General features: G+C 64.8%; 66 protein-coding genes and 1 pseudogene (2 of these 67 only partly in view). 23 read left to right on the forward strand and 44 right to left on the reverse strand.

What is annotated here, in order from left to right:
• Window positions 1-141 carry the 3' portion of a CcdB family protein gene (locus ABIE58_RS10830; RefSeq protein WP_354544736.1) on the forward strand. It extends 156 nt beyond the left edge of the window, so 141 of the gene's 297 nt are visible here — the last part of the coding sequence; its start codon lies beyond the left edge, outside the window; the stop codon is at window positions 139-141.
• Here ABIE58_RS10830 and ABIE58_RS10835 read toward each other — a convergent pair whose 3' ends face one another.
• Both ABIE58_RS10835 and ABIE58_RS10840 read right to left on the reverse strand, forming a co-directional pair.
• A complete protein-coding gene (locus ABIE58_RS10835; RefSeq protein ID WP_354544737.1) occupies window positions 142-2,181 on the reverse strand; it encodes a phage terminase large subunit family protein in 2,040 nt (679 codons plus the stop codon).
• Window positions 2,129-2,665 carry a hypothetical protein gene (locus ABIE58_RS10840; RefSeq protein ID WP_354544738.1) on the reverse strand — a complete coding sequence of 179 codons (537 nt, stop codon included), beginning with the start codon at window positions 2,663-2,665 and terminating at the stop codon, window positions 2,129-2,131. The genes ABIE58_RS10835 and ABIE58_RS10840 overlap by 53 nt, the downstream gene beginning before the upstream one ends.
• 139 nt (window positions 2,666-2,804) lie before the next feature.
• On the opposite strand from ABIE58_RS10840, the gene ABIE58_RS10845 reads away from it, so the two are divergent.
• The 6 genes from ABIE58_RS10845 (at window position 2,805) to ABIE58_RS10870 (ending at window position 4,974) form a co-directional block, all read left to right on the forward strand.
• Window positions 2,805-2,999: a DUF6900 domain-containing protein gene (locus tag ABIE58_RS10845; RefSeq protein WP_354544739.1), complete on the forward strand. Its 195-nt coding sequence runs from the start codon at window positions 2,805-2,807 to the stop codon at window positions 2,997-2,999.
• A 12-nt stretch (window positions 3,000-3,011) separates the two neighbouring features.
• Window positions 3,012-3,230: a hypothetical protein gene (locus ABIE58_RS10850; protein WP_354544740.1), complete on the forward strand. Its 219-nt coding sequence runs from the start codon at window positions 3,012-3,014 to the stop codon at window positions 3,228-3,230.
• 11 nt (window positions 3,231-3,241) lie between these two features.
• The gene (locus ABIE58_RS10855; protein ID WP_354544741.1) at window positions 3,242-3,526 is read left to right on the forward strand and encodes a hypothetical protein; all 285 of its coding nucleotides are present in this window, start codon (window positions 3,242-3,244) and stop codon (window positions 3,524-3,526) included.
• A gap of 26 nt (window positions 3,527-3,552) precedes the next feature.
• On the forward strand, window positions 3,553-3,918 hold the full coding sequence (locus ABIE58_RS10860; RefSeq protein ID WP_354544742.1) for a hypothetical protein: 366 nt from the start codon (window positions 3,553-3,555) through the stop codon (window positions 3,916-3,918).
• A gap of 117 nt (window positions 3,919-4,035) precedes the next feature.
• Window positions 4,036-4,305 (forward strand): hypothetical protein, encoded by a 270-nt coding sequence (locus tag ABIE58_RS10865; protein WP_354544743.1) that lies wholly within the window; start codon window positions 4,036-4,038, stop codon window positions 4,303-4,305.
• Window positions 4,306-4,404: 99 nt separating this feature from the next.
• Window positions 4,405-4,974: a DUF3489 domain-containing protein gene (locus ABIE58_RS10870; protein ID WP_354544744.1), complete on the forward strand. Its 570-nt coding sequence runs from the start codon at window positions 4,405-4,407 to the stop codon at window positions 4,972-4,974.
• Between the two features lie 9 nt (window positions 4,975-4,983).
• Here ABIE58_RS10870 and ABIE58_RS10875 read toward each other — a convergent pair whose 3' ends face one another.
• The 12 genes and pseudogenes from ABIE58_RS10875 to ABIE58_RS10930 form a co-directional block, all read right to left on the reverse strand.
• Entirely contained in the window at window positions 4,984-5,193 is a 210-nt protein-coding gene (locus ABIE58_RS10875; protein WP_354544745.1) for a DUF7220 family protein, read from the reverse strand.
• Entirely contained in the window at window positions 5,190-6,569 is a 1,380-nt protein-coding gene (locus ABIE58_RS10880; protein WP_354544746.1) for a site-specific DNA-methyltransferase, read from the reverse strand. Before ABIE58_RS10880 ends, ABIE58_RS10875 begins: the two co-directional genes overlap by 4 nt.
• A complete protein-coding gene (locus ABIE58_RS10885) occupies window positions 6,566-7,828 on the reverse strand; it encodes a site-specific DNA-methyltransferase (protein ID WP_354544747.1) in 1,263 nt (420 codons plus the stop codon). Before ABIE58_RS10885 ends, ABIE58_RS10880 begins: the two co-directional genes overlap by 4 nt.
• 477 nt (window positions 7,829-8,305) lie before the next feature.
• Window positions 8,306-8,695 (reverse strand): helix-turn-helix domain-containing protein, encoded by a 390-nt coding sequence (locus tag ABIE58_RS10890; protein WP_354544748.1) that lies wholly within the window; start codon window positions 8,693-8,695, stop codon window positions 8,306-8,308.
• Window positions 8,695-9,024, reverse strand: coding sequence for a type II toxin-antitoxin system HigB family toxin (locus tag ABIE58_RS10895; protein WP_354544749.1), 330 nt, complete (start codon window positions 9,022-9,024; stop codon window positions 8,695-8,697). The genes ABIE58_RS10890 and ABIE58_RS10895 overlap by 1 nt, the downstream gene beginning before the upstream one ends.
• A gap of 34 nt (window positions 9,025-9,058) precedes the next feature.
• Window positions 9,059-9,733, reverse strand: a complete 675-nt coding sequence (locus ABIE58_RS10900; protein ID WP_354544750.1) for a hypothetical protein — start codon at window positions 9,731-9,733, stop codon at window positions 9,059-9,061.
• Window positions 9,730-10,476: a DNA methyltransferase gene (locus ABIE58_RS10905; RefSeq protein WP_354544751.1), complete on the reverse strand. Its 747-nt coding sequence runs from the start codon at window positions 10,474-10,476 to the stop codon at window positions 9,730-9,732. The genes ABIE58_RS10900 and ABIE58_RS10905 overlap by 4 nt, the downstream gene beginning before the upstream one ends.
• Window positions 10,477-10,528: 52 nt before the next feature.
• A pseudogene (locus ABIE58_RS10910) lies at window positions 10,529-10,987 on the reverse strand (DNA cytosine methyltransferase); the annotation flags it as partial.
• Window positions 10,988-10,992: 5 nt separating this feature from the next.
• Entirely contained in the window at window positions 10,993-12,030 is a 1,038-nt protein-coding gene (locus tag ABIE58_RS10915; protein ID WP_354544752.1) for a helix-turn-helix domain-containing protein, read from the reverse strand.
• Window positions 12,027-12,422, reverse strand: coding sequence for a VRR-NUC domain-containing protein (locus tag ABIE58_RS10920; protein ID WP_354544753.1), 396 nt, complete (start codon window positions 12,420-12,422; stop codon window positions 12,027-12,029). The genes ABIE58_RS10915 and ABIE58_RS10920 overlap by 4 nt, the downstream gene beginning before the upstream one ends.
• Window positions 12,419-12,697 carry a hypothetical protein gene (locus ABIE58_RS10925; RefSeq protein ID WP_354544754.1) on the reverse strand — a complete coding sequence of 93 codons (279 nt, stop codon included), beginning with the start codon at window positions 12,695-12,697 and terminating at the stop codon, window positions 12,419-12,421. Before ABIE58_RS10925 ends, ABIE58_RS10920 begins: the two co-directional genes overlap by 4 nt.
• A complete protein-coding gene (locus ABIE58_RS10930; RefSeq protein ID WP_354544755.1) occupies window positions 12,694-12,957 on the reverse strand; it encodes a helix-turn-helix domain-containing protein in 264 nt (87 codons plus the stop codon). Before ABIE58_RS10930 ends, ABIE58_RS10925 begins: the two co-directional genes overlap by 4 nt.
• A 606-nt stretch (window positions 12,958-13,563) precedes the next feature.
• Here ABIE58_RS10930 and ABIE58_RS10935 point away from each other — a divergent pair.
• Complete coding sequence (locus ABIE58_RS10935; RefSeq protein ID WP_354544810.1) at window positions 13,564-14,823, forward strand: tyrosine-type recombinase/integrase; 1,260 nt, start codon at window positions 13,564-13,566, stop codon at window positions 14,821-14,823.
• Between the two features lie 13 nt (window positions 14,824-14,836).
• Here ABIE58_RS10935 and ABIE58_RS10940 read toward each other — a convergent pair whose 3' ends face one another.
• The gene (locus ABIE58_RS10940; protein ID WP_354544756.1) at window positions 14,837-15,442 is read right to left on the reverse strand and encodes a hypothetical protein; all 606 of its coding nucleotides are present in this window, start codon (window positions 15,440-15,442) and stop codon (window positions 14,837-14,839) included.
• 180 nt (window positions 15,443-15,622) lie between these two features.
• On the opposite strand from ABIE58_RS10940, the gene ABIE58_RS10945 reads away from it, so the two are divergent.
• The 3 genes from ABIE58_RS10945 to ABIE58_RS10955 all read left to right on the forward strand — a co-directional run bounded on the left by ABIE58_RS10945 (window position 15,623) and on the right by ABIE58_RS10955 (window position 18,719).
• Complete coding sequence (locus ABIE58_RS10945) at window positions 15,623-16,006, forward strand: hypothetical protein (protein WP_354544757.1); 384 nt, start codon at window positions 15,623-15,625, stop codon at window positions 16,004-16,006.
• Between the two features lie 365 nt (window positions 16,007-16,371).
• Window positions 16,372-17,094: a hypothetical protein gene (locus ABIE58_RS10950; RefSeq protein WP_354544758.1), complete on the forward strand. Its 723-nt coding sequence runs from the start codon at window positions 16,372-16,374 to the stop codon at window positions 17,092-17,094.
• Between the two features lie 464 nt (window positions 17,095-17,558).
• Complete coding sequence (locus ABIE58_RS10955) at window positions 17,559-18,719, forward strand: COG3904 family protein (RefSeq protein ID WP_354544759.1); 1,161 nt, start codon at window positions 17,559-17,561, stop codon at window positions 18,717-18,719.
• A gap of 490 nt (window positions 18,720-19,209) precedes the next feature.
• Here the strand turns inward: ABIE58_RS10955 and ABIE58_RS10960 are convergent, their stop codons facing one another.
• The 8 genes from ABIE58_RS10960 to ABIE58_RS10995 form a co-directional block, all read right to left on the reverse strand.
• Window positions 19,210-19,338, reverse strand: coding sequence for a hypothetical protein (locus ABIE58_RS10960; protein ID WP_354544760.1), 129 nt, complete (start codon window positions 19,336-19,338; stop codon window positions 19,210-19,212).
• A gap of 28 nt (window positions 19,339-19,366) precedes the next feature.
• Window positions 19,367-19,618, reverse strand: coding sequence for a hypothetical protein (locus tag ABIE58_RS10965; RefSeq protein WP_354544761.1), 252 nt, complete (start codon window positions 19,616-19,618; stop codon window positions 19,367-19,369).
• Window positions 19,615-20,289, reverse strand: a complete 675-nt coding sequence (locus ABIE58_RS10970) for a YcbK family protein (RefSeq protein WP_354544762.1) — start codon at window positions 20,287-20,289, stop codon at window positions 19,615-19,617. Before ABIE58_RS10970 ends, ABIE58_RS10965 begins: the two co-directional genes overlap by 4 nt.
• Window positions 20,290-20,365: 76 nt before the next feature.
• Window positions 20,366-20,671, reverse strand: coding sequence for a hypothetical protein (locus ABIE58_RS10975; RefSeq protein ID WP_354544763.1), 306 nt, complete (start codon window positions 20,669-20,671; stop codon window positions 20,366-20,368).
• Between the two features lie 60 nt (window positions 20,672-20,731).
• Window positions 20,732-21,850: a DUF2793 domain-containing protein gene (locus tag ABIE58_RS10980; RefSeq protein WP_354544764.1), complete on the reverse strand. Its 1,119-nt coding sequence runs from the start codon at window positions 21,848-21,850 to the stop codon at window positions 20,732-20,734.
• 11 nt (window positions 21,851-21,861) lie between these two features.
• Window positions 21,862-25,833 (reverse strand): baseplate multidomain protein megatron, encoded by a 3,972-nt coding sequence (locus tag ABIE58_RS10985; RefSeq protein WP_354544765.1) that lies wholly within the window; start codon window positions 25,831-25,833, stop codon window positions 21,862-21,864.
• A 3-nt stretch (window positions 25,834-25,836) separates the two neighbouring features.
• The gene (locus ABIE58_RS10990) at window positions 25,837-26,271 is read right to left on the reverse strand and encodes an NlpC/P60 family protein (protein ID WP_354544766.1); all 435 of its coding nucleotides are present in this window, start codon (window positions 26,269-26,271) and stop codon (window positions 25,837-25,839) included.
• A complete protein-coding gene (locus ABIE58_RS10995) occupies window positions 26,271-27,155 on the reverse strand; it encodes a phage/gene transfer agent baseplate hub protein (RefSeq protein ID WP_354544767.1) in 885 nt (294 codons plus the stop codon). The genes ABIE58_RS10990 and ABIE58_RS10995 overlap by 1 nt, the downstream gene beginning before the upstream one ends.
• Window positions 27,156-27,228: 73 nt before the next feature.
• Here ABIE58_RS10995 and ABIE58_RS11000 point away from each other — a divergent pair, with 73 nt between their 5' ends.
• Window positions 27,229-27,420: a hypothetical protein gene (locus ABIE58_RS11000; RefSeq protein WP_354544768.1), complete on the forward strand. Its 192-nt coding sequence runs from the start codon at window positions 27,229-27,231 to the stop codon at window positions 27,418-27,420.
• A gap of 57 nt (window positions 27,421-27,477) precedes the next feature.
• Here ABIE58_RS11000 and ABIE58_RS11005 read toward each other — a convergent pair whose 3' ends face one another.
• From ABIE58_RS11005 to ABIE58_RS11030, 6 genes are all read right to left on the reverse strand, one after another.
• On the reverse strand, window positions 27,478-28,104 hold the full coding sequence (locus ABIE58_RS11005) for a phage distal tail protein, Rcc01695 family (protein WP_354544769.1): 627 nt from the start codon (window positions 28,102-28,104) through the stop codon (window positions 27,478-27,480).
• Entirely contained in the window at window positions 28,104-30,551 is a 2,448-nt protein-coding gene (locus ABIE58_RS11010; protein WP_354544770.1) for a phage tail tape measure C-terminal domain-containing protein, read from the reverse strand. Before ABIE58_RS11010 ends, ABIE58_RS11005 begins: the two co-directional genes overlap by 1 nt.
• Window positions 30,544-30,705, reverse strand: a complete 162-nt coding sequence (locus ABIE58_RS11015) for a DUF7697 family protein (RefSeq protein ID WP_454283777.1) — start codon at window positions 30,703-30,705, stop codon at window positions 30,544-30,546. The genes ABIE58_RS11010 and ABIE58_RS11015 overlap by 8 nt, the downstream gene beginning before the upstream one ends.
• Before the next feature lie 68 nt (window positions 30,706-30,773).
• The gene (locus ABIE58_RS11020) at window positions 30,774-31,211 is read right to left on the reverse strand and encodes a phage-derived protein YdaY family protein (protein ID WP_354544771.1); all 438 of its coding nucleotides are present in this window, start codon (window positions 31,209-31,211) and stop codon (window positions 30,774-30,776) included.
• Window positions 31,211-32,149, reverse strand: coding sequence for a phage tail tube protein (locus tag ABIE58_RS11025; protein ID WP_354544772.1), 939 nt, complete (start codon window positions 32,147-32,149; stop codon window positions 31,211-31,213). Before ABIE58_RS11025 ends, ABIE58_RS11020 begins: the two co-directional genes overlap by 1 nt.
• 25 nt (window positions 32,150-32,174) lie before the next feature.
• Entirely contained in the window at window positions 32,175-32,597 is a 423-nt protein-coding gene (locus tag ABIE58_RS11030; RefSeq protein ID WP_354544773.1) for an acyl-CoA transferase, read from the reverse strand.
• 127 nt (window positions 32,598-32,724) lie between these two features.
• Here ABIE58_RS11030 and ABIE58_RS11035 point away from each other — a divergent pair, with 127 nt between their 5' ends.
• Together ABIE58_RS11035 and ABIE58_RS11040 are read left to right on the forward strand one after the other, a co-directional pair.
• Window positions 32,725-33,222, forward strand: a complete 498-nt coding sequence (locus ABIE58_RS11035) for a hypothetical protein (protein WP_354544774.1) — start codon at window positions 32,725-32,727, stop codon at window positions 33,220-33,222.
• A complete protein-coding gene (locus ABIE58_RS11040) occupies window positions 33,219-34,004 on the forward strand; it encodes a DUF1828 domain-containing protein (protein ID WP_354544775.1) in 786 nt (261 codons plus the stop codon). Before ABIE58_RS11035 ends, ABIE58_RS11040 begins: the two co-directional genes overlap by 4 nt.
• 54 nt (window positions 34,005-34,058) lie before the next feature.
• On the opposite strand, the gene ABIE58_RS11045 is transcribed toward ABIE58_RS11040, so the two are convergent.
• From ABIE58_RS11045 to ABIE58_RS11085, 9 genes are read right to left on the reverse strand one after another with little or no spacing between them, the layout of a single operon-like run.
• Window positions 34,059-34,688: a DUF6441 family protein gene (locus ABIE58_RS11045; RefSeq protein ID WP_354544776.1), complete on the reverse strand. Its 630-nt coding sequence runs from the start codon at window positions 34,686-34,688 to the stop codon at window positions 34,059-34,061.
• Window positions 34,685-34,999, reverse strand: a complete 315-nt coding sequence (locus tag ABIE58_RS11050; protein WP_354544777.1) for a head-tail joining protein — start codon at window positions 34,997-34,999, stop codon at window positions 34,685-34,687. Before ABIE58_RS11050 ends, ABIE58_RS11045 begins: the two co-directional genes overlap by 4 nt.
• An 18-nt stretch (window positions 35,000-35,017) precedes the next feature.
• Window positions 35,018-36,040, reverse strand: a complete 1,023-nt coding sequence (locus ABIE58_RS11055; RefSeq protein WP_354544778.1) for a major capsid protein — start codon at window positions 36,038-36,040, stop codon at window positions 35,018-35,020.
• Between the two features lie 57 nt (window positions 36,041-36,097).
• Window positions 36,098-36,478, reverse strand: coding sequence for a head decoration protein (locus tag ABIE58_RS11060; RefSeq protein WP_354544779.1), 381 nt, complete (start codon window positions 36,476-36,478; stop codon window positions 36,098-36,100).
• Window positions 36,479-36,525: 47 nt separating this feature from the next.
• Window positions 36,526-37,851 (reverse strand): S49 family peptidase, encoded by a 1,326-nt coding sequence (locus ABIE58_RS11065; protein WP_354544811.1) that lies wholly within the window; start codon window positions 37,849-37,851, stop codon window positions 36,526-36,528.
• Window positions 37,851-39,359, reverse strand: coding sequence for a phage portal protein (locus ABIE58_RS11070; RefSeq protein WP_354544780.1), 1,509 nt, complete (start codon window positions 39,357-39,359; stop codon window positions 37,851-37,853). The genes ABIE58_RS11065 and ABIE58_RS11070 overlap by 1 nt, the downstream gene beginning before the upstream one ends.
• Window positions 39,359-39,574, reverse strand: coding sequence for a phage head-tail joining protein (locus tag ABIE58_RS11075; protein WP_354544781.1), 216 nt, complete (start codon window positions 39,572-39,574; stop codon window positions 39,359-39,361). The genes ABIE58_RS11070 and ABIE58_RS11075 overlap by 1 nt, the downstream gene beginning before the upstream one ends.
• 1 nt (window position 39,575) lies before the next feature.
• Complete coding sequence (locus ABIE58_RS11080; protein WP_354544782.1) at window positions 39,576-41,627, reverse strand: phage terminase large subunit family protein; 2,052 nt, start codon at window positions 41,625-41,627, stop codon at window positions 39,576-39,578.
• Window positions 41,575-42,111 carry a hypothetical protein gene (locus ABIE58_RS11085; RefSeq protein WP_354544783.1) on the reverse strand — a complete coding sequence of 179 codons (537 nt, stop codon included), beginning with the start codon at window positions 42,109-42,111 and terminating at the stop codon, window positions 41,575-41,577. Before ABIE58_RS11085 ends, ABIE58_RS11080 begins: the two co-directional genes overlap by 53 nt.
• A 129-nt stretch (window positions 42,112-42,240) precedes the next feature.
• Between ABIE58_RS11085 and ABIE58_RS11090 the strand changes: the two genes are divergently transcribed.
• The 5 genes from ABIE58_RS11090 (at window position 42,241) to ABIE58_RS11110 (ending at window position 44,093) form a co-directional block, all read left to right on the forward strand.
• Window positions 42,241-42,459 carry a DUF6900 domain-containing protein gene (locus tag ABIE58_RS11090; RefSeq protein WP_354544784.1) on the forward strand — a complete coding sequence of 73 codons (219 nt, stop codon included), beginning with the start codon at window positions 42,241-42,243 and terminating at the stop codon, window positions 42,457-42,459.
• 12 nt (window positions 42,460-42,471) lie between these two features.
• Window positions 42,472-42,690: a hypothetical protein gene (locus tag ABIE58_RS11095; protein WP_354540021.1), complete on the forward strand. Its 219-nt coding sequence runs from the start codon at window positions 42,472-42,474 to the stop codon at window positions 42,688-42,690.
• Window positions 42,691-42,702: 12 nt separating this feature from the next.
• A complete protein-coding gene (locus ABIE58_RS11100; RefSeq protein WP_354544785.1) occupies window positions 42,703-43,065 on the forward strand; it encodes a hypothetical protein in 363 nt (120 codons plus the stop codon).
• 102 nt (window positions 43,066-43,167) lie between these two features.
• Window positions 43,168-43,437, forward strand: coding sequence for a hypothetical protein (locus ABIE58_RS11105; RefSeq protein ID WP_354544786.1), 270 nt, complete (start codon window positions 43,168-43,170; stop codon window positions 43,435-43,437).
• A gap of 98 nt (window positions 43,438-43,535) precedes the next feature.
• Window positions 43,536-44,093 carry a DUF3489 domain-containing protein gene (locus ABIE58_RS11110; protein ID WP_354544787.1) on the forward strand — a complete coding sequence of 186 codons (558 nt, stop codon included), beginning with the start codon at window positions 43,536-43,538 and terminating at the stop codon, window positions 44,091-44,093.
• A 48-nt stretch (window positions 44,094-44,141) separates the two neighbouring features.
• Here ABIE58_RS11110 and ABIE58_RS11115 read toward each other — a convergent pair whose 3' ends face one another.
• From ABIE58_RS11115 to ABIE58_RS11135, 5 genes are read right to left on the reverse strand one after another with little or no spacing between them, the layout of a single operon-like run.
• Window positions 44,142-44,339, reverse strand: a complete 198-nt coding sequence (locus ABIE58_RS11115) for a hypothetical protein (RefSeq protein WP_354544788.1) — start codon at window positions 44,337-44,339, stop codon at window positions 44,142-44,144.
• 44 nt (window positions 44,340-44,383) lie between these two features.
• Window positions 44,384-44,599 (reverse strand): DUF7220 family protein, encoded by a 216-nt coding sequence (locus ABIE58_RS11120; RefSeq protein ID WP_354544789.1) that lies wholly within the window; start codon window positions 44,597-44,599, stop codon window positions 44,384-44,386.
• The gene (locus tag ABIE58_RS11125; protein ID WP_354544790.1) at window positions 44,596-45,105 is read right to left on the reverse strand and encodes a hypothetical protein; all 510 of its coding nucleotides are present in this window, start codon (window positions 45,103-45,105) and stop codon (window positions 44,596-44,598) included. The genes ABIE58_RS11120 and ABIE58_RS11125 overlap by 4 nt, the downstream gene beginning before the upstream one ends.
• A complete protein-coding gene (locus ABIE58_RS11130) occupies window positions 45,102-46,469 on the reverse strand; it encodes a site-specific DNA-methyltransferase (protein ID WP_354544791.1) in 1,368 nt (455 codons plus the stop codon). Before ABIE58_RS11130 ends, ABIE58_RS11125 begins: the two co-directional genes overlap by 4 nt.
• Entirely contained in the window at window positions 46,466-47,725 is a 1,260-nt protein-coding gene (locus ABIE58_RS11135) for a site-specific DNA-methyltransferase (protein ID WP_354544792.1), read from the reverse strand. Before ABIE58_RS11135 ends, ABIE58_RS11130 begins: the two co-directional genes overlap by 4 nt.
• A gap of 36 nt (window positions 47,726-47,761) precedes the next feature.
• Here ABIE58_RS11135 and ABIE58_RS11140 point away from each other — a divergent pair, with 36 nt between their 5' ends.
• The gene (locus ABIE58_RS11140; protein ID WP_354544793.1) at window positions 47,762-48,040 is read left to right on the forward strand and encodes a hypothetical protein; all 279 of its coding nucleotides are present in this window, start codon (window positions 47,762-47,764) and stop codon (window positions 48,038-48,040) included.
• A gap of 139 nt (window positions 48,041-48,179) precedes the next feature.
• On the opposite strand, the gene ABIE58_RS11145 is transcribed toward ABIE58_RS11140, so the two are convergent.
• On the reverse strand, window positions 48,180-49,190 hold the full coding sequence (locus ABIE58_RS11145) for an exonuclease domain-containing protein (RefSeq protein ID WP_354544794.1): 1,011 nt from the start codon (window positions 49,188-49,190) through the stop codon (window positions 48,180-48,182).
• Between the two features lie 273 nt (window positions 49,191-49,463).
• Here ABIE58_RS11145 and dcm point away from each other — a divergent pair, with 273 nt between their 5' ends.
• The 3 genes in view from dcm to ABIE58_RS11160 are tightly spaced (at most 31 nt apart) and all read left to right on the forward strand, a layout consistent with a single transcriptional unit that may run on beyond the window.
• Window positions 49,464-50,693, forward strand: a complete 1,230-nt coding sequence (gene dcm, locus ABIE58_RS11150; RefSeq protein ID WP_354544795.1) for a DNA (cytosine-5-)-methyltransferase — start codon at window positions 49,464-49,466, stop codon at window positions 50,691-50,693.
• Between the two features lie 31 nt (window positions 50,694-50,724).
• The gene (locus tag ABIE58_RS11155; RefSeq protein ID WP_354544796.1) at window positions 50,725-51,159 is read left to right on the forward strand and encodes a very short patch repair endonuclease; all 435 of its coding nucleotides are present in this window, start codon (window positions 50,725-50,727) and stop codon (window positions 51,157-51,159) included.
• Window positions 51,160-51,174: 15 nt separating this feature from the next.
• Window positions 51,175-51,246, forward strand: the beginning of a protein-coding gene (locus ABIE58_RS11160) for a type II restriction endonuclease (protein WP_354544797.1). It continues 1,167 nt past the right edge of the window; 72 of the gene's 1,239 nt are visible here — the first part of the coding sequence; the start codon lies at window positions 51,175-51,177; the stop codon falls past the right edge of the window.

Consider the following 51,246-nt stretch of genomic DNA (forward strand, 5'->3'; position numbering starts at 1 on the left):
GAGGGTGCCACGCATGTGCTGCACACGGCCGAGATGGCCGCGATCCCCTCGGCCCTGCTCAACGCACTGCCCGTCGCGGACCTCTCGCGGTTCGACTACGAGATACGGGGCGCCCTCGACATGGTCTTCTCGGGGTTCTGATCACTCCATGTATCGGGGCGTGCTGATCTTCCAGCCACGCCGCCGGGGGGCGGTAATGCGCCCGGCTTGAGGCTCGGAGGGTTTGTCGTTTTCAGGCTTTGCAGCTGCTGTGGCGGTTTCTACGCCGGCCTGCTTCTCCAGCTGCCGCCACATGCGTTCATCAAAGCGATCCGCGCCGAGGATCCATGCTGCGGCGCGGGCATAGATGCGGACGTCCAGCGCCTCGTTGCGCTCGCGCAGCTTCTGCCATTCCTGACGGGCATAGCCGCGTTTGTCACGGATCGTGACCAGCTGCTCGGCCACCAGCTGTTTCAGCCATTCGCTGTCCGCCCAGTCGGGCAGGTGGATCGTGCCTGCTGGATTAGATGCGCCCAGCGCGCGATCTTCATCAGAGGGTCGCTCAATGCGCAGGAACCGATAGGTCTCAGCCTTGAATGTGGCCGTGGCCACGGTCCAGAGCCGGGCCCCGCGCTTGAGTTTGCGGCCATTCACCGTCGCATCGACGAAGGTCGGCCCGGACACCGGCGTGGCCCGGTTGAAGCCTTCGAGCCCCTTCACCGGTGCCACCTGTGCAATCCCCTGCTTGCGGGACCAGGCATAGACGGCGGCGGACTCGTAGCCGGTGTCGATGGCCAGCTTCGCCAGCGTCATGACGGCGCCATGCTCGTGGACCCAAGTCTGGCCGAGAAGGGCGGTCAGCCTCTCCCAGCAGGCCGGATCATCCGGCCCGCCCGGAATGACGATGTGATCGACGAGCCAGCTCTCCAGCCCGCGCCCCCAGGCCCAGATATCGACCTCGATCCGGTCCTTCTGCACGTCCGCCCCGGCGGTGAGGAACAGTCCGCCTGCCGGGATCTGCGCGGCGAACACCGCGCGCCGGTCGGCCAGGCGCTGCCATTCCGGGGCCTCGCCCGACTCGATCCAGGTCTCGCCCAGCAGCGTGTTGCGCGCGGCGCGCAGCATCTCGTCGGAGCCTTGGGCCGCCAGCCAGTCCCGCGCGATCTGCTCCCAGCTCTTCCAGCCAATGGGCGAGTAGAGCGCCGAGAGGTGGAACCCGATGGCGGTCGGGTCGGTGGCTGTAGCGGTCGCCCGCCACTCGCCCAGCGCCAGCATCTCCGTCTTGTGGTGCTCGGCGATGGGGCGCTCGCAGCCTTCGCAGTGATACGCCGCTGTTTCCGGCTTCCCCTTTGCCCAGCGCAGCCGCTCGAACTGGAGCCACTGCATATGGCCGCACTGCGGGCAGGGCACGAAATAGCGCCGCTGGTCGCTGGCCTCGAACTCGCGCTCGATCCGGCTGAGCCCCCGGATCGTCGGCGTCGAGACCATGAACACCTTGCGCCGGTGCGCGAAGGTGGTTGTGCGGGCCTCGGCCAGCGTGACCGGATCGCCCTCCTCGTCGGCCGAGGCGGGATAGGCGTCGATCTCGTCGAGGAACACATAGCGCGCGGGCATCGAGCGCAGGCCGGTGGCGCTGTTCGCCCCGGTCAGCACCAGGATGCCGCCCGGAAACTCCTTCGACAGCATCGAATTGCCGGCATCGCGCGAGCGGGCGGGGCTCACCCGCTCCTTCAGCGCCGGGCTGTCCTCGATCAGCGGGTCGATCCGCCCGCGCGAGGTCCGCTTGGCCATCTCGACCGTCGGCAGCACCGCCAGCATCGGGCCCGGCGCATGATGGATCACGAAGCCGATCCAGTTGTTGCCCGCTTCCGTGGCCCCGACCTGCGCCGCCTTCATGAAGCTGATCCGCTGCGCCGGGTGGTTCGGGGACAGCGCATCCATAATGCTGCGCAGATAGGGCGTGCGTGTAGTGCGGTACCGTCCTGGCTCCGCCGAGGCGCGCGAGCTGAGCCAGCGGTGCGCATCGGCCCATTCCGACACGGTCAGGTCGGCGTCCGGTCGCATTCCCCGCCGCCAGGCGCGCAGGACGTCTTCGGCCCCGTCAAAGCCGAGGTCGAGCCCCTCGGTCAGGTCGTGATCGTCTTCTCCTTCATGCAATGCTGACCCGAAGGTCGGCGAGGGCGTCGAGCTGCTCTCGGACATGGGTTTCCAGCACCCTCTGCAGGATCGCAGTCTCGATCGTCACGGGTGTGCCCGAGGCCTTCTCCATCTCTGCGGACAATTGCGCGGCCATCAGCGCGGCCACGCGGGTGGGCCAGGTCACCCATGTATCGCGTTCCTGGCGCGCGAGGCGAAACACCAGCGTTTCGGCGCGCGCGCGGTCGACCAGCACGCCCTTCTTCTTCTGGACCGCGATCTGCTTGTCCTGAGCGGCATAGACTGTCAGCAGCGTGCGCGCCTTGACGTAGGACGCGGTCTCGCCCGGCCCGCTGATCATCCCGTCGCCACCCCGCGATCGCATCTGCTGATCCGGGTCGGTCATCGCGCTGCGGCGCGCATCGGACGCCACCGCGTTGATCGAACCGTCCGGGTAGAGCACCAGCCGACCGTTCTTGCGCGCCTTTTGCACCGCCCCGCGCGAGAGGTTGGCGTGCTCGGCATAGGCGCGCTCGGACATGCCTTCCATGGCGCTGTGGTGACCTTCAAGATATTGGAATTAAACGTAAAGATGGCATTTATTCAGTTGATTACACTTCCCGACAGAGCGAATCTCGGATCATGAAGCGGGTGCATCGCGCACCGCCAGAGACAGCACGGAGACAGCCATGCGCAAAAACCCTGATCCAACCGATGCTCGAGATGCCCTGCTGCGCGACATCGCCGAGCGCCATCTCTTTCTTGAGACCCTCGAGACCCGGAACGCCGACGGTCTCGATTTCCACGACCACGCCGTCTGGGCGATCCGCTCCGCGCTGGAGGCGGCCTTTGAAGCCGGGCGCTGCGCCGCCACCAATTCCTGAAAGGACACCCACATGACCGCCATCACCACCATTCGCATCGACCATGCCGCAGTGCCCGATCCCCTGAACAGCAAGAATCCGGACGCGGTCGCCGGCATGATCGAGGCTGCGCTGCGCGACGAAGGCATCACCGCCGAGGCTTCCGACGTGATCTCGCATATCAAGATCGAGCTGCCGACCACCCAGCTTGCCGCTGCCAGCGCGTTTCTGGTCAGCTTGCACCTGCTCTGACGGAGGTGGTCATGAGCACCCGCGCGCAGATCGCCATCCAGACCGGGCCAGATGAGTGGACCCACATTTACTGCCATTATGACGGATATCCGTCGCATATGCTGCTCGCGCTTGCACCGTGGACGCCCCAAGACATCCTTGCCGCCAAGGAAATCCGGCAGGTCCGGGCAGACGTGCTCGACTGTTTCGATCCGCCCCGCGAGCCACCCATCCTGCAACAGCCAACCCGCGAGTTCTGCCACCTCTACGTCTGGCAGGACGGGGCATGGGTCGAGGTCAATCCCGATACCGACTGATGACCTCCTGCTGAAAGGGTCCCTCCATGACCGATCTGTCCCCCAATTGTCTGCCCGAGGGCGAGACCCTCGACGACATCGTGCGGCGCAACTGCGCGATCGGTTTCGACCTGCGGTTCTGCCGCAGCGTGGCCGTGTCCGAGCACGACCGCGATACCATCACCTGTGACCCACCCGAGGCGGAGTTCGCCACGCTCTTTGCCCTCACCGATCTGGGCGAGGCCATCGCCATTCACGATGTGCAGCTCACCAGCGCCGGGGCCGGCGAGGTGGCGGCCGTCAGCCGCGCGCTGTTCATGGCCATGGTCAACGCGCATCGCGATCCGCCCGACGCGGCCCAGCGACACGAGGCCGAACAGGCCGCGCTCACCGATCATGATCGGATCGGATGATGCTCGACGGCTCGATTATAAAGACCTGATATTGCTCAGAATTGCCTACGATAATCGGCCCGGCAGAGCGATTGTGATGACACGGAAACGATGCAACTCACCTCAAGGAGCCACGTCATGATCAGCCCGAACCAGATCACAACACCCCGCCATCAGCTGCGTGCCGAGAAGGCCCGCAGGAATAAAGAAGCAGCGCTCGCCGCCTTCATCGCGAAGAAAGCCGAGATCGACGAGAGGCTCACCCGCTTGGCACAGCTCAGCGACGATCATTTCAACTGCGCCCCCGACGAGGTCGGCTGGGCGATGGTCGGCACGCTCGACCACTACGCCGGGCTCCTCAAGCGCATCACCGACAGCGCCTTCGGCGAGGGCGAACACGCTGAGTGACCCTTCCGGCCCGGCTTTGGGGCAGCCCGTCATCATGGCGGGCTTCACCCGGTAGAAGGCGGCGCATTGCGCGCTGTCCGAGCCGACCCGGAGGTTCCCATGCCAAAACTCACCGATACCCAGACCATCATCCTCAGCCGCGCGGCCACCCGCCCCGGCAATCTGGCCATGCCGCTGCCCGACGGGCTGCACGGGGCCGCCGCCAGGAAGGCCGTGGCCGCGATGATCTCACGCGGCTGGCTCGAGGAGGTCGACGCCGACCTGCGCAAGGGCGAGCCGCTCTGGCGTGAGACCGGCGATGGCCATGGGACAACGCTGATTGCAACCGAGGTCGGGTTGGATGCCATCGGGATCGAGCCGGTCGCGGTCAGTGCCGTCGCCAGCGCGCGAAAGGCAAAGCCGCAACCGGACGCGGAACCCGCCGTGACAAAGGGGACTGAAGTCTCGAAGCGCATCACCATCCGCGCCGGCACGAAGCAGGCGCAGATCATCGCGCTGCTGCAGCGGCCCGAGGGGGCGTCCATTGCTGAGATCGCCGAGGCGACCGGCTGGTTGGCGCACAGTGTGCGCGGCCTGGTCTCTGGCGGGCTCAAGAAGAAACTGGGCCTGCCCGTAAGTGCGGAGAAGGTCGATCAGCGCGGCACCGTTTACAAGCTTGACGCCGCCTGATCCTCGCAGTTATCGCAAACGCTCAAACAGCCTGCGCAGCGTGTAGCTGCGCAGGAGCGAAACGCCGGTGAAGACCCCGCCCAGCGCCAGGTTGTCGCCAAGGCTCGCCTGCAGGCCGAACCACGGAAACACAATGATCTGGATGGCCACTGCCAGTGCATAGCCCACGGCGACATTGGTGAGCGCCTCGATCAGCGACATGCGGCGTGATTGGCTCATGCGCGCTTTCTCGACCGGCGCGCGGGCTTCTGGTCTCCCTCGTCCATGACAAGGCGACTGGCTGTCCGCCCCGTGGCCAATTCCCAGCGGCGCACAGCGACGTCGCAATAGACAGGATCCAGCTCCACCGCGTAGCACCGCCGACCGGTGCGCTCTGCCGCGATCAGCTGGGTGCCCGAGCCGCAGAACGGCTCGAAGACCAGGTCGCCCGGATCGGTGAAAGCCTCCAGAACCGCTTCGACCAGCGCCACCGGAAACACCGCCGGGTGCGATCCGGCCGCGCCCAGCCCGCCCTTGTGGCGCATGATGCGGAACACAGAGTCGGGGATGCGATGGCTCTGGATCGTGTTGCCGGTGCCGGTCTTGGGCCTGACCTGTCCGTCGGTGGTGCGCAGGCCGCCGCCGCCCAGGGTCTCGCCCGCGTGCTTGCTTTCCACCGTCTTGTTGGGTTTGCGCGGCTGGCGGTTGAAGTGGAAGATGAACTCGTGCGAGGGCGCGAGCCGCCCGTTCCAGTCGCCGGGCAGGCCGGGGCCCTGGTCCCAGACATACCACCCAAACCGCCGCCAGCCCTGCGCGTGCATCCAGTCCACCCAGCCCTCCCAATACGGGATCCACTCGCCGTCGCGATGCACGAGGCCGAGATTGACCAGTAGCTGCGCAGCCTCGGCGACCGGTGCCACGGCGAAGACGCCTTGGATCAGCGCATCCCAATCGCCGACCTTCTCCTTGGCCGCGCCATAGTCGCGCTGCTGGGCATAGGGTGGGGAGGTGAAAATCAATGTGGCCTGCGCCCCGTCCATCAGACGCGCCGCCACGGCGGGGTCGGTCGCATCGCCGCAGATCAGCCGATGATCGCCCAGCGCCCAGATGTCGCCCGGACGTGTGATCGGCTCGGCCGGGGCCTCGGGGATCGCGTCGGCGGTGTCATCGTCAACGGGCGTGCCGTCGTCGTCACCGGCATCGTGCAGCAGAGTGTCCAGCTCATCTTCGGGGATGCCGATCAGCCCGAGGTCGAAATCCTCGGCCAGCAGCCCGCGTAGCTCTTCCAGCAGCAGAGCGTCGTCCCAGTCACCCAGCTCGGTCAGCTTGTTGTCGGCGATCCGATACGCCCGCCGCTGTGCCTCGGTCAGGTGCCCCAGCACGATCACCGGGGCCTCGGTCAGCCCGAGGTGGGCGGCGGCCAAGATGCGGCCGTGGCCCGCGATCAGCTCGCCATCGGACGCGACGAGACAGGGCACGGTCCAGCCGAACTCGGCCATGCTGGCCGCGATCCGTGCCGCCTGATCGGCGTCGTGCGTCTTGGCATTGCGGGCATAGGGTTTGAGCCGATCCAGCGGCCAGAATTCGATCTGGCTCGGGCGTAAATGCGTCGTCATGCGGTGAGCCGTTTGGCCTTGAGGGCGGCAAAACTCTCGCCGGTTTCCACCAGCACTGCCTCCTCGCCGGTGAAGGACTGCCAGCGCTCGATGGCGACATCGACATAGGCCGGGTTCAGTTCCACCCCGTAGCAAACGCGCCCCGTGGTTTCCGCCGCGATCAGCGTGGTGCCGGAACCCATGAAGGGCTCATAGACCGCCTGACCGGGGACCGAGTTGTTCAGGATTGGCCGGCGCATGCATTCGACGGGTTTCTGGGTGCCGTGCACCGTGTCTGTGTCCTGATCCTTGTTCGCGATCTGCCACAGCGTCGTCTGCTTGCGATCGCCCGCCCAGTGGCCCTTGCCCTTGGCGCGCACCGCATACCAGCAGGGTTCATGCTGCCAGTGATAGTCGCCACGGCTCAGCACCAGCCGGTCCTTGGCCCAGATGATCTGCGACCGGATGGCGAAACCCGCCGCCAACAGGCTGTCGGCCACGGTGGCGGCATGGAGCGCGCCATGCCAGACATAGACCACATCGCCCGGAAACAGCGCCCAAGCCTCGCGCCAGTCGGCGCGGTCGTCGTTCAGCACCTTGCCAGTGCGCTTGGTCCTGGCCGCGCCCGCCTGGTTGCGCCAGGATGGGTCATAGTCCACGCCATAGGGCGGGTCGGTCACCATGAGGAGTGGTCGCACATCACCCAGCAGCCGCCCGACCACATCGGCGGAGGTGCTGTCGCCGCAAATCAGACGGTGCGATCCCAACTGCCACAGATCGCCCGGTACCGAGACCGGCGTGACCGGTGGTTCGGGAACATCGTCCTCGCCCTCGACCGGGCCATCCCCGCCCAGCGCCTCGGAGTCCTGCAGCAGCGCGTCCAGATCATCCTCGCTGATGCCCAAGAGCGACAGGTCGAAATCCTCGGCCAAGAGCCCCGCGATCTCGTCGCGCAAGATCGCCTCGTCCCAGTCGCCCAGTTCCGTGAGTTTGTTATCGGCGATCCGGTAGGCCCGGCGTTCGGCCTCGTCGAGATGGCTGAGCCGGATCACCGGCACGTCCGTCAGCCCCAGCATGGTGGCCGCCAGCACCCGGCCATGCCCCGCGATCAGCTCGCCATCGTCGGCCACCATGCAGGGCACGGTCCAGCCGAACTTGGCCATGCTGGCGGCGATCTTCGCGACCTGGTCGTCGCCGTGCATCCTGGCATTGCGGGTATAGGGGCGCAGCCGGTCGATTGGCCACGTCTCGATCTCGCTTGGCGCGAAGACAAGGTCCATGAGGCGGGTCTCAAATGTGGAGCAGGGCGAAAACGTGCACGCGCGCCGCGAGCATGTTCAGCAGCGGGAGCGGGGTCCGCGATGTGGGGAAAAAGAAAACGCCCGGAAGGGTTTCTTCCGGGCGCTATTCTTCGATGATCAATGGGTACGTCAAGGGGGCTAGAAATGTCAAACCATTTTTGCGCCTGGAATCAACACGTTCCGGTTCGCCCGAGCGCAGGTGACTTCCTGACGCGGCGGCGGTGGCCGGTGGATTCCGTAAGGTGGATTCCCTGGCTTCCCGGTGGACTCCACCTGAGCCAGTTGGGTGCTTGCGTAAGGCTTTGATATTGAGTCAGAATTTCCAGCAAGGCCGCTGCGGTGGCTTCCGGGTGGATTCCCCGGTGAGGAATCCAGTCGCTGGCGAAATGGCGCGCTCAGCCCCCCCGTATACAGATCCGGCCTGGGAGGAACCATGCCGGGGGGGATCAAGGATGATCAGGCGTTTCCCTCTTTTGTTTCCAGGTGATACGGCTTGATCAATGCTGCGGCCGGGATTTTCCAGCTGGTGTGGATCTTCTGGATCATAGCCAAGGTCAGCGGGCGTTTGCGGTTCATGATCTCGGATGCACGGGACTTTCCGCCGACCAGTTCTGCCAGATCACTCTGACGTCTTTGCTTTATGTCCATGAATACCTTTAGCGTCTCGATCGGGTCGAGTTCTTCAATTGGGTATTCTCGGTTCTCATAGGCTTCGATCAGATCGGTCAGGATGTCGAAACGATCTGCTTCCGTTGTTCCGGGCTCAGGTGGAGCGTCGAAATACTGCTCGATTTCCGCAAGTGCCCAGTCCAGGTCTGCATCCGTCCGGATAGCGCGCAATTCCATCAGATTTTCTCCACATCGATCTTATCGTATTCGGCATGCGTGCCGATGAACTTGATCATCACACGGTAGTACGGTCCATAGGCAACGCGCGCGACGAGGCGGAATTTGTTACCACCGATATCAAATACAACACGGCTATCCCCAACGAAGTCTACTGATGTCCCGAACATTTCTTTTACGTCCTGTGGTCGTTCCCATTTGGCCTTCTCGACCTCGAGATACCAAAACTGAAGCGGTGCTTTCGCAGATGCATGCCTGGTCCAATACTGGACAAGTGCACGCTTCGAAAGAACTCGCATAGGGCCCTTTCCCGATTTCCGTAGTGACATGGTTACATGAAAGTGTTCCCAAGCAGGGAACTTGTCAAGGCCTGCGAACCTGTGATCTTTCCCACGGCTGCACCTTTGGCATCACCGCCGTCACCTCCACCTCCCTCAGCATCCGGCCCGCCATCAGCCCGTCCCGCACCCAACCCAGCGCCCGCCACCATTCGTCATAGGCGCGCCGTGCAGAGTCGATCTGCTGCGGGTGTGGTGAGAAGGTCACCGGGCAGGCACGGACTTCGAGTGTGCGCCATTTCCCACGGATGAGAACCCGTTCCGTCCCGACCACGATACTGGCCGCGCGATCACCATGGCGATTGCGCTTGATCTCGACGGGCACGCAGCGCGGCACGGCCCCCGGCATCCAGTCCGGCGTCAGACCTGCCCGTGCCAGTTCCGCCACGCGGATCGCCATGCGCTTTCCGCCGAGTCTGTCGGGCATCCCGGCGACGGTGGCGGCGATCACCTCGGCATCCTCGTGGGTGTAGCTGCCCATCTTGTGTCGGCCACCGTCGACCTTACAGCCCAGCGCGGCACGCTGCATCAGGACATATTCGAGGCCAAACCCGAAGCCTTCCTCGACCACATCCTCTGGCGGCGGCAGGTCCAGCTGTGCCTTTTCCACCCGGAACGCCCATTCCAGCGCCGCCTGCACGCCCAGCGCGCGTTTGACTTTTGCACCACTCGTGCGGGTAATTCGTCCCTGCATGCTCACGGCTGCAATCCTTCAAAGAGGTTCATTTGCACCGGGCCTGCCGGCTCCTCGCTCGCTCGCCAGATCCACGGGCCCGAGGCCATGGGCAGCTGCGAGAGAGCGCCACGCATGCGCTGCTGCCAATGGGTGAACGCCGTTGCCGAGCAGGCGCAGAGCGCGTGCCCGATGGGCCAGCCCATCAGCCATCCGACGAAGAGCGGGTTCAGCCGCCGCCGTGACCGGCCCTTCAGGATCCGCCGCGAGACGGCGCGCCCATGCGAGGCAATCATCGAAGCCCAGAGCGGGCGCGAGATCGGGGCGTGCGGCGAGGACCGCGGCCCATCCGGCGAGGTCGCCAGGGCTGGGCGGGTGAAGCCCTGCTCCGCCCGATAGTGCAGCAGGTCCATTCGGGATTTGCCGTCGGTGCGCGTCACGCTGGCCGGACTGCTGCCCTTCCAGTTCTGCGCCGCCGGTGTCGGCCATTGGATCGCTTGCGCCGACAGCTTCGGCTCGCCACGACTGTTGATCTTGCCGCGCAGCCGATCCATCTGGTCGTCGGCCACCGGCGTTTGCCATTGCGCCGCCTGCGTCGGCAGGGGCGGCATTCCGCCCGAGCCATAGCTCTGACCCGGCCCGCCCTTCGCGCCATCTGTGGCCTTCGGTGTCGACCAGTTGGTGATGCCCAGCGCCAGCGCTTCCGCCTTGCGGGTAAAGTCGCTGTTGCCCGCCGGGTTGTAGCGGGTCGTGCCGGGATGCAGGCTCATCGGTGTGGGCCAGGATGAAGATCCGGAGCCGCTGGTGCGGCGCGCCAACCTCTGCCGCGCTGAACAGACCCGCCGCAGGCGTGTAGCCCAGGCCCCAAAGCTCTCGCAGGACGGCTTCAAGGCCGAGGGTGACGTGACCTGCGACGTTTTCGAGGAACACCCATTCGGGGGCGCATTCCCCGATGACGCGGGCGACGTCGGGCCAGAGATGGCGGGGATCGTCGGCCCCTCCACGCTTTCCGGCGGCGCTGAAGGGCTGGCAGGGATATCCGGCGAGGACGGTGTCAAACGCCCCGCGGAAGGGGCGGGCATCAAAGCTGCGCAGATCATCCCAGATCGGGGCCGGGGCGAAGTACCGCGCGGCTTGGGCGGCGATGAGCACGGCGCGGGGCCAGTCCTCCCATTCGACGAAGCATCGGGTGTGGTATCCCGGCTCGGCAAGCATGAGGCCCAGATCAAGGCCTCCGCCGCCAGCGCAGAGGGACAATCCGTGCCGGGGACGTGACACCATGGCATTCACAGCACCCCCCTCTGCCGCAGCCGCTGGGGCGTCACCAGTCCCCGCGCCAGCATGGCGTGGCACATGGCGTTGCTGATCATGCTGGCGGGCAGGTATTCGTCGGAATTGACCTTGGCCGCGTAGAAGGCCGCAAGCTCGTCATCGCCGGGCCTGGGGCCATCAATGCGCTTGCGGCGTCGGGTGTCGCCGCTGCCGTTTGCTGAGCCCCTTGCCGCAACCGGTGCGCCGCACTGCTTCAGGCGCCCTGCCGCTCTCTGCATGGCCCGATCGAGCGCCTTGGGTCCATCTGGCGGCTCCGGATGGTCCCGCCGCGAGGCCTCTGCCACCGCGAGGATCGCGTCCTCGTCGAGACCGAGATCGTCGCGCCAGCGCCGGACATGTTCGCGCGGTGGCCAGCCCTGCCACCAGCCGGGCAGGGCGGCGGGATCGAGGCCCAGCGCCCGGACCAGCTCCCCGAAAAACTCCTCGGAGATCGCATCGCGCGCCTGCGCGCCCTCCTCCTCCTTTACTGGTTTACTTAAAGGTTCCCTTACAGGGTTAGTGTCCGGATTCCGGACACGGGTCGGGGCATTTTCCGGACACGGCTCGGCCGGAAAATCGGACACGGGTCGGGCCTCACACCCGTGTCCGGTTTCTGGACACGGGTCGTCGTCAGCCTGCGCTTCTTCATCGAAAGGCGCTGGTTCAGCACGGCTTTCTTGCTGGTCTGGGTTGCCATGTCCGGTATCCGGACACGGGTCTGGCACATGCGGTGTGAAGCCCGCCTCGAACCCCAGAATGTAGCGGGTGGGCATCTGCCGCTTCGTGACCGGATGCAAGCGCGGAACACGGCGCAGAAGCCCGACGGCTTCGAGCTGGCCCAGATGCTCGTTCAGCGTCGATCGGCTGATTTCGCAGTCGTGGGCCAGGCGCTCTTGCGAGGGGAAGCAGCCATAGTCGGGATTGAACCGGTCGCACAGATGCCAGAGCACGATCCTGGTGGTGGGCTTCAGCCCGCGCTGCCTGATCGCCCAGTTGGTGGCCTCGTGGCTCATGGGGCGGCCCTCCGAACCGGGGCCGTCACGCGGGTGGTGAAGCCGTGCTCGGCCAGCGCGCCCAGCGCATCGTCGAGCGAGCGCACCAGCGCCCAGCCAAAGCCCTGCGCCAGCACGGCATCACGAAACGCCTCCTGCGCGGGGCTGAGCCGGCCCTTGAGGGATTTCAACTCCAGAAACAGGACGCGCCCCTCAACGAGCACCATCAGATCGGCGAAACCGGCATGGACGCCCATGCCGACCAGGATCGCCTGGCGCTTGGCGCCGCGCGGACCGGGTTCGGTCACCTCGTTGGCGCAGTGGTGGATGATGGCCGTGCGGGGCAGGGCAAAGCGCAGCGCCTGCACCACCGCGCGCTGCAGATCGGCCTCGGGTGTGCCGCGCCGCTTCATCGGCTCGCCTCCGGCGCATCATCGTGATCGGTGCGCTGAGCGTGGCGCAGGCGCGCCGGGCAACGGGCATCGATCACAAACAGGAGGGCACGGGCATCGCGCCGCTCCTCTTCGGTCTCGCCATGCCTCGTCAGCACATTGCAGGCGAGCCGGATCAGGTGGTCGGAATGATGCGCGACATCGGCGATGACGGCGCGCGCCTCGGCGACGCGGTCGGTGGGCCAGGCTCGTCCTTCACGGCTCGCCCGAAACGGGCCGGGTTCATGCTCGGTCATCGACGGCCTCCCGCGCGGGCGCGCCGGGGCGACACCTTTTCCTGCGTCTCGAGCCATTCCAGAACTGCCGCGCGTCGGTAGAGGATCTTCCTGCCGGCCTTCACGAAGGCCGGGCCGCGCCGGGCATCGGCCCAGCGCCGAAGCGTTTCCTCGCACACGCCGAGTTCGCGGGCGAGATCGGTGCGGCTGATCCAGCCCTGCAGGAGGGCTGCGGTGTTTGCGCCGTAGGGCGCGGTGGTGGTCTGTTCGCCTGGTGTCATCTGCTTTCTCCCGATTGTCGCCCGGTGAGGGCGAATGTCGTCTCGCAGCAGAAGCACAGGCCCGGGGGTGGCAGGGTGGCAGTGACCGGCAGTGGCTTGCCGCCCCCCGTGCCACCCCTTGTTTTATTGAAGCTTCATGATTTTGCGCTGCGGCGCAGCGGGATTTGCAGGTCTTGCAAAGTCGCCTAGGGCCAATTTCGCCGCAGACAGCACCGCCAAATCCGCGCGCAATCGGTCACATTCGGCGATTTCGGGATGTTTTGGACGACGTTCGGCCAAAGTCAGGGGGTGGCAAGGGTGGCAGTGACCGGCAGTGAGTTGCCGGTTTGCGTGCCGGTCTCTGATTTCATTGAGCTTTTTCCGGGTCCGCCGACATTGGGCGACCTTTTTCCGGGTCCGCCGACATTGGGCGACATTGGCCCAAGGTGCACGGCCTCGGCGTCGAGCCGGGCGCGGCAGCCCTTGACGCGAATTGCCAATAAAACAGGGGGTGGCGCGCACTGGCGACGGCACTGCCGGTCACTGCCACCCTGCCGGGCTGGCGCCAGGATTACCTTGCCTGTGCCGCGAATCTACGCGTCATGGACAGGGAAAGGAGGTGCCTCGATGCCGAAACGGGTCCGCTTGAGCGAGAAGGTTCTGCGCGATGCCATCCCTGCCGAGGGGCGCGATTACCAGATCTTCGACGATAATGTTCGCGGCTTCGCGGCCTGCATTTACCGCGGCGGCGGGCGCGCCTTCACCCTCGATTATCGCCATGCGGGACGGCAGCGCCGGATGACCTTCGCGCGCTGGCCCGAATGGTCGGTGTCGGCGGCGCGGGATCGCGCGCGGGAATTGCGCCGCGATGTCGACCTTGGCCGCGATCCGCTGGCTGAGCGCGACCAGAGCCGCGAAGCCCCTCGCGTGCAGGATCTGATCGACCGCTACCTCAAGGAGCATGTGACGCGGCTCTCCGACCTGAACGCGGCCGATCAGAAGTCCATGATGACCAAACTGATCGCCCCGCACTGGGGCAAGAAGCTGGTCACCGACATCACCAGGACCGATGTCGAAAAGCTGCTGGCGAAGATCGCCGAGGGCAGGGCGCGGCCGCACAAGGCCAGGCCCAACAACCGCGCCCGCAAGCTGCAGGGGCCCAAGCCCACGCCGGTGCGCGCCAACCGCGTGGGCGAGGCCCTGCGCAAGATGTTCAACCTCGCCGTCGAGTGGGGCATGTGCAAGGAGAATCCGGCCAGCGGCTTCTATCGGCGCGTCGAGAACCCGCGCGAGCGCTTCCTGACCAGAGAGGAGATCGACCGGCTTTCCGCCGCGCTCGATGCCGATCCCGATCAGCGCGCAGCCGGGATCATCCGCATCTGCATGCTGACCGGCGCGCGCGTCGGCGAGGTGCGCCAGGCGCGGTTCGAACAGTTCAATCTCGAACTCGGCATCTGGTCCAAGCCTGCCGCCACCACCAAGCAGCGCAAGGTCCACCGCGTCCCGATTTCCGAGGATGTGGCGGCGATCATCCGCCAGCGCCAGCTGCTGGTGCCCAGGGGCAATCCATGGCTTTTCCCCGGCGATGTGCCCGGTCAGCCCGTCAAGGAAATCCGCCGCTTCTGGCAGCGGATCCAGAAGGCGGCGGGGATCGAGGATGCGCGGATCCACGATCTGCGCCATACCTTCGCGTCGCTGCTGGTCAGTGGCGGGGCGTCGCTCGAGATGATCGGCAAGCTGCTGGGCCATACTCAGATGCAGACGACGCACCGCTACGCCCACCTGCTCGACGCACCGCTGCGCGCCGGGCTCGATGCCGTGGCCAGTGCGGTCCGGCCACGGCTGAAGGTGGTTCACGATCAGGCACCGGATCAGAAATCCGCCTGATTGGACCGCCGCGTCATGCCCTCTCGCTGGTCCTGGTCAACGCGCGCCAGACCGGCGTGATCCGCCGACGGATGGAACGCTCGTCCGGAACGTCGTTGCCATCGGAATGCGCCACGAACCAGTCCTGCATCTCGGCCACCAGCTCGCCCTGCGAGGCGGGCACACCGCGTTCGTGAATGCGCAGGGTGAGGGCTTGCAACATGCCCTCCCAATCATAGGGCGAGATAGACCCGGTGCCGCCGCTCACGCGCGTGAACAACTGGTTCTTCTCTTCAAAGCGCTGGACCTGCTGCCCGGCGATCAGCAGATCGGCGATCGACACCTCGACGCCTTCTGCGGGGGCGGTGATCAGCAGCCAGTCGCTGTCGCTCCTGGTCCGAACCCTGTGCACCCGGGTGGTTTGCGGACCCGTCCCGCAGCGGCGAAACATCGGCAGGATGTCGAAGGCCGCGACGATCACCTCGCCCGCGACGATCCTGTCTCCGCACGTGGCAGGCGGGATCCCGGTCAGAATGTCGAGATTTCCCGTCGCCGACCACCCGGCGATATCGGCGATGGTGCAGCCCCAGCGCGCGGCAACTTCGTGGACGGTGTAGAATTCCCTTTGTGGCAGCTTCATGTGCGCTCCATTATTGTCACCGCGCCTCTGACGAGGCCCCGGAGGGCGTGGCGCAAGGTGATTGTTGTCATCAAGAGCACGGGCGTTGCGACCATAAGGAGACGAATCGCAAAACGACTCGCGCTCCGGTTTATTCTGCCCTAACACCCCCGTCAGAACCTGCCGTGGATGAACATCGGGATGGCATTCGAAAAAAGTCTTGATCTGATACGCCTCGCGGTGATGGCGGCAGCCCGCCACAAGGGCGTTAACCTCGTCGACGTGGTCGAGGTGCCGCGCGACAAACAAGGTGAGTTCGGCGTCAGCCAGCGCACCGCCCTGCGCATGATCCGGGGCCTGGAGATGGCCTTTCCCGGCGTGGTCTGGTCGACCGACCGCGAAAGGCGGCGCTGGTGGAAGCTGTGCGGCACGACCTCCTGCGCATGCAGGGTAGGCGTTCTTTCCTGCCCATCGCGGACTGGGCGCGCCGAAAACCATGTGCGGAAAGCGATTGCAGTCCGAGGATCATTCGCAGCCTCTACATCAACGCCACCTCAACAGTTGAGTGTTGTCAAACGTTTGTAATTGTAGTCGAAAGCAGGCGAATGTTGATGAGTGTCGCCTCGAAATTTTCGTGAAATCAAAGGCTTATCGGCTAAGCTATTGGTTTTGCTAAGCTATTGGAATCACTAGGGTTTTGGCTCATAACCTGAAGGTCGTAGGTTCAAATCCTACTCCCGCAACCAAAATTTACAGCATTATCAAATACTTAGAACCCTACCTAAACGGTCGGGTTTTGGCTTGTCCAAAACACATCAACGCCACATCAACGTTTGAAGAGTCGCGGTGAAAATGTGTTGGATAATCAATCGCCTAGCCAAACTCGCCTTTTTGCGGCCACCGATCCTTTGAGTCTGGTCCGGCCGAAATCCTTGTGGCAGCATCACGACATGATCAACTTCCGCACCCTTCCCGATGACCACCCCGACCTCGCGCATTCGCCCCTGTTGCGCGCGGCGCTGCTGACACTGCGCTACGCGCAGGACCACGGTGCCATCGGCTTGACCAAGACCAAGGCGTTCAAGCGTGTCTTCGTGCATTGGGCGGTCGAGAACTTTGACTGGCCTGGAAAGAGCGCGGAAGAGATGTTCCGGTACAACAAGGTCATCAATGAATACGAGTTTCCACCGCTCGAGGTGTTGCATTACCTGCTGATCTCCCTTCGCCTTGGGCGGCACTTCAAGGGCGAATTCCGGGTAACGAAACGTGGAACGGAACTGGCACAATCCCCGGGGCGTCTGTTCGCAGAACTCATCCCGTTCTTTGTGCTAGAGATCGACCATGCCTCTTACTCCCGATTTGAAGAACGCCCCTTCGGCAAATGGGATGTCTGGATGAACGTGATCAACGTCGAGGCGGACCATGGCACCACCGAGCGGGCGCTGTTCGCGGCATTCTATGGAAAGGAACACGACTGGGACAACGCTGGATGGCGCGAAATGGCCGCGTTCTCCTCTTGCGTGCTGCGCCCTCTGGAATGGTCCGGACTGCTGGTTCAGACCCGAGAAGAGCGCGAGGGCAAGCACATCCACCACGTGTTCAAGACACCGCTTTGGCGCAGCGCACTGAAACTGGACACCGATGCCTTGTTGCGGCCTGTGTCCGTAAATTAAACCGCTGGCTCACCCGACTTTTTGCCGTCGGTCTGGCCCACGCTCAGCCTTCTCCGAACCGGCCGTTCGCACCGGAAGCAGCGTAGGCCTCGAGACAGCCCCAGAGCGGACCCACATGCGGGATGCAGCATGTATCGGGGCATAAACACGCAGGGCGGACAGTGTGAGTTCGCTGCACCTACAGTGGGATCTTGTCCATTTCATGAAAGCGGTCATTCACGGCTCAGGTTCACCCCCCATGCAGCACCAGGCACCAAGGTCAGCAATGCGCAGGAAGCCGACCCTGCAAAGTTGCAGACCTTGGTCGCCCATCGAGGCATGACCGGCCCAGATCAGAGTCTCGTCTGGTCTGCGAACGCCGCGCTGAAATACGCCTCAGAAGGCCAAGGATGACCCCGCTGCTTGGCCTGAAACACCCACAATTGTACGTCTGGGCGAGGCCAAGCGAGGTCCGGAGCGAAGAAATGCTTGACCGCACGGCCCCGTCCGGCGATCTATCCATCAAGTGGCAGGCCACGTGGGGAATGTCGGCTTCAATGGGTGCCATGATGATTAAATACAAAATGATTACGACTTTTTTAGCACTCACACTCGCGGCAAGTCCGGTGTCGGCAGTTGATTTACGGATTTTTCGGTCAAACGCGTCCTCAACTGTTGTAATGTCCGGAACCATCGAAACCGGCGATGCGGAAGTCTTCGAAGACTTCTGGAAGGAGAAGGCTTACGACGCGTTTAGTTTCGTTATTGCAATGGATAGCCCCGGTGGCTCTCTGAGGGATGCTATCAAGATCGGCAGATTCATTCGTGAGACTGGAGCAAAAACGGAGATACGCAGGTTCGCCCCGAGTACAGAAGATGAAATCGTGATAGACTGGCCACAGGAACTGCCCGGGGCTGTCTGTTACTCCGCTTGCGCCCTTGCTTTCATGGGTGGGTATAATCGTGAAATCCAAGAAACTGCGGAAATCGGTTTTCACCAGTTCTCAGGCGGTCAATATTCCGATAGCGAGGATGCACTAATCGCTGGGCAAGGCGGTTCAGCAATCCTTGCTAACTACCTTCGTGAAATGGGGGCCAAACCAGAACTTTTTGAGATGATGGCCCTCACCGAACCAAACGAAATGTATGTTCCGACCCCCTTTGAGTTAGTCTCATTAGGCGTCATTCCGAGCACCACCTTCCACGACTTCGAGCTACAGCCTAGAGGTGGTTTAATCGTGGCTACCGCAACGAACCCTCGAAATATCAGAAGCCTCCAGAGGGTCTACGAGATTGAAACAATGTGCTGGAAGGGTACTCCAATCATCAATTTCTATGCACAGAGCAAAGATGATGGATTGAGTTCGGGATATGCAAATCCTGCTACCACCCATATGAAAAGCTTTCAAATTGTAACAGATTTCGGAAGCGTCAAATATGGGAACGACCGGTTGAGGCTATATGAAGGTTCGCGCATTCTTGCGAGCCTGCTCCTTGAACCGCATGTAGCGAGAGCTGTGGGAAGCGGGAACGCAACAGTTACGATAGATAGCTATACTGCTTCCGGGATATTCATGGGAGGCGAGATTACGGCACAGAACGGCGGCGATCCAGCGATTATAGCAAGTTGGCGAGATTGCATCTGATAAACGCTCCGAAATAAGCCTTGGAGGCGGTTGAGAAAGCGTAGGGTGGCTATTCTTACTGACCATCCCCGTCATTCCCGCGAAACCGGGATTCCCCCTCCCTCTCCGTCGCCCCCACCCCACGAGGTCTTTCCTTCTTGGCATTTTTTGCATGAGATTATTCGGACCCCGAAACGTCCCCAGCGTCAGGGGCGAATTAGGGGTATGCAGTGCATCCGCCGTTGACATGAGGGCGGCGCGACGGGCGCGCAGGCAGGTCCTCGCCCTGTGCGTCGGTCGACCTTCAGCGTATGGTTATGATGCAGCCTCCGCACGAGGTGCACAATTGTGCCCATTTCAGCGCACGACAGCCTGTCGTGCACCGTGCCATCATCATTGCGCAGGAAATCTCTGCCGCTTTTTGAAACCGTAAACTCATAAACCGGGCCGGGCGTGACGCTGCGGTCGAGGCGTCTGGCGCTTTCCATGCGGCGCATGCCCAACCCGCCCGTTACTTGCACGCGCGCACCTGATCGCGCAGAACGGCATAATCGGCCAGCATGCCGGTCAGGACCGCCCCCTCCGGCAAACCATCGACTTCATCCGCCGCGCGTCCCAGATCGGCCTGACTATACTCCACCACCGGCGGGCAGACACTTGTCGGGCGATCAAAACCGCCCGTCGCGCAGGCGGTCAGCCAGAGCATCGCGATCAGCGGGACGGCGGCTGGCGGCGTCCAGCATCTGGCGTTGGATTTCATGGGCTTTCTCCGATGTTGAAAGGCGCTCGGCCAGCCGCCCGGCGCGTTCCCCGGCGCGGCGGAGGTTGAGCAGGAACAGGACGACTGTGAGGGTTGCCAGCATGAGGCCCAGCGCCTTGCGCGCCGGGCCGCTGACGAGGATGGTGGTCCAACCGATCATCTCTGGCCCCGTTTCCAGTCGTCGATCCGGGCATGGATGGCGACCGCGATGCCGAGCAGGGCCAGAGCGATGAAGACCCAACGCAGGGTGTCAAGATAGGGCACCAGCGGCAGGAGGGCGGATTGGGTTTCCGCGAGCACCTCCTGCATCACCTCCACCCCGGCGGCACCGACCGTGGCCACCCCGGCCGCGCCACTGCCTTTCAGAGTGCGGCTGTCCGCCAGCACCTCGCGGGCAGGGGCGACCTCCGGCACGAAGGGTGTCGCGCGGGGCGGGAAGGGTTCGCCCCAGCTGCGGGCGGGTCCAAGGTCGATATGCATGAAGCCCGAGCGCGGATAATAGCCGAACCCGAGGAACCCCACCGCCCGCGCCGCCGTTTCAAAAGCCACCGGATCATGGTTCGACATGGCGATATCAAACGCTGTGCCCTGCATGTGTTTGGAGGCGGGCGCGCCGCCGACGGCGCGGTTATGCGCCGGGCTGCGATAGGCCGAGCGGACAATCAGCGGCTTGCCGAGGCGGTTGCGCAGCGATTGCAGCTTGTCCATGGCCTCCGTGTTGATCCTGATCGCGCCCTCCCCGCGCGACGCGATCTCTGCGGGTGAAAAGCTGGGCCAGCGCCAGTCAGAGTCTGGCACGTCGCGGTAATGGGCATAGGTGGTGGTCGGCATAATGGGTCTCCAGACATGCAAAACCCGCCTGCAGACGGCGGGTCGGGTGGGGTGGCTTGGTGATGGGCGCGACCGGTCAGTCGGTGCGGCCGCGCTGGAAGGCTTCAAACATCAGATCCCGCATGGCGCGGATGTCGGTCTCGATCCGCTCCAGCCGGTCGGCATCGCCCTTGCGGTCCTCGGCGCGCTGGCGGTCCACGCGGTCGCGCTCGGCGGCTAGTTCGCGGTCGAGCCGTGCCAGCATCGCGTCATTGGTGAAGGCGCGGCGCGTGACAGCGGCGAGAAGTGCGATGAAACCGCCGATCAGCGCAGTGATGGCGGCGGTGAGGCCATTGTCGCGCAAGGCCGCACCAACCTCTTGCAGGGGCGTTCGTTCTGTCATGATGCTGTCCTTTGGTCGGGGGATTGGTGTTGGTGTGCAACAGTGGTCTGCCGGGGGGCCTCAGCCGACCTTGCAGCCCCAGAATGAGGTGTGATTGGCGGCGAAGAAGCCGTCCGCGACCCGGAAATTCCCCTGCAACTCGACGGTATCGCCTTGCTCAAGCGGCACCATGGTCTGCAGCCAGATCGCGGTGGCGAGCGAGACATGGGTGGCGGAGATCTCACCTAAGGAGCCGCGGATTTCGGTCGTGCCGTTCAGCACCAGTCGCCCGCGCATGCGGGCCGTGGTGCTGGCGTTGATCTTGTAGAGCAGCGTCGCGCCAAAGAGATAGGTGCCGGAAGTGGGGGCCACGAAGTGGTTGTTGGCGGCGTCGAATGCGCCCTGATCGTTATAGTCGGTGTTGTTGATGCCGATCTTCGTCCAGGTCCCGACGCCCACGTAATTGTCGAAGTTGGTCCAGGCCTTGAAGCGCGGCAGCCGGGGCTGATCGACGATGCCGGTGGTGTTGTCGACGCTCAGGCCATCGAAGAAGGTGTTGCCATCGGTTGAGACCGCGAGGCGAAACCTGTCCGAGCCGAAGAGGCCGACCAGTGCCTTGGTCACGAAGCCTGTCTGCAGCGTCAGGCCGAGATCATCGGCGCTGCTCTCCTTGTTCAGGGTATAGAACAGATCGCCGGTTCCGCCCTCGGCGACGGTTTTTGCCGTCCAGAGCGCGGCGTTCAGCTTGGCCGAGAACGGATTGGCGGGGTCGGCGGTGGTGCCGAGCCCCAGCAGTGCGAGGTTCTGCAGCGCGGCTGGCGTGCTCCCGACCCAGCCCGCGCCGTCAAAGACCAGCAGCAGGCGTTCTCCGGGCAAACTCTCCCCCGGAGAGTTTGCTGATCCGTCGAACTCCTCGACCCATGCCCGCCAGCCGGGCCGCGGGGGAAGCTGCATCCACGCCCCGTCGACCCAATAGGCGATGCTGTTGTCCCACCCCGCCCAGTCGCCCGTTGCGCCGGAGGCTACGAGGAATCGGTCGCCATCGTTCGGGTCAGGCGGCGGCGCGGTACGGGCCGCTCCGCGAACCGACAGCTGCACGAGCCCATCGAGCAGCCGCAGCGCCTCGTTATGAGTGACGTGCTTCTGGGCCTGCGATGCCAGGATGTAAGGCAGCAGGAGATGGGTTGTATTGTCGGACATGGGAATGGCCTTCAGAAACTGAGGGTGACGGATCGCCCAGCGCCCCGGCCGATCAGGGCCGAGAGCTGGAAGATGCGGATAGCGAGGGTGTCGCCGGGTCCGAGCAGCGCGCCCCAATCGGCAGTCTGTTGCGCTGCGGTGTAGAGGGCGCTGGTCGTGGCAACTTCTATGGTTCTCCTGACTGTTGCCCCGTCGAGGATTTCCACTTCATAGGCCTCGCTCTCTTCGGCGAGAGGCACATCGCCCGCGCCCCAGCTGTCGGCGGCCAGGGATCGCGACCGCCGCACCCAGCGGATCGTCAGATCGCCGGGGCTGCGGGCAAAGCGCCAGGGCTGCTCGACATGGGCAACCGAGAAGGGGCGCAGCCCGACGCCTTCGGGGGTGAACTCCACCGCGGTGTAGGTCTCGTCGCTCACGGGCTTAGAGGCCGGGCCGATGCGCCAGTTCCATGGCAGACCGAGATCAGCTTCGGAAACTGGCAGCGAGGTCAATGCCGTGTCCAGCACCACGACGCGCGCGCCCGTGGACACAACGCTGGCGATGACACCTTCGGTGCCGCGCTGGCCGCGCAGCAACCGGGTCAGGCGGTAACGCCCCGGCGCGACGAGTTCGGCCGTGCCCGCCTGGACAATCTCCCAGAGCCCCGGACTGGTCTCCACGGCCAGCGCATTGGCGCCGCCCAAGAGGGCGAGATCGGTGACGCTCTCGAGGGTGCCAGAATAGAGATCGACCAGCAGCGCATTGCCGAGATCGAAGCGCGCCACCGGCCCGGCATGGAAATCCGCCGACAGCACGCCCATGCGCGCCCGCGCGCCAAATGTGGTCAGCAGGGCAAAGCCATCCGTTGCCGCACTTCGGTAGACGGCGATCTCACCCGGCCACGGCCTGGCATGGGCCGCGACCAAGGGCCGGTGCGCAGGCTGGTCGTCGCGCAGCTGCGGCAGATCGAGCAGGAGGATCTCAGGCGCGCCGAAGACCGTTGGAGTTGCGAGCGTGGTCGGGCGTCGCTCTCCGGGTGGCAGATCATAGACCGCGCGGTCCTGACGCACGGCGTCAATGCTGCGCAGGTCGGAGTCGGCGATGGACACGAGGCGCATCTCGGTCAATCGGCCATCGTGATCGAGCAGGATCACGTCAGCCGGATCCAGCGCCAGACGCGACGGCGGCAGACGGAACGCCGCAGTTTCGCGGCCAACCCAGGCTTCCATCAGGGCGCGGCGGCAGCGGCGCTCGGCCTCTTCCGGCGGCACCGCTATCGGGAACGCCTCGGAGGCGATGCGCGCGGTGTCCACCGTGATGCGCCGGGCCTCGACCTGCGCCGCGTCATAATCCTCGTCGGCGCGGGCGATCTGCCACTTCAGGGCCTGGGGCAGTTCGGTTTCCTGCGCGCGGGTCAGTTCCATCACGTCGCCCGATCCTGACGATGGCGCGACCATGCTGTCGGGGGTGATGGTCACGCTGCCAATCCGGCCGCGCATCAGGAACCTGATGCGGCCTTCGCTTTCCACCGCATCGAACCCGAAATGCCGCGCCAGGATGCCGAGCGAGGCGCGCGGCGCTTCCAGTGCCGAAATCACATAGCCCTCGACCGCGCCCCATAACTCGGAGACGTCGATTTGTTCCTCGGGCAGCCCGGCACGCAGGCAGAGCTGGCGCACCAATGCCGCCAGCGACACAGCCCCCAGCCGCCCGGTGAGCCAGTGCCCGAGCCGCCAGTTCGGGCCATCGCTCCAGACATCGGTGAGTTCCGGAAAGAACGGATAGGGCCGGGCATCCCAGGTCCAGGCGGCGCATTCGGGGACATGCACCATGCGCGCGCCATAGGCGGAAGACACCGGATTGTTCCTGGCCTCACCCCACCAGAGATACATGGCCTCCAGATAGGCGCGCTGGATCGCATCATCCCGCCAGCCGCGGGAAAAGTGCGGCACCTGGCTTTCAGAGGACTTCGGGTCGAAGAACACATTCGGCTGGTTGGTGCCGCGATCAATCGCCGGGCAGCCCAGTTCGGTGAACCAGATCGGTTTTGATTGCGGCACCCATGCGGTGGGCGTGCCGCTCTCGATGCCACCTGGCCGGTCAAAATGCGCATTTTGCCACCAGGCGCGCAGATCCTTGAAGCGGAACACCCACGGCTTGTCCTCGCCGCCATCGGTAATAGGCGTTCTGATCTGCGCCGCGCGATCAGCCGGGCTGGCGTAGAACCAGTCGAACCCTTCGCCGCCCGTGATGTTGCTCTGCAGATAGGTCCGATCATAAATCGCGGGGGCAAGGGCTGCATCGGCATGCTCAAACCCGTCGCGCCAGTCCGAGAGCGGCATGTAGTTATCAATGCCGATGAAGGTGATGCTGGGATCCGCCCAGAGCGGATCGAGGTGGAAATAGACATCGCCCGATCCATCGCTGGGCTGATGCCCGAAGTATTCCGACCAGTCGGCGGCATAGCTGATTGCGGTGCCCACCCCGAGGATCGCGCGCACGTCTGCGGCAAGGGATTTGAACGCGGTGACGGCGGGATAGGTCTCGGCCCCGCTCCGGATCGTGGTCAGCCCGGGCATCTCCGAGCCGATCAGGAAAGCGTCGACCCCGCCCGCCACCGCGCAGAGATGCGCGTAATGCAGCACCATGCGTCGCAGGCCCCAGTCCTCCAAGGGTCCGGCCCAGCTCACAACATCCCCCGACAGGCTGAAACTGGCGGGCGTGGCCGCGCCAAAGAAGGCCGCGACCTGTGCCGCGGCGGCGCTGGTCTTATCGACGCTTCCCGCGACCGCCGCCGCAGGCGAAGCGGTGATCCGCCCCCGCCAGGGAAAAGCTGGCTGGCCCGTCATCGCTTCATTGTCGGAATACGGGTCGGGCAGGCTGTTGCCGGGGGGCACATCCATCAAGAGAAATGGGTAAAAGGTCACCCGCAGCCCGCGCGCCCGGATCTCCCGGATCGCCTGAACCACCGCAAAATCCGCCGGTGTGCCGCCAAAGACCGGGCGGTCGTCGCTGTCGCGGCTGACGAGGAGGGCGTTGGCGCGGCTGACGCCATTCACCGACCAGGCGACGGGCGAGGTGATCTTGACGGGCAGCTCGACGCCGGGCCGGATCCTGCACTGCCCGGCCCGCAGGTCATCGCCGAACCAGGCCACCACGAGGCTGACGCTCTCGATGCCCGGAACCGAGGCTTGCAGCCGGTCGAGCGCCACGACGATATCGGAGGTGTCGGAAATCGCGTTCATGTTCTCGGCGCGGGTCGCCCCACCCGGACCGGAGAGCCGCCGGACGGGCTGGGTGGCGTAGATGACCTCGCCCGAGGCCGGGATCATCGTCACGGCCTTCACCAGCCCTTCGGCGGTGTCGGGATCGGCCAGCGGGCGAAACACCTCGAAGGAGAGCTGCGGCAGGCGATTGCCAAAGGCGGAAAGCGCCAGTTCCTCGAAAACCACATAGGCGGTGCCGCGATAGGCAGGAGTATTGCCCGCTCCCATCCTGGCGGCAATAAACGGATCTGGCTCCTGCGCCTCATCGCCGGGATACCAGCGCCAGGTCACGCCCGAGAGATCCATCGGCTTGCCATCGGCCCAGATGCGCCCGATCCCGGTCACTTCGCCCTCCGAGAGGGCGACGGCGAAGGAGGCAAAGTAGAGAAACTCGGTCGTGGTGACCTTTGGCCCGCCGCCCTTGCCACCGCCCTGACGGCTGGTTTTGGTCTCCTCGCGGAAATCCGTGGCCCAGATGATGTTGCCACCGATGCGCATCCGGCCAAAGAGGCGCGGGATGACCGCCCCTTCGGTCGAGGAGGTGATGCGCAGACTGTCTAGGCGCTGGCCTTCGATGCGTTGCGCGGGAGCCAGCGACGAGACGATCCAGGTGTCGACCACCGACCCGATGGATGAGCCGACAAAACCGCCGATGGTGGCGGCGCTCACGCCAAGGAGGCTGCCGCCGATGCTGCCGCCAATGGCGGTGCCGACGGCGCCGAGGACAAGCGTTGCCACAAGTCAGCCCCCCTCGGGAAAGAGGAAGGCGAAGGCGATGCGCCGCCGCCAGCTTGGGGTGAACGGTTGCTCGATCACACCAAGGTGCTCACAGGCGTGGATGAAGCTTTGGGGTCCGGTCAGGATCCCGACATGTTTGGCGATGGCGCGCGGGGCCATGCGGAATAGCACCAGCGCGCCGGGCGGCGCGTCGGCGGACGTGATCTCCGGCATCATCGCGCGTGCACCGTCGGCCAGCACTTCATGCGGCCCGGTCTCGCCCCAGTCCCGGCTGTAGGGCGGGATCGGGAAGGGCTCGTCGCCCACCACCTCGCGCCAGACGCCGCGCGCGAGGCCAAGGCAATCACAGCCAACCCCGCAAAGGCTCGCCTGGTCGTGATAGGGCGTGCCGAGCCAGCGGCGGGCGGTGGCGATGACACGGGCGGGATCGGCGGTCATCACAGGACTTCTCCCTCATGGCTGCCATCTTGCGATGCATATCTGAGGACCGCGTCCTGCCCCGGGATATGTGGGAAGCCCCGGAAGTTGGGGGTGTTGGCGAACTTGCCCGTGCAGGTGGCGATGCGCTTGTCGCAGCCCGCGCGCGCGATGAAACTGTCACCCTCAGCAATGGCGCGCACTGGCGCTTCCAAAAGGGTCAGGGTGGCGCTACTGCCCGCCAGCCCGTGCGCCAGCACCTCGGTGATCCGCCCGGCATTCGCCCCGCTGGTCCATGTGAGGGTCCCGGCGGCAAACCACCCGGCCTCAAACCCTGCGAGCCCCGAGGCCCGGAAGGCGCGGTCGCGCAGCAGGTCGGTCACCACGCCTGTGCCCTTGTAGATCGCGTTTTCCAGATCGATGCCGCAGCGCGCATCGCCAAGTTCCGCATCGCACCCCGCCTGAAACGTCCGCCCGACGGTCTGCCCCAGCACATGCGCGAGGCTGCGGACCTCGGCCACGAAGGCGATCCGCCCGCGCCGGATTTGACCCACCGCACCGCGGCGCAGGAGCACACGCTGGCTGGTGTCGGCCCAGTTCACCCGCCACAGTTCCACCGCCGCATTGTCCCAGCGCCCGTCGAGAATGTCGCTCTCGGTGATCCGATCCGAGCTCAGCACGCCACTCGCGTCCTGCGCATCCACCGCCAGATCAGAGCCTGCGCGGATCTCCGAGGCGGCAAACCCGCTTTCGGGTTCAAATGCGGTGCCATCGAACACCAGCGCGCGATCATGATCGGTGAAGCCCAGCGCCACGCCATCGCTGCGCGAAATCCGCCAGCACCAGGCGAGCGTGGTGGTGCCATCGTCGAGATGGGCCTGCAGGTCTGGGGAGAGGGTCTTCATGGATAAACCTTGATATGTGTCGCAACGGCAGCCAACTAACTGGGGACCCGAGTTGCGTGAGAGGGCGGTGGTGATGACGCAGGATATTCCCGACGACCCAGATGACGACAGCGAGGCCGCGCCTGCGGTCCCACTTGAGGATGCCGATCTGACCATTGATGTGGTGAAGGTTGACGCATTTCTGGACGCCTTGAAGCAGGCCACGCCGCCGGAGGAGAACCGGGTTGTGCCGCTGATCCGCAAGCCCGGCCCCCGAACCCGCTAACGACGACCGCATCCGTGAGGGCGCAACTGCCATCTGTGCGTGGCCTGAGCCGTGCCCCTACCGCCGGATCTCGATGAGCGGAATGGAGGTGATCGACCCGAGCCGTTCAAGATCGAGGGTGACGTCGAGCGTGTCGGTGTCAAACCGCACCGGCACGTCGAACTCGTAGCCCGCCGTGATCGCTACGCCCGCGCCGGGAGCGGTGATGAAGGTGACGCTGCCGGTGGTGGGATCAGCGCTCCAGCCCGACATCTGCTCGACCCCGTTCAGGGCAAGGCGAACGCTCCCCACGACCGGTTTGGCAATGGCGCGGGTCCAGTTTTGGGCACCGGAGGCGTAGTGCTTCAGAAGGGCGAAGCTGGTGACGGCCCCATTGCCGGTGCCGATCAGCTGATCGGTTGGGGCGACCGGCTGCGACGGCAGGGCGGATTTATAATCCGCCCAGTCCTTGAAGCGAAACCCATGCAGGCGCCCGCCTCTCGCCTCAAAGAAGGCCACCACCGCCGCCAGATCGTCAGCGCGGCGGATGCCGTAGGCCACATCATAGCGGCGGCGCGAATTGGCCCAGCTGGCATTGCGTTCCTCGTCACCGCTCGCCAATTCCACCACCTGTGTGCGCCGCTCCGGCCCGCCGCGTGCCCCGCGGCTGATGTTGTCGGGAAAGCGCACCTCATGAAACGCCATCATATGCCCCTCTGGCCCAGCGACACCGCGCGGGCAATGTCGGCGGCGACCTGTGTTCTGGACTGCCGGAAGCTGTCGGCGTCACGCGCGTTGATGGTGACATTGACGGCAGGTGCTGCGGACTGTCCCTGGCCAAAGCCAGCCGCCTCTCGACGCGACAGCACCCGTTCGCCGCGTTGCAGGATCGCCGGAACCTCGTCCGGGCGCAGTCCGGCAAAGCCACCCGCGTGCATGCGCGGCGCATTGGCAAAGGCCAGCGCTGGCACCATGCGACCGGGGCCCGGCGATCCGACCACGCCGCCCGCGTGCAGGATGCTGGCGAACAACCCGCCCGCACCGCCCAGCGCGCCCGACAGGGCATTGGCGATCGGCCCGAGAATGAAGCGCCGCGCCGCCAGTTTGGCCAGATCGGCGATCATCGACGTGACCAGATCGCCGAAGTCGAGCTTGCCGGTCTTCACAAACTCGCCCACCGCATTCTCGGCGCTCTGGAAGGCCCCGACCAGTGTCTGACCTATGTCGCCGCCAATGTCGCGGGCCCTGGCGGCATAGTCGGCCAGCGTGGCGGTGACGGCGGTCCAGCCGGTCAGGGCGGTTTTTGCGCCTTCAGCGGTCGCGGTCCCCGCAGCGCGACCAGCCGCCCCGGCGCGACCTGCGGCACCGCCAGTGTCGTCAAGTTCCTCGCCCAGCGCGGCTGCTGCGGCGGCGGCCCCGGCCAGCGCGGCGTCGGCCTCCGCCCCGCTGCCGGTCATCGCGTCGCGCAGTGCCTGCAGACTGGCGAGCGGTCGCCCGGCGGCATCGGCCAGCACGCCCGCCGCCTCGCGAAACCCATCGGCGCGGGTGCGGGCATCCTCGGCCATCGCGCCGAGGCCAAGATCGGGGGGTTCCAGGAAGCTGCGCGACAGGGCGGCCGAAAAGGCATCGGCTGCCGCAGTGCCCGCCGCTTCGGCAGAGCCTTCAAACGGATTGCCGATCCGTGCGAGGCCCACCTGATCCAGCGTGCCGATCCGCACGCCGCCCTCGCCGGTGGCCCATTCCGGCAGCAGGGCAAGGGCCGCGTTCAAGCTTTCGATGAAGCGGTTGATGCGGGTGACGACGCCGTTCAGCATCGCCTCGACGCCGGAGATCAGCCCGTTCGCGGCCTGGAAGGCGAAGTCCCCGATGGCACCGGGCAGTCGCTCCCAGATCGCCACGGCGGCATCAAAGGCCCCCTGAAAGATCGCCGCCGTCCGGTCGCCGAAGCTCACCACGCCTGCGATGGTGCCCTCAAGTGCCGACAGGCCGGATGCCTTCAGCTCCTCCCAGCCCGCCGCCATGTTGGCAAGGGCTGCGTCGAGCGCCAGTCCCATGCGCGACCAGACCTCTTTGGCGAGATCCCCCAGCAGCCGGAACGCCCCGCCCACGCCGCCTGCGCCCGCGACCAGCCTTGTGAACTGGAACACCAGCTCGCCCGCACCCACAATCAGCGCGCCGATCCCGGTGCGGATCAGCGCTCCTCGCAGGACGACCAACCCGGTCGCCAGCCCGCGCACCGAGAGCGCCGCCGCTGCCAGTCCGGCCACCCAGCGCCCGGCCATGAGGGCGGCAAAGGTCGCGGCGATGGACGCCAGCCGTCCGATATTGTCAAAAAGCGCCTTGATCGCAGTCCCCAGTGGCCCGGTGGTGCGCGCGACAGCGGCCAGCGCATTGGCGACAGCCTCAAGCGCCGGGGCCGCCGCCACCGCCAGTTGGTTCGAGACCCCGCGCCAGATCAGCCCCAGCCGGGAGATCGCGTCATTGGTGCGCTGGATCTGGCTGGCGTCAGCCTCCGAGACCACCACCCCGAAATCCTGCACATCTGCCGTCGCTTGCCGCAAGGTGGCCGTGTCGATCCGGGTGAACACCAGTGCTGCCCGGTCGCCAAAGAGCTGCGAGGCGACAGCGGCGCGCTCGGCCTCTGGCACAAACTGGCCCAGCGCCTCCTGAATGGTGGCGATGCGTTGATCCAGCGGCAGGCGTTGCAGATCCTCGGCCGAGAGCCGCAGGCGGCGCAGGGCGTCCACGGCGGGGCCGGTCCCGGCAGCGGCCTGGCTCAGCCGCCGTGTCAGCTGCACGGTGGCCTGTTCGACCTGACCCATCGACACACCCGCCAGATCGCCCGCGCGCTCCAGCACCTGAATGCTGGCCACGGTCGTGCCGAGCGAGGCCGCGAGCTTGGCCTGCGCGTCCACCGTCTGCAGCCCCGAGCGGATCATCGCGGCCCCGGCGGCGGCGAGCGCGGCCGTGACGGCGGCGGCGGCCAGCGTGGCGCGGCGGGCAAAGGCGGCAACGCGGGCATTGGCCAGATCCATCTCGCGGCTGAGACGGCCAAAGCCGCGCGCGCCAGCCGCGCCCACGCCCTCGAGCTCTGCACGCACCTGGCGGCCGCCTTCCGCCACGAGGCGGACGGACACGCGTTTCTCAGCCATCGCGGCTTCCTTCCATCTCTTCGTTGAGTTTGCGCACCATCACCGCCTCGATCTCGGGCAGCAGTTCGGCGGCGATCAGGGGGGCGATGCCCAGCGCCTGCGCCATCGCGAGGGCCGCGCCCATGTCCCAGCCCAAGACCGCGCCGGGGATCACGCGCAACTGCCCGCCAAGGCGGCCGACCAGATCCCAGACCTGCCAGCCTTCCTTCGTCTTGGGTCGGCTCAGTCTTGCGGGGCAGTCGGGGCAGGGGCCGGAACAGGCTGCGCAGTATCGGTCGCCCCCGCCGAAGGACCAGTCGGCGAGGGCGCGGAGGCGTTTTTTTCCGCGTCCAGAATGAGACCCCGCGCGACATAAGAGGTCTGGAACGCCTCAAAGACCGGCCAGATTTCCAGCAGGGCATCAATGCCCTCGGGCGTGACCAGCACTGGATTGCCTTCGTCATCGCCCACGCCCTCCCAATCCAGCACGGCGCGGCGGGCGATGGCCTTGGCCATGGCGAGCGCCAGGTCTTCCTGACTGGCATCCTGGGGCAGGGCCTCGACGGCAGCATCGGCGCGGGCCGAGACCATCACGGCGGTGGTCAGAGGGGCGACCTGCAGGCGCAGGCCGGGGGCGAGGTCCAGCCATTCGGGGCCGGCGGTCAGGTTCAGGCGGATCATCAATAGGCCTCCAGATCGTTGATCAGGGTTGCGGTGCACATTCGGCCCACCACGGTGTCGCGCGCCGCTTGCCAGTCGAAGGTGGCCTGCACGCCCTGCGGTCCGGAAATCTCGATCCGGGGTCGCGGCAAATAGACGGCGTGCACGGTGAAGGTGAAGCTTTCGCCCGAGGGGAGGACATAGGCGAAGCTGATCTCGGCGGGATTGCCGTTGATGGCCTGGCTCACCAGCGTGCTGTCGGCAAAGCGGACCTCGATGCGCCCCGTGAGGGCTGCGATGCTTGGGTCGGCCCCGTCGATCCTGCCGTCGCTGCGGATGGTCTCGATCCGGTCGAGGTTGTTGGCGTAGGTGATCTCGGCCGAGACCACGTTGCCCAGCGCCGTGCCGTTGCGGCTGATTGCGCCGTTGAAGTGGCCAAACCGTTTCAGCGCCAGATCGGCAGGCGTGCCTGCGGCGGATGTGGTGGCAATCGCCTCACCCTGCGCCACTAGCCGCGCGGTGGCCGTCAACAGCCCCGCGCGCTGCACCTGCCAGCTCAGCTGATCCAGCACGCAGCCGGAATACATCGCATAGCGCGGCACCTCCGGCATGCCGGTCTCGATCGACATCGAGGGCAGCGTCCAACTGCCCGACCGAAATTCGTGGGTGTAGGGCCCAATGCCAGTGCTGGTCGGATCGCCAAACGCCGCCTTGAGCCAGAACCCGAAGCCCGCGGCATCGATCGGCACCACCACATCGCCATCCGCCGTCACCGCGTCCTTGATCGGGGCCAGAGGATCGCGGCCATAGCCCAGCAGTTCTGAGTTCAGGAGCGGCTGTTCCGATCCCAGCGAGGTGCTGGCAAAGGGCATCTTCGTGAAACCGCCTACGGGGGGCGTTCCATAGGTCGTCTCGAACGCGAGCGCCATCTGCGCCCGCGCGCCTTGCGCACGTGCCATGGGGGTCTCCTCAATGTTGGGGGTGTCAGGCCAGAGGGCCGGTGGTGGAATAGTGCAAGATGACGGTGATCACCGCCGCTTTCAGCGCCGCCGCGCCCTCGATGGGCAGATCGACCGACGCCGGCGCTTCGGGTTCGACCCAATCGCAGAGGCCGCCGAGGGTGCGGTCGGCCTCCAACGCCGAGCCTATACTGGCGATCAGGGTGTCGAAGGCGCTGGCCCGACCGGTGCCCGCCTGGACGACGACCTCCAACTCGGCGTGGTGCTGATAATGGTAGCGCAGGGGCGACAGCGTCACCTCCGGCTCACCCGGCTGGCCGTCCCGCAGGATGATCAGACCGGCTGCTGGGATCCGTTCGGGCAGCACGTCATCGCGCAGAACAAGGGCTGCAAGCGGCTGCAGCCGCGCATGCAGCGCGGCGAGGACGGTTTCGCGGCTGGTGGGCATCCTATTCGTTCCTGTGCTTGCAACTCTGGAAAACCTCAATAGCGATGCCCACAAAGTCTCCTTCGGGATTCGTTCGCGTTTTGCGAAGTCTGTGCTATTTTTGGCAAAAAGGTGATTTGGAGCAGTTATGGCAAAGGGCGCAGCGTGGGTCCGGTCCGCAGGTAAAGATCAGGTTAGCACCGGAAATTGGACAACTGGCAAGAAGATGCCAAAGACCGCGTTTCCCCTTCGCAGCAACCACTCCTATCGTTTGGCGGGAACTTGGACTTGGCGTCTGATTTCGTTTGCGGTGAGCGGTGAGCAATACCGCGTTTTGCTTGCCCACAAGGCGGAGAAGCAGGAGTTCATGGCAATGCTTGGTCACTTGGTGGACCGTGACATGACCGTACTATGTCGGATCGAGCACCATGGATCGCATCCAGGTTGGCATGTTCACTACCAGCCGTATGAGACGAAACAAAGCGGCGTCGTCATCGGTGCTGATGCCCGGAAGCGGCCTTGCGGAGGAGATAGCCGGTTCGGCACCGATGTGATATCGGGCTTCGATGACTGGGCGATTTCTGTCGCTCACAGCCTTTTCAACCTGCCGCATGCACGCGGCGATAGCGACGAGCCCTTACTGTGAAGCAGGAACTCTGCAAAGCCTTTTGTGACAGTGTCAGCGTGACGGAGCTTCCTTGTGGCTTCGGCATCAGCACGACACTGTTTGAAATCGAAGGCGATCCAGCGGGTCTGTATGCGATCGGCCCCGACAGCACCGGCCACTGGAAACTGGAAGATGCCGGGCGGTTGCTGCCGTCACTGATCGCATCCGGCTACGATCTTGCGTCAGATCAAAGGAGGAAGGCGCTCGCGTCGATCCTCGAAACTGCTGATGCTGCATTCGATGAAGATGGACTGGAAATTTCGACAGGTCCAATCTCGAAATCCGACATTCCTGCGCACGCGATCCGTCTCATTGTGGCCCTCGTGAGGGTTTCTGATCTGGTACAGATGACGGCAGATCGCGTTCGCAGCACGTTCAAGGAAGACGTGCGGACAGCGCTTTCATCGTCATTGCCTTCAGACGTCGAAATACTGGAGAACGCTCCAGCAGATGAGCAAAGCGCAGATTTGCGCGCTGATCTGGTCCTGCGGCAAGCTGGCCGCGCCCCGGTGGCTCTGTATCTTGCGCAGAATGACCTATCGCTAGTTGAGGCTATGCTTCTTCGGTCCGAAACTCAGGGCGCCGGTGAAACCCGGCCGTTGGTTGCGGCGCTGCTGGAGCGTGAAAATGCTGTTTCCAAGCATACACGGACCCGAGCCATGAATAGGCTGGACTCAGTCGGCGTTTATGAAGGTGACGAAAGGCAGGCCGTCGCCAAAGTCGTCCAGTTTGTTTCGAGCGCCCCTAGGGTTGCAGCCTAAGGTGTTGGAATATTTACCTGATACAGTTCGCCCCTCTTGAGTCCATTGTTCAGGCTAGGTCTTGCCCTCAACCCACTTCGCCACGATCAGCCCCGGCACCCCGTCCACAGCGCGCTCCGCATCCCGCGCCAGATCCAGTCGCTTGCGCAGCTTGACCTGCGGCACCAGCAGGAAGATCGGCACGGTGGTCAACCCGCGCCCCGTCTTCGAGCGCGACGCCACCGCGCGACCCTTGGTGTTCAGCCGCCCTTCCGCCACCAGCAAGCTCGGCCCGCGACGACGAAAGACAAAGCGCAGCCGCAACCCGGTGCGGCGCTCCCATTCACCGGGTGTGATGCGGCCGCCTTTGCTGCTCTTGCCTGCAGCCGGAGTGGGGATCGCCAGCCAGAACCCGTCCTTGGACCGGATCAGTGGCCCGGTGTCATGCGCGCCGATGATGACCGGGGCCTTGGACCAGACCAGCGCCGCCGCGTTCAGGCTCTCGCCTGCCTTCGGGAAGGTCTGGCTCCGGATCGAGTTCGCCAGCCGCCTCCCCAGCCCCGCGCCGGTGATCTGGCCGCGCCAAGCGGTTTTCAGCCCGGTTCCGGCCTCGCGCATGGCGGCGGTGACGGCCTTCTCACCCGCCTTTACCTCTGCGGCCATGGCGGCGACGAGGTCCGGCGTGATGTCGAGTTTCAGTTTCATGATGGCCGCAGGTCCAGCGACCAGATCAGGCGTTCGCGGTCGCGGATTGGCTCGCCCTGGATAGTGAAGCTGTCGGTCCCGATCACGATCAGATCGCCGGGGCGGGGATCGGGCAGGTCGGACACGCGGGCGTCCACCATCATCGTGTCGCTGACAAAGCGCCCAGCGCCGAACTCGGTGATGCGATCGGGGGCGCGGCGGATGACGCGGATCGGGCGTTCCTCCGAGGTGGTGGCCGAGATCCACAGCGCCGCCACCGCCATGGACGGGTTGGCATAGATCCGGTCCATGGCGGTGGCGAAGACGGTCATGATGATTTCCGCCGCTGATCAGTTCGAGCTGTGAATGCGGATCGCGATGCGCGGCCGCTTGTTCACCGGCAGGATCGAGGCCTCTGTCATCAGGTCGATCCAGCGGCCTTTCTCGTCGAGGTGCTGACGGGCGTAGAGCGGCAGGCCGAGGGTATTGGCCGCTTCCAGCAGGTTCGCGGGGCCGCCATAGGTGGTGAACGTGTCCATGGTGCCAAGCGGAAAGGCGATGCCCTCGCTGGCCGGGATCAGGCGTTCGGTGGCCTTGGTCGAGAGAGTGACCGTGCCCGCATACTCCTCGAACACGATGCCTGCGAAGGGGAAGTTGCGCCGCACGTCCTGGCGCAAGGGCTGCGCGCCAGTGGCGGCGTAGAACTTGTAGGCCTCCTCGGTCTTGGGATGCGCGATCAGCTTGTCGAAGAATTCCCGGCTGACGAGGGCATGCACATCCGTCATGCTTTCGCCCAGCAGGTTGTCCTCCATGGCGCGCAGCACCTCGCGGACCTTGCCCTGCACGTTGGTGCCAGCGGTGCCCAGCACGAAGTCGACCGAGATCTGTGCGAGGCCAAATTCGGTGAAGTAATTGTAGAGGGTGGTCCCGGCCCCATCCTTCACGATGCCGCGCAGGGCGTTCATCTCCATGTATTCTCGGGTCTGGGCGTGCTTGCGGCGCATCAGCTGCAGCTTGCGGTTCATCACTTCGACCAGCGGGTCGGCACCATCGAAGACGCCCAGCGCGGGCTGGCCCTGAATGTCGCCCGGAAGGATGACGTCATCATGCGGGATCCACGGCAGGGCGAAACTGCGCATCGAGCGCCCCTCGCGCGTGCCGACGGTCGCCGGGCCCCCGAGCGGGACGGAGGGCAGCAGGTTCAGCACGCCCTCGTATTGCTCGATGATCACCGATCGTTGGGTGACGCCCTCAAAACGGAAGAGGCCGATCTGGCCGAGGCGGGTGTAGAGGTTGGGCAGGATGTTGATGGCCTGCGTCATCTCGGCCAGCGAATAGCCGCCAGCGTCAAAGGGATTGCGAACGAGGGTCATGGGGTACTCCGGGGGAAGGGGGGAAAGGGTGGCGAGCCAAGCGTCAGAGGTCGTGCGTCAGACGCCGTCGCGGGCGATGATGCCGACGGCGGCCAACTGGCCGAGCTTGGTGGTGATCTTCGCGCCGTCATCGACGGTCGCGTCGTAAGCGAGACCCGCGCGCGACACGATGGAAGGGCCACGGACCACAACAATGCCAACTGCATCGGCCAGCGTGGCATCGACGGCATAGAGCAGCACGGCGCTGGCGGTCTGGGCCCCATCGGTGCCGCCGCTGGTGGCCAGCTTGTATTTACCGCTGGCCGTGATCTTCCCCAGCACCGAGCCGACCGGGTAGGGCATGCCTTGCAGCAGGGTGATCACCTCGCGGGTATAGTTCGGGTTGACCTCATATTTGAGGACATCGCCCATGCTGGGCTGTTCCGTCAGGACGGGCATTGGTCAGTCTCCATGTTGGTAGGGGTGGGCTGGTCGGTGGCGCTGGTTCAGCGCTTCGCGTCGGTCGCGGCCTTTCTGGCGGCAGCGATGATCGGGCTGTCTTTTGCGGCGGCTGCGGCCGGGGCGGTGGCGATGATGCCTGCCGCATCGCTGCGGGCCGCAAGATCAGCAAGAACCCGGGCGCGCAGGGCTTCAGGTTTGAGGCCCTTGGTGACGGCATCGGCGGCGTCGATGGTCACACCAAGGCGCGCTGCCTGCGCGCAGACCTGCGCCACCTCGGCCGCTTCGGCGCGGATGGCGTCGGCGGTCATTGTGGTGGGCGCAGCATCACCCACCGCTGCCGGAATCTCTGGAGCAGCAGCGACGGTTGCTGTCGCGGCGGGAGCGGCGGAAATAGGAGCCGGGTTCGGCGTGTCAGTGGGCGTGGTGGTCATCTGTGGACCCTTTCTGCTGGAGGAAGTGGTGCCGCGCGGGGCGGCGGCGAAGGCGTGGAAGGCGGTGACGGGATCGGCGAGATCATCGGCCAGACCCACCGCGATGGCATCTGCCCCGCGGAAGACCGCAGCTTCAGTGGCCAGTGCCGATGCGTGGGTCAGCCGATCCCCGCGACCGGCAGCGACGGTTTCGGCGAAGAGGAAGCGCACGACCTCCAGCTCGCGCTGCATCTGGTCGTGCACAGCCTCGGGCAGCGGCTGGTAGGGGTTGGCGTCGACCTTGTGCGCGCCCGCGTGAATCAGCGTGACGGCGATGCCCTTCTGATCGAGCGCCCCGCTCATGTCGGTGTGCAGGGCCACGACGCCGATGCTGCCGACCGCCCCGGTGCGGGGCAGGATGATCCGGTCGGCCTGGGAGGCCAGAACATAGCCAGCCGACAGTGCGTGTTCCGCGACGAAAGCGTGGACAGGCTTCTGCGCCCGGGCGGCGCGGATGCGATCCGCCAGATCGAAGGCCCCTGCGACCTCGCCGCCGAAGCTGTCGATGTCGAGCGCGATGCCCCGCACGCCGGGATCCGCGAGCGCGGCGTCGATCTGCGCGGCGATCCCCTCATAGGATGTCAGGCCAGACGACTGTCCGATCCACGCGCCGCGATGCACAAGTGTGCCCGCGATTTCGATGACCGCGATGCCGTCAATCATGGCGAAGGGCTGGGTGCCATTGCGCCGATGACGCTGGGCGAGATCGTTCCCGAACAGCGAGGCACGGGCGGGTAGGCTGGCTGCTGTCTGATCAGCGGCGTCCACCTCCAGCCCCTGGAAGGTGATCTCCTGCCCGGTGATGCGCGGACCCAACCCGGACAGAAACGCCAGCGCCTTGGCGGGATCGACCATCAACGGCGTGTTGAAGGCGCGTTGCGCGATCTGAGCGTGATGCATCATGCGCCCTCCGATGCGTCGGGTTTTTCATAGTCATCTTCCGGCGCGTCGGCGTCGGCCTCATCATCCTTGGCGCTGTCCTGCTCCGCGTCTTTCGCCCCACCTTCGCCCGGTCCCTGCGCCGGGGATCCGGGACGGCGGAAGTCGAGGCCAAGTTCCGCTTCGCGTTTGCGTTCGGCGGCGATCTCGCGGTCGACCTGTTCGGCGTCATAGCCGCGCTCCGCCAGCGCCTGCGTTCGGGATTTCAGGCCCGCTTCGATCTGCAGGATTTCCGCCGAGGCGTCCTTCATCGGGTCAATCCAGTCCCATTTCGTGGGCAGCCAGGCGCAGGCCTGATATTGCCGCCGCTGGCTGTCATAGCCCGGCAGGTCCAGCGCGCCCGACAGCACGGCAGTGTCCATCCAGCGGACCCAGACGGCGCGGCAGAGCTGATAGACCAGCACGCCATGCTGCCAGGCCGAGATGCGGCGGCGGAATTCGATGAGGCTGATCCGCGTGTTCGAGAAGTTGCCCTTGGCGGTGTCGCCGGTCAGATAACCGTAAGGAATGCCCAGCGCGGCACCGATCTGCAGCAGGGTGCGGTACTGGAACGGCTCATAGGTGCCACCCGAGTCTGGTGTGGCGGGCGTCGAGACATCCTCGCCTGGATCCAGCCGCACCACCTGTCCCGGTTCGACCTCCAGATCCTCTTCGGTCGGTTCGAGGGGCGTTTCCGGGGCGGGCGAGGTGATGAACATCGCGAACATCGCCGCGATCTTCTTCCGCTCCAGTTCGGCATCATCATAGAGGTCCAGCGTGAACAGTTTCACGATGGCAGCGGCAAAGCGCGACACGCCGCGCAGCTGGCCCGCCTCGACCGGGTCCAGCACATGGATCACATCCGTAGCAGGCACGCGGACGGTTTCCCCTGCGAGGCCGGGGTCGGTCAGATCACCGGGATGGCGGCGCAGGAAGTGATAGGCCACGCGGCGGCCAATGCCGTCGAACTCGATCCCCTGCCGGATCAGCCCGGCACCGGGCAAGGTTCGGTTCATGTCGAGGGGCAGCATTTCGGCTGGCAGCATCTGCAATTGCAGCGGCACGGTCAGGCCGTCTTCCGCGCGGCGCGGACGGATGCGGAGGAACACCTCGCCCGACAGGAACACCTCGCGCGCCGCGCGACGCTGCAGCCCGTAGAAATCCGTCAGCCCCTCGGCATCGGCATCGTCGGTCCAGGCCAGCCACAGTGCTTGCAGTTCTTCTTTCCTAGCGGCATCCGCGATGGAACTGGACGGCTTGATGCCATCGCCCACCACATTGCTGGCGAAGCTCTCCACCGCATTCGCCGCATAGCCATTGTTCCGGACCAGCCAGCGGGCGCGGGCGGTGATCGTGTCGCCCGAGGCCGCGATCAGCGTGTTCACATGCGCGCGGCTGGCGCGAAACCCGCGCAGCCGTCGGTGGGCTTGGGCCGCATCGAACCCGCCGATGATCGACCCCAACCGCTGGCGAAAAGCCTCGAACGCCATCACAGACCCTTCGTGGCGACGGTGCCCCAGCGCCGACGCCGCGGGGTGCCGGTCGTGGCGGTGGCGATCCGGGTTTCCAGATCGCTGATGGCATTCGCGAGTTCCGCGTCCGACCCATAGTTGATCGATTTGCCGTCATAACTGACCGAGCGGACGCCCGCGTAACGCGCCTCCTGCAGGGCGGCCAGAAGCGCGCGCATCCGTTCCAGATCCATCTCAGTCCCTCATGAAGTTGGGTGTGTAAGCCCGGCGTTTGCGACGCGGGGTCGTTGGTGTTCCCGCCTTGGGCGGGGTGGGTGTGGTCGGCTCTGCGGCCCCACCTTCGACAGCAACCACGGCGACCGGCGGTCGGGTTTCCACCCCGGCCTGAGCTTCCAGCCGTCGCCATGTCGCCTCGTCCCAGCGATCCGCGCCCATGATCCAGGCCGCAGCCCGCGCATAGACGCGGGTGTCGAGCGCTTCGTTGCGCTCGCGCATCTTCTGCCATTCGGGGTGGGCATAGCCGCGCTTGTTGCGCACGGTGACCAGCTGTTCGGCCACCAGCTGCTTCAGCCATTCCGTGTCGATCCAGTCGGGCAGGTGCACCGTGCCGGGGGCATCGAGCACGCCCAGCGCCCGGTCTTCATCCGAGGGCCGCTCCAGCCGCAGAAAACGGTAGGTTTCGGTCTTGAATGTGGCCGTGGCCACCGACCAGAGCCTTGCGCCCCGGCGCAGACGTTTGCCGCCGATGGTCGCATCGACAAAGGTCGGCCCCGACACCGGCGTGGCGCGGTTGAAGCCCTCGAGGCCCTTGATCGGGGCCACCTGGTCAAAACCCTGCTTGCGCGCCCAAGCGTAAACCGCTGGCGCCTCATAACCAGTGTCGATGGCGAGCTTGCCGATCAGCATCACCGCGCCATTGGCGCAGGCCCATGTGCGGCCCAAGAGGGCGGTCAGCTTGTCCCAGCACGTCGGATCATCCGGACCACCGGCAATGACGATGTGATCGACCAGCCAGGACTCCAGGCCCCGACCCCAGGCCCAGACATCGACCTCGATCCGGTCTTTCTGCACATCGACGCCAGCGGTCAGGAACAGCCCGCCTGCTGGGATCTGCACGCCCGCGTAGCTTTCGCGCCGTTCCGCCAGCCGTTGCCATTCCGGCGCATCGCCCGACTCGACCCAAGTCTCGCCCAGAAGCGTGTTGCGCGCCGCGCGCAGCATTTCCTCCGAGCCTTGGGCCGCCAGCCACTCACGCGCGATCTGCGCCCAGCTTTTCCAGCCCAAGGGCGAATAGAGCGCGGAGATGTGGAAGCCGATCGACTGCGGATCCGTCGACACTGCCGTCGCCCGCCACTCGCCCCGCTCCAGCATCTGTGTCTTGTGATGCTCGGCGATGGGTTTTTCGCACCCTTCGCAATGATAGGCGGCCGTGTCGGGGCGGCCTTTGTCCCAGCGCAGGCGGTCAAACTGCAGCCATTGCATTGCCCCGCAATGCGGGCAGGGCACGAAGTACCGGCGCTGGTCGCTGGCTTCAAACTCCCGTTCAATGCGTGACAATCCCCGGATCGTCGGGGTCGAGACCATGAATACCTTGCGCCGGTGCGAGAAGGTGGTGGTGCGCGCCTCTGCCAGCGTGACCGGATCGCCTTCCTCGTCAGCCGAGGCCGGATAGGCGTCGACCTCGTCGAGGAAGATATAGCGGGCAGGCATCGAGCGCAGGCCGGTCGCCGAGTTGGCACCCGTCAGCACCACGATGCCGCCGGGGAATTCCTTGGACAGCATCGAATTGCCCGCATCGCGCGACCGGGCCGGGTTGACCCGTTCGCGCAGCGTCGGGCTTTCCGCAATCAGCGGATCAATCCGTCCACGCGACGTGCGCTTTGCCATCTCCACCGTCGGCAGCACCGCCAGCATCGGCCCCGGCGCGTGATGGATGACAAAGCCGATCCAGTTGTTGCCCGCCTCGGTCGCGCCAACCTGCGCGGCTTTCATGAACGAGACGCGCTGCGCCGGGTGGCGGGGCGACAGCGCATCCATGATCTCGCGCAGGTAGGGCGCACGCGCGGTGCGATACCGCCCCGGTTCAGCCGCGGCGCGCGACGACAGCCAGCGATGCGCATCCGCCCATTCCGACACCGTCAGGTCCGGATCGGGGCGGATGCCGTTGCGCCAGCTGCGCAGGATGTCCTCGGCCCCGTCAAACCCGAGGTCGAGATCGGCGGTCAGGTCTTCGCTATCCGAGGGATACTCGGAGGTCGGCGAGGGCGTCGAGTTGCGCTCTGACATGGGTTTCCAGCACCCTCTGCAGGATCGCGGCCTCGATCATCACCGGCGTGCCGGATTGCTTCTCCACCTCCGCTGCCACTTCGGCCGCCATCAGCGCCGCCACCCTGCTGGGCCAGGTCACCCAGACATCGCGTTCCTGGCGGGCGAGACGAAACACCAGCGTTTCCGCCCGCGCCCGGTCGACCAGCGTGCCCTTGCGCTTCTGGATTGCCAGCTGACGTTCCTGTGCCTGGTAGACGGTCAGCGCGGTACGGGCCTTCAGATAGGACGAGCTGTCCGCTGGCCCGGAAAACCCAGCATCGCCGCCGACCGACCGCCGCTGCTGGTCCGGATCGGTCATCTCTGCCCGGCGCACATCGGACGCGGCGGCGTTGATCGAGCCGTCGCTGTAAACCACCAGCCGCCCGGCCTTGCGCGCTTTCTGGATCGCCCCGCGCGACAGGCCGGAATGGGCGGAATACTCGCGCTCGGACATACCTTCCATGGCGATTGACGGAGCCTCAAGATATTGGAATTAAAAGGAAAGAATCGTATTATTCAGTTGATTACACTTACCGCTAGAGCGAGTCTGGGTCCAAGGTAAACGATGCAACTCAGCCCTGGAGACGACGCCATGACCACCAAGACCGCGCCCGCCAAAGCCCCCAGCGACGCCCTGCTGCTGGAGATCGCGACGAAGCATTTCCACAGCATCGAGACGCTGGAGACCCGGAACAGCGACCGGCTGGACTTCCACGATGTCGCGGTCTGGGCGATCCGCGCCGCGCTGGAAGAGGCATTCGAGGCCGGACGCCGCACGGGTGAAGCCACCACATCGACAAGCCAATCCTGAAAGGACATGACCATGACTGCCACGACCACGATCCGCATTGACCATGCCGCCCTGCCGGATCCGCTGAACCTCAAGGGACCTGACGCTGCCGCCCGGATGATTGAGGCCGCGCTGCGCGACGAGGGCATCAAGGCCGAGGCCTCGGATGTGATCTCGCATCTGAAGATCGAGCTGCCCACCACCCAGCTTGCCGCCGCCAGCGTCCTGCTGGCGAGCCTTCAGCTGATCTGAGGGGGCACGACGATGCCCCCGTCCTTCAACTGCCTGCCCGAGGGCGAGACCCTCGCCGATCTTGCCCGCCGCGAATGTGCCATCGGGTTCGACCTGCGGTTCTGCCGCAGCGTGGCCGTGTCAGAGCACGACCGCGACACCGAGACCTGCGACCCGACCGAGGCCGAGTTCGCGAGCGTTTACGCCATCACCGATCTGGGCGAGGCCATCGCGATCCATGACGCCGACCTGACCAGCGCCGGGGCCGACGAGGTCGCCACCATCACCCGCGCGCTGTTTGTCGCCATTGTCAATGCGCGGCGCGACTCGCCCGATGCCGCCCAGAGACATGAGGCCCAACAGGCGACGCTCACCGATCACCATTGGATCGAATGATCAGAAAACACTGAAATTGCTCGGAATTGCCTACGATAATCGGCGCAGCAGAGCGATGGTGATTGTACCAAAACGATGCAACTCAGCCAAAGGAACCACGCCATGACGCGCCTCAACCCGATCACCACACCCCGCCACCAGCTGCGCGCCGAGAAAGCCCGCCGGAACAAGGAAGCCGCGCTGAACGCCTTCATTGGCAAGAAAGCAGAAATCGACACCATGCTCGGCCGCCTGCAGGCCCTCAGCGATGATCATTTCGAGACCCAACCCGACGAGATCAGCTGGGGGCATGTCGGCACCCTCGAGCATTACGCCAGTCTCCTGAAGCGCATCACCGACAGCGCCTTCGGCGAAGGTGAGTTCGCCGAGTGATCCCCGGCTTTGTGCCTCGCCCGGCCCGCCACCATGGCGGGCTACACCCGGTAGGAGAATGCGCATTCCGCGCTGCTCGACCAAACCGGAGACATCCCATGCCAAAACTCACCGACACGCAGACCATCATCCTCAGCCGCGCGGCGACCCGCCCCGGCAATCTGGCCATGCCGCTGCCCGTGGGGCTGCATGGCGCGGCCGCCAAGATGGCCGTCACCCGCATGATCACCAATGGCTGGATCGAGGAGGTCGATGCCGACAGCCGCAAGGGCGAACCGCTCTGGCGCGAGACCGGCGATGGCCATGGCACCACGCTGACCGCCACCGAGGCCGGGCTCGAGGCCATCGGGATCGAACCGGTCGTCGCCAAGGCGACCAGCGCGTCGCGGAGGGTGACGCTGCAACCAGATGCGGAACCCGCCGTGACCGAGGCCCCCAAGCCTGTGGCCATCCGCACGGGCACGAAGCAGGCCCAGATCATTGCGCTCCTTCAGCGACCCGAGGGTGCGTCCATCGCAGAGATCACCGAGGCGACGGATTGGTTGGCTCACAGCGTGCGTGGCCTGATCTCGGGCGGACTCAAGAAGAAACTGGGCTTGCCCGTAACTTCCGATAAAGTTGAGGGCAGAGGGACGATCTACAAGCTGCCCGCCTGATCGATTATGGACTGCTGACCGCCGCCGCGCCGACCGCGCGGCGGTCGTTCATTGCCAAGACAGAAGATCGCGCGCCGCAGCCTGCAGAATGTCCTGCGCCATACGAGGTTCGCAGGTGTAAATCCCGCCCGCTTCAGGCTCGCCAACATTCTCCGCGAACCATTCCCGCCCCTCGTCCGAAATCGGACGCAGGACGACGATGGTCCCATGATCGTTGATTTCGATATGTTTCCAGCCTTCGGACATGCACAGAGAGTACAAGTCGCTGGCCCGACGCGCCAGTGATCCTTTCATACCCGGCGCCAGCGCTCGAACAGCCTGCGCAGCGCGTAGCTGCGCAGGAGCGATATGCCGACAAAGACCCCGCCCAGCGCCAAGCTCTCGCCAATGCTGGGGTGCAGCCCGAACCATGGAAACACGACGATCTGCGTCGCGACAGCGAGCACATAGCCCACCGCCACATTGGTGACGGCTTCGATCAGCGACATGCCGCGCGATTGGGTCACATCACCGGTCCTGTGATCTGAAATTCCTTACGGATGACCTTGGCAGTCTCGGTCGCCTGCAGGTCATCGCGAACGCGTGCTGCAATGCGACCGATATTCACGATGATGCAGGCGCTCTCGTCTGGCGTGACAAGGAGTTCCTCGTATTCGGTGTGGCGCAGGAACTCACACGGGGTCTCAATGTTGAGATGGTCGTCACCCGGACGGATAAGCCAAAGCACTCCTGCGCAATCGTCCGGGGCGTCTATGCTACCCCGCAGAAACGGTGACAGGTGGTTTTGCACCAGCCTAAATGCGATGGACGGACCAAAGCCAAGTTTGCGCAAGTCCTGTGCGGCAGCAACCGACACCACGTCTCTCCAGCCGTACCAGCGCGCCTTTCCGGGCTTGGGAGTGTTTTCAGGCTGAAAGTCGTTGCGGGATATGGCCTGGTTCAGGTCCGCGCGTGTGATCGGGATGATCCGAATGAGGTCAGCGTTTCGCCAGATTGGGGTGTTGATGATCATTGCTGTTTTGTCTCCTTGCCAATGGTGGTCTTGTTGTGATTTTCCAACTGCGCCTTTCGCCCCGTCGCCAGTTCCCACCGCCGCATGGCGACGTCGCAATAGACCGGGTCCAGTTCCATTGCGAAGCACCGCCGCCCGGCGCGATCGGCTGCGACGATCTGGGTGCCGGAGCCGCAGAACGGTTCGTAGATCAGGTCGCCGGGATCTGAGAATGCGGTCAGCACGGCCTCGACCAGCGTCACCGGGAATACAGCCGGATGTGATCCCGCCGCGCCCAGACCGCCCTTGTGCCGCATGATGCGGAAAACGCTGTCCGGGATGCGATGGCTCTGGATCGCGTTGCCGGTTCCGGTCTTGGCGTGGACGGTGCCGTCGGCCCCGCGCAGCCCACCGCCGCCGAGGACCTCGCCCGCGTGCTTGGACGGGATGGTCTTGTGCGGTTTGCGGGGCGCGCGGTTGAAGTGGAAAATGAACTCGTGCGAGGGTGCCAGGCGGCCGTTCCAGTCGCCCGGTAATCCTGGCCCCTGATCCCACACATACCACCCAAACCGCCGCCAGCCAGATTTGCGCATCCATTCCACCCATCCCTCCCAATAGGGTTGCCATTCGCTGTCGCGATGCACGAGGCCGAGGTTGACCAGCATCTGTGCGTCGGTCGTGACCGGCGCTGCGGTGAACACGCCCTGCATCAGGGCATCCCAATCGCCGAGTTTTTCCTTGGCGGCACCGTAGTCGCGCTGCTGCGCATAAGGCGGCGAGGTAAACATCAGCGTGGCCTGTTCGCCCAGCATCAGCCTGGCGACAGCGGCGGGATCGGTGGCGTCGCCGCAGCATAGCCGGTGCTTGCCGAGCGCCCAGATGTCGCCCGGCTTGGTGATCGGATCAGCGGGCGGGGCCGGGATCGCATCGGCTTCATCATCGTCGATCACCGTCTTGTCGTCGTCGCCCGCGTGCAGCAGGGCGTCGAGTTCATCCTCGGGGATCCCGATCAGCCCGAGGTCGAAATCCTCGGCCAGCAGTGCCTGCAGTTCCTGCAGCAGCAGGGCCTCGTCCCAGCCGCCCAGCTCGGTCAACTTATTGTCGGCGATGCGATAGGCCCGGCGCTGCGCCTCGGTCAGGTGCCCCAGCACGATCACCGGGGCCTCGGACAGGCCGAGGTGCGCGGCGGCCAGGACGCGGCCATGGCCTGCGATCAACTCACCGTCAGCCGCCACCAGTACCGGCACCGTCCAACCGAACTCGGCCATGCTGGCGGCGATCTTGGCGACCTGATCGGCGTCGTGGGTCTTGGCGTTGCGGGCGTAAGGTTTCAGCCGGGCGAGGTGCCAATGTTCAATCCGGCCCGGCAGCAGGCGCGCATTCATGCCGCCAGCCGCTTGGCTTTCAGGGCGGCGAAGCTCTCACCGGTTTCCACCAGCACGGCATCCTGGCCGGCAAATGACTGCCAGCGTTCCACGGCCACGTCGACATAGGCCGAGTTCAATTCCACGCCTAAGCAAACGCGTCCTGTGGTCTCGGCTGCGATCAGCGTGGTGCCGGATCCCATGAAGGGTTCAAATACCGGCTGACCGGGGCTGGAATTGTTCAGGATCGGGCGGCGCATGCATTCGACAGGCTTCTGCGTGCCGTGCACTGTGTCGGCATCTTGATCGCGGTTGGCGATCTGCCACAACGTGGTCTGCTTGCGGTCGCCCGCCCAGTGCCCCTTGCCCTTGGTGCGCACCGCATACCAGCAGGGTTCGTGCTGCCAGTGATAGTCGCCACGGCTGAGGACCAGCCGGTCCTTCGCCCAGATGATTTGCGACCGGATGGCAAAGCCCGCGGTCAACAGACTCTCGGCCACGGTCGCAGCATGCAGCGCACCATGCCAGACATAGGCGACATCGCCGGGGAACAGCGCCCACGCCTCACGCCAGTCGGCGCGGTCGTCGTTCAGAACCTTGCCAGTGCGTTTGGTCTTGGCCGCACCCGCCTGGTTGCGCCAGGATGGGTCGTATTCCACGCCGTAGGGCGGGTCGGTCACCATCAGGAGCGGGCGCACATCGCCCAGCAGCCGTCCGACCACTTCGGCGGAGGTGCTGTCGCCGCAGATCAGCCGGTGCGCGCCCATCTGCCAGAGGTCGCCCTGCACCGAAACCGGCGTGACCGGCGGTTCGGGGATTTCGTCCTCACCCTCGACCGCGCCGCCCTCGGGCTGATCCGAATCGCGCAGAAGGGCGTCCAGATCCTCGTCGGTGATCCCCAGCAGCGACAGGTCGAAATCCTCGGCCAGCAGCCCCGCGATCTCGTCGCGCAGCATCGCCTCGTCCCATTCGCCCAACTCGGTCAGTTTGTTGTCGGCGATGCGATAGGCCCGGCGTTCCGCTTCGTCGAGGTGGCTGAGCCGGATCACCGGCACGTCCTTCAGCCCCAGCATGGCGGCCGCCAGCACCCGGCCATGGCCCGCGATCAGCTCGCCATCGTCGGCCACCATGCAGGGCACGGTCCAGCCGAACTTCGCCATGCTGGCGGCGATCTTCGCGACCTGGTCCGTGCCGTGGATTTTGGCATTGCGCGCATAGGGGCGCAGCCGGTCGAGAGGCCACGTCTCGATCTGGCTCGGCGCAAACACCAGGTCCATGGGGTGGCTTTCATTAAGGGCAGGGCGGGCAAGCCGATGCGCACGCTGGCTAATGCCAGCGGCAGGATCGGGATCCGCGATGTCGGGAAACGAAAAGCGCCCGCGAGGGGTGTCCTGCGGGCGCAAATCTTCGATGATCAAGGTATGAGTCAAGGGGGGCAGCTTTGTCAAACGAAAAATGCACCTGGATTCAATGGCTTCGCAGCAGGTGGCTTCCGCTGGCTGGCTTCCGGCGCGGTGGCTTCCGCAAAGTGGATTCCCTGGCTTCCGCAAAAGAATCCAGCACGCCACGATCGTGATTTCGCAAGCCTTTGATAATGAGTCGCTTTTTCCAAGATCACCCGGCAGGTGGATTCCGCCTGGATTCCCCGGTGAAACTGCCTGTCGCTAGCGAAATGCCGCGCTGCGCCCCCCCGTATACAAACGGGGCCGGGGAGGAACCATGCCTGGGGGGTCAGCTTGCCTTCGATTTAGCCACTAGGGATTTGAAGGCACTTTCGCCAATAATACGAATGGGATGGCCCGCACTCTGCATGTCTTCGGCCTTTCGGTGCTTGCTGCTCTTGCTGTGCCCTGCAAGGACGTTCAAATCCTGATCTCCTACCACCAGATGTGTCGTTGCCTTGGTCACATTTGGCTTCACGGACATGCCGACTCGGGCGGCAAGTTCGGCGGCTTCGCTGCGGGACATGCCCAGCGCGCCGGTGAACACCACCACTGACCCTGCAAGTGCGCCTTTGGGATCGCCCTCCATGGTGATGGCGGCCGAGTAGCTTTTTCTGGGGGCCGGTTTGATCAGTTCCTCAAACGGCAGCCGAAGATGAAGTTCGGCATGCAGCACGACCAATGCGGCGGCGCGGGCGTCTTCGCCTGCATCGTGGTGATGGAACTGAAGGTTCAGCGTGCGCTTGAGGTTCGCCAAGCCGTGTCCGCCGTTACCCTTCAACTCGGGCCACGCCCGCCTCGCGATCTGGACGCTGTCGCTCCAGCGCAGGTCAGGGGCGTCAATGCCGCAGAATCCGCAGGCGGCGTTCATCGCCTGCTTGTCGAAGTTGCTGTGCTGGATGAGGTGATGGCGCGTCAACAGAGGGAGCAGAACGTCCAAGGCGTCAGGGAACCGGGGCGCATCCGCTACATGATCTGGGCCGATGCCGTGGAGCTGGATGTTGAACGCGTCAAACCTGGTGCCGGGATTGACCAGCATGGAGAAGGTCTGGATCTGATTGTCGGGTTGGACGCAAGCCAGGCCGATTTGGCAGATGCTGGCGACATCACCGCAAGCCGTTTCGACATCCAGCGCAACGAAGCGAAAACTGCCTTCCGGCACCCGGTGGGCATGGGGAAATCTTGGTCGGTTCTCGGTGCGCTCGGTCTTGGGTTCGCGGTTCTCGGGCGCGGCAAGTGGGGGCTGGCTTTGTTGTAGCGGTTCGGGGGAGCGGCCGAAAAGCCAATCGAAAAGCGCCATTGAAAAGTTCTCCGAAGATCAAAACCGGTGACCGGCTGATTCCGGTGCTCTCATGCAATCAATAGCACATTTGGAGCCGACGCGACCTTTGGCGCGCTCCCAAGTGCCCGAAGTCGTGGTGGGACCGACCTCAGTGGCCTTTCACACGTTCAGTTGCACAGAACATTTTGCTATTTGTTTGTGAATTGTTCTTGTTCAAAGGCCCATTTTCAGACACTGTGTCAGAAAAGTTCCCCCTGGTGGCGGGGGATGATGCGGGGAGAGCGTGCAGACATGACGGATTTCGGGACGCTGTTGCAGCAGGCCGGTTGGTCGGTGCCGGATGCAGCGAAGATACTGGGGTATTCCGAAGGTCACATCTATCGCTGGAAGCGTGGAGAGGAAACACCCCGTGACGGCGTGCTGCACCTTCTCCGACACGAGATTGGCGCACTGACCCGGTCGCACACCGACAGCGCGTTCACCTTCATTGACCTGTTTGCCGGTATCGGCGGGTTGCGCAAAGCCATGGAGGGGGCGGGCGGGCGGTGTGTGTTCACCTCTGAATGGGACAGGTTTGCTCAGCAAACCTATCACGCCAATTTCCCCGACAACCGGCCAATTGCAGGAGACATTCGCGAGGTTGAGGCCGCCGACATTCCGCACCATGATGTTCTGGTGGCTGGCTTCCCATGCCAACCGTTCTCGATTGCAGGTGTCTCAAAGAAAAATGCACTCGGGCGGCTGCACGGGTTTCTTGATGAAACGCAGGGCACGCTGTTTTTCGACGTACTGCGGATCCTGATGCATCACCGGCCACAAGCCTTCCTGCTGGAGAACGTAAAGAATCTCAAAAGCCATGATCAGGGCCGGACGTTCGAAGTGATCCGGCGAGCGCTGACGGACGAACTGGGCTATACACTGGAAACCCGGATCATTGATGCGGCGCATTTTGTGCCGCAGCATCGCGAGCGGATTGTGATGGTGGGTTTTCGCCAAAAGACCGGCTTTTCGTTTGATGACATGCAGATGCCCAGTCGTGGCGGCCGAAAGATGCGCGATGTGCTGCATGCTGAAGATGGCACCGAAAGACCCGAGAGCCATTTCACGGTTGGCCCGGATGCACGGGTGAGTGACAAATACACCCTGAGCGACAAGCTGTGGCGGTATCTCCGGGACTACTCGGACAAGCATAAGGCCAAAGGCAACGGCTTTGGCTTTGGTCTGGTTGATGGCAACAGCGTCGCGCGCACGCTTTCAGCACGGTATTACAAAGATGGGTCGGAAATTCTGGTGAGTCGTGGTGAAGGTCAGAACCCGCGTCGCCTGACGCCGCGCGAATGCGCAAGGCTGATGGGCTACGATGAAAGCTTCCGGATACCTGTGTCCGACACGCAGGCTTACCGGCAGTTTGGCAACTCGGTCGCGGTTCCCGTCTTTGCCGAAGTGGCTCGCCTGATGCGCCCGCACATATTGGCCCTGAAGGACGGCGATCAAGAGCAGCCATTGTCCGCCGTTGGCTGACGTCCACGACGCCTCCACGCGGAGCCGGAACATGGCGGCGATCCACGGCAAGGACACGAAACCTGAAATGCTTCTGCGCCGTGCGCTGCATGCAATGGGTTTTCGTTACCGGCTGCATGACCGTCGGTTGCCCGGGCGACCGGATCTGGTCTTTCCACAGTATCGCGCCGTTGTTTTTGTGAACGGATGTTTTTGGCATGGGCACCAATGTGACCAGTTCCGATGGCCGAACAGCCGCGAAGAATTCTGGCGGGCAAAGATTGGCGGAAACGCCGCGCGAGACGACCTGAATATTGCGTCGCTTCACAACGTCGGTTGGCGTGTTGGAGTCGTCTGGGAATGTGCGGTAAAGGGAAAGTGGCGCCTTGGAGCGGATGCAGTGGTTGACGCCGTCGCAGGATGGCTGTCCTCTGATCGCCGCGATCTTGTCGTGCAAGGCGGGAGTCGCCAAGATGCCAACATATAGGCCCGGGGTGAGCGTATGAAATTCGGTCAGATTTCTGATCTCTTTGCGGGCGCTGGTGCCAAGTATCTGAGTGAAGTCGAAGTGAAC

The sequence above is a fragment of the Roseovarius sp. MBR-78 genome, from assembly GCF_040547535.1.
Taxonomy (GTDB): Bacteria; Pseudomonadota; Alphaproteobacteria; order Rhodobacterales; family Rhodobacteraceae; genus Roseovarius.

What these genes read in the sequence shown, in the direction of transcription:
- ABIE58_RS11060 (WP_354544779.1), bottom strand. Translation starts at nt 36,478, where the DNA reads ATGCCCGTCCTGACGGAACAGCCCAGCATGGGCGATGTCCTCAAATAT.
- ABIE58_RS11005 (WP_354544769.1), bottom strand. Translation starts at nt 28,104, where the DNA reads ATGGCGTTTCATGAGGTGCGCTTTCCCGACAACATCAGCCGCGGGGCA.
- ABIE58_RS10915 (WP_354544752.1), bottom strand. Translation starts at nt 12,030, where the DNA reads ATGAGCCACGAGGCCACCAACTGGGCGATCAGGCAGCGCGGGCTGAAG.
- ABIE58_RS11000 (WP_354544768.1), top strand. Translation starts at nt 27,229, where the DNA reads ATGACGCAGGATATTCCCGACGACCCAGATGACGACAGCGAGGCCGCG.
- ABIE58_RS11030 (WP_354544773.1), bottom strand. Translation starts at nt 32,597, where the DNA reads ATGCCCACCAGCCGCGAAACCGTCCTCGCCGCGCTGCATGCGCGGCTG.
- ABIE58_RS10995 (WP_354544767.1), bottom strand. Translation starts at nt 27,155, where the DNA reads ATGAAGACCCTCTCCCCAGACCTGCAGGCCCATCTCGACGATGGCACC.
- ABIE58_RS11155 (WP_354544796.1), top strand. Translation starts at nt 50,725, where the DNA reads ATGGCGGCGATCCACGGCAAGGACACGAAACCTGAAATGCTTCTGCGC.
- ABIE58_RS11010 (WP_354544770.1), bottom strand. Translation starts at nt 30,551, where the DNA reads ATGGCTGAGAAACGCGTGTCCGTCCGCCTCGTGGCGGAAGGCGGCCGC.
- ABIE58_RS10885 (WP_354544747.1), bottom strand. Translation starts at nt 7,828, where the DNA reads ATGGACCTTGTCTTCGCGCCAAGCGAGATCGAGACGTGGCCAATCGAC.
- ABIE58_RS10835 (WP_354544737.1), bottom strand. Translation starts at nt 2,181, where the DNA reads ATGTCCGAGAGCAGCTCGACGCCCTCGCCGACCTTCGGGTCAGCATTG.
- ABIE58_RS11025 (WP_354544772.1), bottom strand. Translation starts at nt 32,149, where the DNA reads ATGGCACGTGCGCAAGGCGCGCGGGCGCAGATGGCGCTCGCGTTCGAG.
- ABIE58_RS10975 (WP_354544763.1), bottom strand. Translation starts at nt 20,671, where the DNA reads ATGACAGAACGAACGCCCCTGCAAGAGGTTGGTGCGGCCTTGCGCGAC.
- ABIE58_RS11105 (WP_354544786.1), top strand. Translation starts at nt 43,168, where the DNA reads ATGACGCGCCTCAACCCGATCACCACACCCCGCCACCAGCTGCGCGCC.
- ABIE58_RS10970 (WP_354544762.1), bottom strand. Translation starts at nt 20,289, where the DNA reads ATGCCGACCACCACCTATGCCCATTACCGCGACGTGCCAGACTCTGAC.
- ABIE58_RS11070 (WP_354544780.1), bottom strand. Translation starts at nt 39,359, where the DNA reads ATGGCGTTCGAGGCTTTTCGCCAGCGGTTGGGGTCGATCATCGGCGGG.
- ABIE58_RS11065 (WP_354544811.1), bottom strand. Translation starts at nt 37,851, where the DNA reads ATGCATCACGCTCAGATCGCGCAACGCGCCTTCAACACGCCGTTGATG.
- ABIE58_RS10855 (WP_354544741.1), top strand. Translation starts at nt 3,242, where the DNA reads ATGAGCACCCGCGCGCAGATCGCCATCCAGACCGGGCCAGATGAGTGG.
- ABIE58_RS11115 (WP_354544788.1), bottom strand. Translation starts at nt 44,339, where the DNA reads ATGTCCGAAGGCTGGAAACATATCGAAATCAACGATCATGGGACCATC.
- ABIE58_RS10845 (WP_354544739.1), top strand. Translation starts at nt 2,805, where the DNA reads ATGCGCAAAAACCCTGATCCAACCGATGCTCGAGATGCCCTGCTGCGC.
- ABIE58_RS10860 (WP_354544742.1), top strand. Translation starts at nt 3,553, where the DNA reads ATGACCGATCTGTCCCCCAATTGTCTGCCCGAGGGCGAGACCCTCGAC.
- ABIE58_RS10990 (WP_354544766.1), bottom strand. Translation starts at nt 26,271, where the DNA reads ATGACCGCCGATCCCGCCCGTGTCATCGCCACCGCCCGCCGCTGGCTC.
- ABIE58_RS11140 (WP_354544793.1), top strand. Translation starts at nt 47,762, where the DNA reads ATGCGCACGCTGGCTAATGCCAGCGGCAGGATCGGGATCCGCGATGTC.
- ABIE58_RS11020 (WP_354544771.1), bottom strand. Translation starts at nt 31,211, where the DNA reads ATGATCCGCCTGAACCTGACCGCCGGCCCCGAATGGCTGGACCTCGCC.
- ABIE58_RS10865 (WP_354544743.1), top strand. Translation starts at nt 4,036, where the DNA reads ATGATCAGCCCGAACCAGATCACAACACCCCGCCATCAGCTGCGTGCC.
- ABIE58_RS10840 (WP_354544738.1), bottom strand. Translation starts at nt 2,665, where the DNA reads ATGGAAGGCATGTCCGAGCGCGCCTATGCCGAGCACGCCAACCTCTCG.
- ABIE58_RS11050 (WP_354544777.1), bottom strand. Translation starts at nt 34,999, where the DNA reads ATGACCGTCTTCGCCACCGCCATGGACCGGATCTATGCCAACCCGTCC.
- ABIE58_RS10950 (WP_354544758.1), top strand. Translation starts at nt 16,372, where the DNA reads ATGATCAACTTCCGCACCCTTCCCGATGACCACCCCGACCTCGCGCAT.
- ABIE58_RS11080 (WP_354544782.1), bottom strand. Translation starts at nt 41,627, where the DNA reads ATGTCAGAGCGCAACTCGACGCCCTCGCCGACCTCCGAGTATCCCTCG.
- ABIE58_RS11095 (WP_354540021.1), top strand. Translation starts at nt 42,472, where the DNA reads ATGACTGCCACGACCACGATCCGCATTGACCATGCCGCCCTGCCGGAT.
- ABIE58_RS10905 (WP_354544751.1), bottom strand. Translation starts at nt 10,476, where the DNA reads ATGAGCCTGCATCCCGGCACGACCCGCTACAACCCGGCGGGCAACAGC.
- ABIE58_RS10940 (WP_354544756.1), bottom strand. Translation starts at nt 15,442, where the DNA reads ATGAAGCTGCCACAAAGGGAATTCTACACCGTCCACGAAGTTGCCGCG.
- ABIE58_RS11130 (WP_354544791.1), bottom strand. Translation starts at nt 46,469, where the DNA reads ATGAATGCGCGCCTGCTGCCGGGCCGGATTGAACATTGGCACCTCGCC.
- ABIE58_RS10875 (WP_354544745.1), bottom strand. Translation starts at nt 5,193, where the DNA reads ATGAGCCAATCACGCCGCATGTCGCTGATCGAGGCGCTCACCAATGTC.
- ABIE58_RS11110 (WP_354544787.1), top strand. Translation starts at nt 43,536, where the DNA reads ATGCCAAAACTCACCGACACGCAGACCATCATCCTCAGCCGCGCGGCG.
- ABIE58_RS10870 (WP_354544744.1), top strand. Translation starts at nt 4,405, where the DNA reads ATGCCAAAACTCACCGATACCCAGACCATCATCCTCAGCCGCGCGGCC.
- ABIE58_RS10925 (WP_354544754.1), bottom strand. Translation starts at nt 12,697, where the DNA reads ATGACCGAGCATGAACCCGGCCCGTTTCGGGCGAGCCGTGAAGGACGA.
- ABIE58_RS11135 (WP_354544792.1), bottom strand. Translation starts at nt 47,725, where the DNA reads ATGGACCTGGTGTTTGCGCCGAGCCAGATCGAGACGTGGCCTCTCGAC.
- ABIE58_RS11045 (WP_354544776.1), bottom strand. Translation starts at nt 34,688, where the DNA reads ATGAAACTGAAACTCGACATCACGCCGGACCTCGTCGCCGCCATGGCC.
- ABIE58_RS10895 (WP_354544749.1), bottom strand. Translation starts at nt 9,024, where the DNA reads ATGTCACTACGGAAATCGGGAAAGGGCCCTATGCGAGTTCTTTCGAAG.
- dcm (WP_354544795.1), top strand. Translation starts at nt 49,464, where the DNA reads ATGACGGATTTCGGGACGCTGTTGCAGCAGGCCGGTTGGTCGGTGCCG.
- ABIE58_RS10945 (WP_354544757.1), top strand. Translation starts at nt 15,623, where the DNA reads ATGGCATTCGAAAAAAGTCTTGATCTGATACGCCTCGCGGTGATGGCG.
- ABIE58_RS11035 (WP_354544774.1), top strand. Translation starts at nt 32,725, where the DNA reads ATGGCAAAGGGCGCAGCGTGGGTCCGGTCCGCAGGTAAAGATCAGGTT.
- ABIE58_RS10930 (WP_354544755.1), bottom strand. Translation starts at nt 12,957, where the DNA reads ATGACACCAGGCGAACAGACCACCACCGCGCCCTACGGCGCAAACACC.
- ABIE58_RS11100 (WP_354544785.1), top strand. Translation starts at nt 42,703, where the DNA reads ATGCCCCCGTCCTTCAACTGCCTGCCCGAGGGCGAGACCCTCGCCGAT.
- ABIE58_RS11085 (WP_354544783.1), bottom strand. Translation starts at nt 42,111, where the DNA reads ATGGAAGGTATGTCCGAGCGCGAGTATTCCGCCCATTCCGGCCTGTCG.
- ABIE58_RS10980 (WP_354544764.1), bottom strand. Translation starts at nt 21,850, where the DNA reads ATGTCCGACAATACAACCCATCTCCTGCTGCCTTACATCCTGGCATCG.
- ABIE58_RS11090 (WP_354544784.1), top strand. Translation starts at nt 42,241, where the DNA reads ATGACCACCAAGACCGCGCCCGCCAAAGCCCCCAGCGACGCCCTGCTG.
- ABIE58_RS11055 (WP_354544778.1), bottom strand. Translation starts at nt 36,040, where the DNA reads ATGACCCTCGTTCGCAATCCCTTTGACGCTGGCGGCTATTCGCTGGCC.
- ABIE58_RS10965 (WP_354544761.1), bottom strand. Translation starts at nt 19,618, where the DNA reads ATGATCGGTTGGACCACCATCCTCGTCAGCGGCCCGGCGCGCAAGGCG.
- ABIE58_RS10955 (WP_354544759.1), top strand. Translation starts at nt 17,559, where the DNA reads ATGCTTGACCGCACGGCCCCGTCCGGCGATCTATCCATCAAGTGGCAG.
- ABIE58_RS11075 (WP_354544781.1), bottom strand. Translation starts at nt 39,574, where the DNA reads ATGGATCTGGAACGGATGCGCGCGCTTCTGGCCGCCCTGCAGGAGGCG.
- ABIE58_RS10920 (WP_354544753.1), bottom strand. Translation starts at nt 12,422, where the DNA reads ATGAAGCGGCGCGGCACACCCGAGGCCGATCTGCAGCGCGCGGTGGTG.
- ABIE58_RS11125 (WP_354544790.1), bottom strand. Translation starts at nt 45,105, where the DNA reads ATGATCATCAACACCCCAATCTGGCGAAACGCTGACCTCATTCGGATC.
- ABIE58_RS11145 (WP_354544794.1), bottom strand. Translation starts at nt 49,190, where the DNA reads ATGGCGCTTTTCGATTGGCTTTTCGGCCGCTCCCCCGAACCGCTACAA.
- ABIE58_RS10880 (WP_354544746.1), bottom strand. Translation starts at nt 6,569, where the DNA reads ATGACGACGCATTTACGCCCGAGCCAGATCGAATTCTGGCCGCTGGAT.
- ABIE58_RS10935 (WP_354544810.1), top strand. Translation starts at nt 13,564, where the DNA reads ATGCCGAAACGGGTCCGCTTGAGCGAGAAGGTTCTGCGCGATGCCATC.
- ABIE58_RS10890 (WP_354544748.1), bottom strand. Translation starts at nt 8,695, where the DNA reads ATGGAATTGCGCGCTATCCGGACGGATGCAGACCTGGACTGGGCACTT.
- ABIE58_RS10850 (WP_354544740.1), top strand. Translation starts at nt 3,012, where the DNA reads ATGACCGCCATCACCACCATTCGCATCGACCATGCCGCAGTGCCCGAT.